General features: G+C 55.8%; 53 protein-coding genes and 1 pseudogene (2 of these 54 only partly in view). 27 read left to right on the top strand and 27 right to left on the bottom strand.

Annotated features, from left to right (window positions below):
- On the bottom strand, window positions 1-3,037 hold the 5' portion of the coding sequence (gene nifJ, locus ACQG1K_RS11750) for a pyruvate:ferredoxin (flavodoxin) oxidoreductase (protein WP_155024810.1). 488 nt of this gene lie to the left of the window's left edge; only the first 3,037 of its 3,525 coding nucleotides appear in the window; it begins with the start codon at window positions 3,035-3,037; its stop codon lies beyond the left edge, outside the window.
- 271 nt (window positions 3,038-3,308) lie between these two features.
- On the opposite strand from nifJ, the gene ACQG1K_RS11745 reads away from it, so the two are divergent.
- Window positions 3,309-3,575, top strand: coding sequence for a putative hemolysin (locus ACQG1K_RS11745; RefSeq protein ID WP_003856935.1), 267 nt, complete (start codon window positions 3,309-3,311; stop codon window positions 3,573-3,575).
- Between the two features lies 1 nt (window position 3,576).
- On the opposite strand, the gene hslJ is transcribed toward ACQG1K_RS11745, so the two are convergent.
- From hslJ to ACQG1K_RS11715, 6 genes are all read right to left on the bottom strand, one after another.
- The gene (hslJ, locus tag ACQG1K_RS11740; RefSeq protein ID WP_023300211.1) at window positions 3,577-4,014 is read right to left on the bottom strand and encodes a heat shock protein HslJ; all 438 of its coding nucleotides are present in this window, start codon (window positions 4,012-4,014) and stop codon (window positions 3,577-3,579) included.
- A 124-nt stretch (window positions 4,015-4,138) separates the two neighbouring features.
- A complete protein-coding gene (locus ACQG1K_RS11735) occupies window positions 4,139-4,267 on the bottom strand; it encodes a DUF2474 domain-containing protein (RefSeq protein ID WP_017693358.1) in 129 nt (42 codons plus the stop codon).
- Complete coding sequence (gene cydB, locus ACQG1K_RS11730) at window positions 4,267-5,277, bottom strand: cytochrome d ubiquinol oxidase subunit II (protein ID WP_367074439.1); 1,011 nt, start codon at window positions 5,275-5,277, stop codon at window positions 4,267-4,269. The genes ACQG1K_RS11735 and cydB overlap by 1 nt, the downstream gene beginning before the upstream one ends.
- Window positions 5,278-5,282: 5 nt before the next feature.
- Window positions 5,283-6,677 carry a cytochrome ubiquinol oxidase subunit I gene (locus ACQG1K_RS11725; protein ID WP_426720852.1) on the bottom strand — a complete coding sequence of 465 codons (1,395 nt, stop codon included), beginning with the start codon at window positions 6,675-6,677 and terminating at the stop codon, window positions 5,283-5,285.
- 383 nt (window positions 6,678-7,060) lie between these two features.
- Complete coding sequence (locus ACQG1K_RS11720; protein ID WP_072053791.1) at window positions 7,061-7,540, bottom strand: DUF2778 domain-containing protein; 480 nt, start codon at window positions 7,538-7,540, stop codon at window positions 7,061-7,063.
- Window positions 7,537-8,019: an Hcp family type VI secretion system effector gene (locus ACQG1K_RS11715; protein ID WP_367074443.1), complete on the bottom strand. Its 483-nt coding sequence runs from the start codon at window positions 8,017-8,019 to the stop codon at window positions 7,537-7,539. Before ACQG1K_RS11715 ends, ACQG1K_RS11720 begins: the two co-directional genes overlap by 4 nt.
- Before the next feature lie 416 nt (window positions 8,020-8,435).
- Between ACQG1K_RS11715 and ACQG1K_RS11710 the strand changes: the two genes are divergently transcribed.
- From ACQG1K_RS11710 to patD, 3 genes are all read left to right on the top strand, one after another.
- Complete coding sequence (locus ACQG1K_RS11710) at window positions 8,436-8,624, top strand: hypothetical protein (protein WP_017693360.1); 189 nt, start codon at window positions 8,436-8,438, stop codon at window positions 8,622-8,624.
- Between the two features lie 82 nt (window positions 8,625-8,706).
- Window positions 8,707-10,131: a PLP-dependent aminotransferase family protein gene (locus ACQG1K_RS11705; RefSeq protein WP_058646533.1), complete on the top strand. Its 1,425-nt coding sequence runs from the start codon at window positions 8,707-8,709 to the stop codon at window positions 10,129-10,131.
- 139 nt (window positions 10,132-10,270) lie between these two features.
- On the top strand, window positions 10,271-11,695 hold the full coding sequence (gene patD, locus ACQG1K_RS11700) for an aminobutyraldehyde dehydrogenase (protein ID WP_426760324.1): 1,425 nt from the start codon (window positions 10,271-10,273) through the stop codon (window positions 11,693-11,695).
- Window positions 11,696-11,730: 35 nt separating this feature from the next.
- Here the strand turns inward: patD and ACQG1K_RS11695 are convergent, their stop codons facing one another.
- From ACQG1K_RS11695 to ACQG1K_RS11685, 3 genes are read right to left on the bottom strand one after another with little or no spacing between them, the layout of a single operon-like run.
- The gene (locus tag ACQG1K_RS11695; RefSeq protein ID WP_003856955.1) at window positions 11,731-11,913 is read right to left on the bottom strand and encodes a DUF1869 domain-containing protein; all 183 of its coding nucleotides are present in this window, start codon (window positions 11,911-11,913) and stop codon (window positions 11,731-11,733) included.
- A gap of 3 nt (window positions 11,914-11,916) precedes the next feature.
- Window positions 11,917-12,270 carry a DUF1971 domain-containing protein gene (locus ACQG1K_RS11690; RefSeq protein ID WP_003856958.1) on the bottom strand — a complete coding sequence of 118 codons (354 nt, stop codon included), beginning with the start codon at window positions 12,268-12,270 and terminating at the stop codon, window positions 11,917-11,919.
- Between the two features lie 27 nt (window positions 12,271-12,297).
- A complete protein-coding gene (locus ACQG1K_RS11685) occupies window positions 12,298-12,624 on the bottom strand; it encodes a DUF1971 domain-containing protein (RefSeq protein WP_023306287.1) in 327 nt (108 codons plus the stop codon).
- A gap of 243 nt (window positions 12,625-12,867) precedes the next feature.
- On the opposite strand from ACQG1K_RS11685, the gene ACQG1K_RS11680 reads away from it, so the two are divergent.
- Window positions 12,868-13,041: a GhoT/OrtT family toxin gene (locus tag ACQG1K_RS11680; protein WP_003856960.1), complete on the top strand. Its 174-nt coding sequence runs from the start codon at window positions 12,868-12,870 to the stop codon at window positions 13,039-13,041.
- A gap of 86 nt (window positions 13,042-13,127) precedes the next feature.
- On the top strand, window positions 13,128-13,886 hold the full coding sequence (locus ACQG1K_RS11675) for an alpha/beta fold hydrolase (RefSeq protein ID WP_023306286.1): 759 nt from the start codon (window positions 13,128-13,130) through the stop codon (window positions 13,884-13,886).
- 33 nt (window positions 13,887-13,919) lie between these two features.
- Here the strand turns inward: ACQG1K_RS11675 and ACQG1K_RS11670 are convergent, their stop codons facing one another.
- From ACQG1K_RS11670 to ACQG1K_RS11660, 3 genes are read right to left on the bottom strand one after another with little or no spacing between them, the layout of a single operon-like run.
- Entirely contained in the window at window positions 13,920-16,094 is a 2,175-nt protein-coding gene (locus ACQG1K_RS11670) for a virulence factor SrfC family protein (RefSeq protein ID WP_367074449.1), read from the bottom strand.
- Window positions 16,091-19,072 (bottom strand): virulence factor SrfB, encoded by a 2,982-nt coding sequence (locus tag ACQG1K_RS11665; protein ID WP_426720853.1) that lies wholly within the window; start codon window positions 19,070-19,072, stop codon window positions 16,091-16,093. The genes ACQG1K_RS11670 and ACQG1K_RS11665 overlap by 4 nt, the downstream gene beginning before the upstream one ends.
- A 4-nt stretch (window positions 19,073-19,076) precedes the next feature.
- The gene (locus tag ACQG1K_RS11660) at window positions 19,077-20,414 is read right to left on the bottom strand and encodes an SrfA family protein (RefSeq protein WP_022648245.1); all 1,338 of its coding nucleotides are present in this window, start codon (window positions 20,412-20,414) and stop codon (window positions 19,077-19,079) included.
- A gap of 282 nt (window positions 20,415-20,696) precedes the next feature.
- Here ACQG1K_RS11660 and ACQG1K_RS11655 point away from each other — a divergent pair, with 282 nt between their 5' ends.
- Together ACQG1K_RS11655 and ACQG1K_RS11650 are read left to right on the top strand one after the other, a co-directional pair.
- Window positions 20,697-22,295 carry an ABC transporter substrate-binding protein gene (locus tag ACQG1K_RS11655; protein ID WP_023306283.1) on the top strand — a complete coding sequence of 533 codons (1,599 nt, stop codon included), beginning with the start codon at window positions 20,697-20,699 and terminating at the stop codon, window positions 22,293-22,295.
- 100 nt (window positions 22,296-22,395) lie between these two features.
- Window positions 22,396-22,629, top strand: a complete 234-nt coding sequence (locus ACQG1K_RS11650) for a YdcY family protein (protein ID WP_017382275.1) — start codon at window positions 22,396-22,398, stop codon at window positions 22,627-22,629.
- 3 nt (window positions 22,630-22,632) lie between these two features.
- On the opposite strand, the gene ACQG1K_RS11645 is transcribed toward ACQG1K_RS11650, so the two are convergent.
- The gene (locus ACQG1K_RS11645; protein ID WP_022648242.1) at window positions 22,633-23,082 is read right to left on the bottom strand and encodes a DMT family transporter; all 450 of its coding nucleotides are present in this window, start codon (window positions 23,080-23,082) and stop codon (window positions 22,633-22,635) included.
- Window positions 23,079-23,597: a GNAT family N-acetyltransferase gene (locus ACQG1K_RS11640; RefSeq protein WP_284097881.1), complete on the bottom strand. Its 519-nt coding sequence runs from the start codon at window positions 23,595-23,597 to the stop codon at window positions 23,079-23,081. The genes ACQG1K_RS11645 and ACQG1K_RS11640 overlap by 4 nt, the downstream gene beginning before the upstream one ends.
- Before the next feature lie 148 nt (window positions 23,598-23,745).
- Here ACQG1K_RS11640 and ACQG1K_RS11635 point away from each other — a divergent pair, with 148 nt between their 5' ends.
- The 3 genes from ACQG1K_RS11635 to ACQG1K_RS11625 all read left to right on the top strand — a co-directional run bounded on the left by ACQG1K_RS11635 (window position 23,746) and on the right by ACQG1K_RS11625 (window position 26,347).
- Window positions 23,746-24,321 (top strand): helix-turn-helix domain-containing protein, encoded by a 576-nt coding sequence (locus tag ACQG1K_RS11635; protein ID WP_003856978.1) that lies wholly within the window; start codon window positions 23,746-23,748, stop codon window positions 24,319-24,321.
- Between the two features lie 66 nt (window positions 24,322-24,387).
- A complete protein-coding gene (locus ACQG1K_RS11630; protein WP_048966812.1) occupies window positions 24,388-25,422 on the top strand; it encodes an NADP-dependent oxidoreductase in 1,035 nt (344 codons plus the stop codon).
- A 256-nt stretch (window positions 25,423-25,678) separates the two neighbouring features.
- Window positions 25,679-26,347 carry a GntR family transcriptional regulator gene (locus tag ACQG1K_RS11625; RefSeq protein WP_367074454.1) on the top strand — a complete coding sequence of 223 codons (669 nt, stop codon included), beginning with the start codon at window positions 25,679-25,681 and terminating at the stop codon, window positions 26,345-26,347.
- Between the two features lie 132 nt (window positions 26,348-26,479).
- Here ACQG1K_RS11625 and pqqU read toward each other — a convergent pair whose 3' ends face one another.
- Window positions 26,480-28,597 (bottom strand): TonB-dependent receptor PqqU, encoded by a 2,118-nt coding sequence (pqqU, locus tag ACQG1K_RS11620; RefSeq protein ID WP_045308170.1) that lies wholly within the window; start codon window positions 28,595-28,597, stop codon window positions 26,480-26,482.
- Between the two features lie 247 nt (window positions 28,598-28,844).
- Between pqqU and ACQG1K_RS11615 the strand changes: the two genes are divergently transcribed.
- On the top strand, window positions 28,845-29,906 hold the full coding sequence (locus tag ACQG1K_RS11615; protein WP_367074456.1) for a YncE family protein: 1,062 nt from the start codon (window positions 28,845-28,847) through the stop codon (window positions 29,904-29,906).
- A gap of 92 nt (window positions 29,907-29,998) precedes the next feature.
- Here the strand turns inward: ACQG1K_RS11615 and ansP are convergent, their stop codons facing one another.
- Complete coding sequence (gene ansP / locus ACQG1K_RS11610) at window positions 29,999-31,495, bottom strand: L-asparagine permease (protein ID WP_022648235.1); 1,497 nt, start codon at window positions 31,493-31,495, stop codon at window positions 29,999-30,001.
- Between the two features lie 327 nt (window positions 31,496-31,822).
- Entirely contained in the window at window positions 31,823-32,713 is an 891-nt protein-coding gene (locus ACQG1K_RS11605) for a LysR family transcriptional regulator (protein WP_367074458.1), read from the bottom strand.
- A 112-nt stretch (window positions 32,714-32,825) separates the two neighbouring features.
- On the opposite strand from ACQG1K_RS11605, the gene ACQG1K_RS11600 reads away from it, so the two are divergent.
- From ACQG1K_RS11600 to ACQG1K_RS11545, 12 genes and pseudogenes are all read left to right on the top strand, one after another.
- On the top strand, window positions 32,826-33,224 hold the full coding sequence (locus tag ACQG1K_RS11600; RefSeq protein WP_150311749.1) for a (R)-mandelonitrile lyase: 399 nt from the start codon (window positions 32,826-32,828) through the stop codon (window positions 33,222-33,224).
- A gap of 108 nt (window positions 33,225-33,332) precedes the next feature.
- Entirely contained in the window at window positions 33,333-34,334 is a 1,002-nt protein-coding gene (locus tag ACQG1K_RS11595) for an MsnO8 family LLM class oxidoreductase (protein WP_023306275.1), read from the top strand.
- Window positions 34,331-35,452 (top strand): amidohydrolase, encoded by a 1,122-nt coding sequence (locus ACQG1K_RS11590; protein WP_017382285.1) that lies wholly within the window; start codon window positions 34,331-34,333, stop codon window positions 35,450-35,452. Before ACQG1K_RS11595 ends, ACQG1K_RS11590 begins: the two co-directional genes overlap by 4 nt.
- Window positions 35,453-35,468: 16 nt before the next feature.
- Window positions 35,469-37,732, top strand: a pseudogene (locus ACQG1K_RS11585) (NtaA/DmoA family FMN-dependent monooxygenase).
- Between the two features lie 9 nt (window positions 37,733-37,741).
- Window positions 37,742-38,251, top strand: a complete 510-nt coding sequence (locus tag ACQG1K_RS11580; RefSeq protein WP_058646550.1) for a GNAT family N-acetyltransferase — start codon at window positions 37,742-37,744, stop codon at window positions 38,249-38,251.
- 9 nt (window positions 38,252-38,260) lie between these two features.
- Window positions 38,261-39,187: an amino acid ABC transporter permease gene (locus ACQG1K_RS11575; RefSeq protein ID WP_367074460.1), complete on the top strand. Its 927-nt coding sequence runs from the start codon at window positions 38,261-38,263 to the stop codon at window positions 39,185-39,187.
- A complete protein-coding gene (locus ACQG1K_RS11570) occupies window positions 39,171-39,944 on the top strand; it encodes an amino acid ABC transporter ATP-binding protein (RefSeq protein WP_367074462.1) in 774 nt (257 codons plus the stop codon). Before ACQG1K_RS11575 ends, ACQG1K_RS11570 begins: the two co-directional genes overlap by 17 nt.
- A gap of 9 nt (window positions 39,945-39,953) precedes the next feature.
- Window positions 39,954-40,841 carry a transporter substrate-binding domain-containing protein gene (locus ACQG1K_RS11565; protein ID WP_022648225.1) on the top strand — a complete coding sequence of 296 codons (888 nt, stop codon included), beginning with the start codon at window positions 39,954-39,956 and terminating at the stop codon, window positions 40,839-40,841.
- A 166-nt stretch (window positions 40,842-41,007) separates the two neighbouring features.
- Complete coding sequence (locus ACQG1K_RS11560; RefSeq protein WP_367074463.1) at window positions 41,008-41,625, top strand: glutathione S-transferase family protein; 618 nt, start codon at window positions 41,008-41,010, stop codon at window positions 41,623-41,625.
- 37 nt (window positions 41,626-41,662) lie between these two features.
- On the top strand, window positions 41,663-41,893 hold the full coding sequence (gene pptA, locus ACQG1K_RS11555) for a tautomerase PptA (RefSeq protein ID WP_022648223.1): 231 nt from the start codon (window positions 41,663-41,665) through the stop codon (window positions 41,891-41,893).
- Between the two features lie 185 nt (window positions 41,894-42,078).
- Window positions 42,079-43,080, top strand: coding sequence for a Kdo(2)-lipid IV(A) acyltransferase (locus ACQG1K_RS11550; protein ID WP_045308161.1), 1,002 nt, complete (start codon window positions 42,079-42,081; stop codon window positions 43,078-43,080).
- A gap of 90 nt (window positions 43,081-43,170) precedes the next feature.
- Window positions 43,171-43,806: a helix-turn-helix domain-containing protein gene (locus ACQG1K_RS11545; protein ID WP_063137839.1), complete on the top strand. Its 636-nt coding sequence runs from the start codon at window positions 43,171-43,173 to the stop codon at window positions 43,804-43,806.
- 139 nt (window positions 43,807-43,945) lie between these two features.
- Here the strand turns inward: ACQG1K_RS11545 and ACQG1K_RS11540 are convergent, their stop codons facing one another.
- On the bottom strand, window positions 43,946-44,422 hold the full coding sequence (locus ACQG1K_RS11540) for a GNAT family N-acetyltransferase (RefSeq protein ID WP_367074466.1): 477 nt from the start codon (window positions 44,420-44,422) through the stop codon (window positions 43,946-43,948).
- A gap of 85 nt (window positions 44,423-44,507) precedes the next feature.
- On the opposite strand from ACQG1K_RS11540, the gene ACQG1K_RS11535 reads away from it, so the two are divergent.
- On the top strand, window positions 44,508-45,443 hold the full coding sequence (locus ACQG1K_RS11535; protein WP_022648219.1) for a LysR family transcriptional regulator: 936 nt from the start codon (window positions 44,508-44,510) through the stop codon (window positions 45,441-45,443).
- On the opposite strand, the gene ACQG1K_RS11530 is transcribed toward ACQG1K_RS11535, so the two are convergent.
- Entirely contained in the window at window positions 45,438-45,740 is a 303-nt protein-coding gene (locus ACQG1K_RS11530; protein ID WP_022648218.1) for an ArsR/SmtB family transcription factor, read from the bottom strand. The genes ACQG1K_RS11535 and ACQG1K_RS11530 overlap by 6 nt on opposite strands.
- A 161-nt stretch (window positions 45,741-45,901) precedes the next feature.
- On the opposite strand from ACQG1K_RS11530, the gene fusA reads away from it, so the two are divergent.
- On the top strand, window positions 45,902-48,004 hold the full coding sequence (gene fusA, locus ACQG1K_RS11525) for an elongation factor G (RefSeq protein ID WP_367074468.1): 2,103 nt from the start codon (window positions 45,902-45,904) through the stop codon (window positions 48,002-48,004).
- 67 nt (window positions 48,005-48,071) lie between these two features.
- On the opposite strand, the gene ACQG1K_RS11520 is transcribed toward fusA, so the two are convergent.
- The 3 genes from ACQG1K_RS11520 to ACQG1K_RS11510 are packed head-to-tail and all read right to left on the bottom strand — an operon-like array spanning window position 48,072 to window position 49,411.
- Window positions 48,072-48,497, bottom strand: a complete 426-nt coding sequence (locus tag ACQG1K_RS11520) for a DUF3828 domain-containing protein (protein ID WP_032624198.1) — start codon at window positions 48,495-48,497, stop codon at window positions 48,072-48,074.
- A 3-nt stretch (window positions 48,498-48,500) separates the two neighbouring features.
- Complete coding sequence (locus ACQG1K_RS11515; RefSeq protein ID WP_367074470.1) at window positions 48,501-48,800, bottom strand: hypothetical protein; 300 nt, start codon at window positions 48,798-48,800, stop codon at window positions 48,501-48,503.
- A 38-nt stretch (window positions 48,801-48,838) separates the two neighbouring features.
- Window positions 48,839-49,411, bottom strand: coding sequence for a flavin reductase family protein (locus ACQG1K_RS11510; RefSeq protein WP_023300182.1), 573 nt, complete (start codon window positions 49,409-49,411; stop codon window positions 48,839-48,841).
- A gap of 105 nt (window positions 49,412-49,516) precedes the next feature.
- Between ACQG1K_RS11510 and nhoA the strand changes: the two genes are divergently transcribed.
- Window positions 49,517-50,362: an N-hydroxyarylamine O-acetyltransferase gene (gene nhoA / locus ACQG1K_RS11505; protein ID WP_022648215.1), complete on the top strand. Its 846-nt coding sequence runs from the start codon at window positions 49,517-49,519 to the stop codon at window positions 50,360-50,362.
- Between the two features lie 78 nt (window positions 50,363-50,440).
- On the opposite strand, the gene narI is transcribed toward nhoA, so the two are convergent.
- The 4 genes in view from narI to ACQG1K_RS11485 are tightly spaced (each overlapping or abutting the next) and all read right to left on the bottom strand, a layout consistent with a single transcriptional unit that may run on beyond the window.
- Complete coding sequence (narI, locus tag ACQG1K_RS11500; protein WP_022648214.1) at window positions 50,441-51,121, bottom strand: respiratory nitrate reductase subunit gamma; 681 nt, start codon at window positions 51,119-51,121, stop codon at window positions 50,441-50,443.
- Window positions 51,118-51,813: a nitrate reductase molybdenum cofactor assembly chaperone gene (gene narW / locus ACQG1K_RS11495; RefSeq protein WP_022648213.1), complete on the bottom strand. Its 696-nt coding sequence runs from the start codon at window positions 51,811-51,813 to the stop codon at window positions 51,118-51,120. Before narW ends, narI begins: the two co-directional genes overlap by 4 nt.
- Entirely contained in the window at window positions 51,813-53,357 is a 1,545-nt protein-coding gene (narH, locus tag ACQG1K_RS11490; RefSeq protein WP_367074472.1) for a nitrate reductase subunit beta, read from the bottom strand. Before narH ends, narW begins: the two co-directional genes overlap by 1 nt.
- Window positions 53,354-56,515, bottom strand: the 3' portion of a protein-coding gene (locus ACQG1K_RS11485) for a nitrate reductase subunit alpha (protein WP_426720854.1). Its footprint extends 579 nt past the window's final position; only the last 3,162 of its 3,741 coding nucleotides appear in the window; its start codon lies beyond the right edge, outside the window; its stop codon occupies window positions 53,354-53,356. The genes narH and ACQG1K_RS11485 overlap by 4 nt, the downstream gene beginning before the upstream one ends.

The following is a 56,515-nucleotide window of genomic DNA, read 5'->3' as shown; positions in this document are numbered from 1 at the left end:
ATTTCGTGACCGCACCCAGTGGCGTTGCTTTCGAGGCCTGTCCGCCGGTGTTGGAATAACACTGAGTATCAAGCACCAGAATGTTAACGTTTTCGGTGAGGCTCAGGACGTGATCAAGACCACCGAAACCAATATCGTAGGCCCATCCGTCGCCACCGATCAGCCAGATAGATTTTTCAACCAGCGCGTCAGCATCGGTCAGCAGTTGTTCAGCCCCTTCAACACCCTGAAGCGCGTGGCGCAGTTCAGCAACCTGTGCGCGACGAACGTCAGGCGTGGCCTCCGCATGCAGGGCGTCATTCAGCTCTGCCGGGATTTTATCGGCAAACTGTTCCAGCAGACGCATTACGCGGGCGCGGTGCTGATCGACCGTCAGGCGGAATCCCAGACCAAATTCTGCGTTATCCTCAAATAGCGAGTTTGCCCAAGCCGGGCCGCGGCCATACGCGTCGGTGGTATAAGGCGTGGACGGCAAGTTCCCCCCATAGATTGACGAGCAGCCTGTCGCGTTGGCAATCAGCATCCGGTCGCCGTAAAGCTGGGTAAGCAGTTTGATGTACGGCGTTTCACCGCATCCGGAACACGCCCCGGAGTACTCGAAGAGGGGGGTGATGAGCTGCGAGGTACGAATGTCAATGCGTTCCAGCTTGTTGCGATCGATTTCGGGCAGGTCGAGGAAGAAGTCATAATTCACTTTCTCTTCTTCAACATGTTCCAGACGCGACATCATATTAATGGCTTTGATTGAGGGATCCTGACGATCTTTCGCCGGGCACACCTCGACGCACAGGTTACAGCCGGTACAGTCCTCTGGTGCCACCTGAAGAACATATTTCTGGCCACGCATATCACGGGATTTTACATCCAGCGAGTGCAGACTTTCCGGTGCGTCCGCCATCGCTTCTGGCGACACCACTTTGGCGCGAATGGCCGAGTGCGGGCAGGCCGCCACGCAGTGGTTGCACTGGGTGCACAGCTCTTCTTTCCAGATAGGGATCGCTTCGGCAATGTTGCGTTTTTCCCAGCGGGTCGTGCCCATCGGCCAGGTGCCATCAGGCGGAAGCGCAGAGACGGGAAGAGTGTCGCCCAACCCGGCAAGCATCGCCGCCGTAACGGTTTTGACGAAATCCGGGGCAGCGTCAGACACCACTGGCGGCCGGTTCGGGCTGCTGGTATTGACCGGCTGCAACGGCACATCGAACAGCGACTCGCGGGCCAGCGCCAGCGCCTGCCAGTTGCGCTCAACCAGCTCCTGACCTTTGCTGCTGTAGCTTTTGGCTATCGCCCCCTGGAGCTCCATCAGCGCGCTGTCGCCCGGCAGAATATTGGTCAGGTGGAAGAACGCCATCTGCATAACCGTATTGATACGCGCGGCCAGGCCGCACTCGCGGGCGATCTTCGCGGCGTTAATGACATACAGGCGCGCCTGTTTCTGGTTTAGCACCGCCTGGACTTCCTGGGGCAGTCGTGCCCAGACCTCATCGGCGCTATACGGGGTGTTGATCAGGAAAATACCGCCGGGCTTCAGGCGCTCGGCCATCTGGTATTTATCGATAAACTGGAGCTGATGACAGCCAACAAAATCCGCCTGAGAAATCAGGTATGCCGAGCGGATTGGATGTTCGCTGACGCGCAGGTGCGAGACGGTCAACCCGCCCGCTTTTTTGGAATCGTAAACGAAATACCCTTGCGCATACCACGGCGTGGAGTTACCGATAATTTTGATGTTGTTCTTGGTCGCCGAGACGCTGCCGTCGCTGCCCAGACCGTAGAACAGCGCTTCCAGTTTGGCATTCGAGGGCAGGGTGTTTTCCGGCAAAGGGAGAGAAAGGTTAGTCACGTCATCATAAATGCCGACCGTAAAGCGCGGCTTCGGTTTTGCCTCGCGCAGTTCAGCAAATACGGCCAGGACGCACTCCGGCCCGAACTCTTTGGAAGACAAACCATAACGCCCGCCAATGACGCGCGGCAGCGTTTCGCGTTCACCGTGATTAAACGCCTCAGCCAGAGCGGTCATTACATCAAGGTAAAGGGGTTCAGCCTGCGCGCCAGGCTCTTTGGTGCGGTCAAGTACCGCCACGGCACGCGCGCTTCCCGGCAGGGCTGCGAGCAGATGTTTCGCAGAGAATGGACGGTAGAGGCGAACTTTTAGCACGCCAACTTTTTCACCACGCGTAAGCAGCTCATCGACCACCTCTTCGCAGGTGCCGATGGCGGAGCCCATCAGGACGATCACGCGCTCGGCTTGCGGATGACCGTAATATTCAAATGGCTTATATGCGCGACCCGTCGCAGCGGAAAAATCGTCCATCGCCTGTTCGACGTGCTCATATACCGCGTTGTACCACGGGTTTGTCGCCTCGCGGGACTGGAAATAGGTATCCGGGTTGGCAGAGGTACCCCGGATCACCGGATGTTCCGGATTGAGGGCCCGAGCGCGATGGGCATCAATGTCTGCCTGCGGCAGCAGGTTCAGTATGGTGTCATCCGGCAGCGGAACGATTTTATTGATCTCGTGGGACGTACGGAAACCATCGAAGAAATGAATAAATGGCACACGGCTTTTCAGCGTGGCGATATGCGAAATCAGCGCGAAATCCTGTGCTTCCTGCACGCTGCTGGCGCAGAGCATAGCGCAGCCGGTCTGACGCACGGCCATCACGTCTGAGTGGTCGCCAAAAATAGAGAGAGCGTGAGTGGCTACGGTGCGTGCGGCAACGTGCAACACAAACGGCGTTAATTGCCCTGCCAGCTTGTAAAGCGTGGGGATCATCAACAGCAGCCCCTGAGATGACGTGAACGAGGTCGACAGGGCACCGGTCTGCAACGCACCATGCACGGTGGCAATGGCCCCGGCTTCGGACTGCATCTCAACAACCCGCGGGACATCGCCCCAGACGTTTTTTATCCCATTACCAGCCCAGGCGTCAGCCTGTTCAGCCATCGTGGAGCTTGGGGTGATGGGGTAGATGGCGATAACTTCGCTGGTGCGAAACGCAACAGACGCGACTGCACCATTGCCGTCAATAGTTTGCATAGGACAACACCCTTACATTGCGCAAAAATGAAGGGCCTGTAAAACGATGACAGACCCTGAATATTATCTGTGTATTTTAGCAAAGCTCAGGTTTTACGATTTTCGCTTTTGTGTCCTTGGGATGCGCTGTATCAATGACTGGATGGCTATTCGCGATAAAAAATTGCGAGAAATTGTTACCAGAGCGCATAAATACGCACATCCACTCTCGACGATGCGGCGCGTGATGCCTATTATGCATAGGTTTCGCTTTAACTATGGGGAGGAAGGTATGCGTTCTGCATTTTGGGTCGGATGTGCCGCGTTACTGTTGTCGGCATGCAGCAATGAACCTGTACAGCAGGCGACAGCGGCACACGTTACGCCAGGTATGCGAGCGGCTATGTCCAGTTCAGGCCAGGCCAACTGCGCAATGATCGGAGGGTCACTCTCCGTTGCCCGTCAGCTCGACGGCTCCGCTATCGGCATGTGCGCGTTGCCAAACGGCAAACGCTGTAGTGAGCAGTCGCTTGCCGTAGGATCGTGCGGAAGTTACTGAGTTATTCAACTCGCTTAAACATTAAAGACTTATTGGCTGTCGCCAGCGTTAACTGGTCTTCGGTCAGGTCTACCTGAGCGCCTGTGCGTAGCATATCGGCGAGGGTCTGATCCAGTTCATTAAGCTGCGGCTCGGTGCAGAGTTTCCGCGTCATTGCCAGCGTTTTGACCGTCAACTCTCCTTCGGACAATTTTCCCTGGCCGTTGAAGCCGTTGCACATTGTGCCGGAGACGGCAATGTTGTTAATCAGGCTGATACTGGGCTGCGCGCTGAACCGAATTTCAGGCTGCGTTTTCAGGCCCTTAACCGCTTTGCCATCAACGTTTTCCAGCACGAAACGGTGATTCTCTAACTGATCGGTCTGAACGGAGGCTTTACCGGGATTAACGCATCCAGCCAGTGCGAGGCTGATTAAACTTACTGCCGCGAGCTTTTTCATTTTTCTTCTCAAACTATCAATGCTGTAAATATTTTTTCAGTGTAACCATACCCTCCAGGGTGTTAATGGGGTTTATCTGAAAGTGCGAGATAAGGACCGGGCGGCAACGCACCCGGTGAGTGTATTAGTGCGATTTAAATCCGGCTGCGGCCATCAGCATTTTAAAGAGCATACTTACGCAGGCCAGTGCCAGGACGCTGCCGCCCCAGATGATGGCAAGCCACATCAAACGTTTCCATACTGGTTGTTGCATCAGTGATAACCCTCCCCATGCTGTACTTTTCCGCGAAAAACGTAATAACTCCAGAAGGTGTAGACCAGAATCACAGGAATGATCAACAGTGCGCCCACCAGCATGAAGCCCTGGCTTTGGGCTGGCGCAGCGGCCTGCCAGAGGGTAATGTCCGGCGGGATGATATGCGGCCAGATGCTGATTCCAAGCCCGCTAAAGCCAAGAAAAACCAGCCCTAACGTCATGATAAACGGCAGAGTATGGCTCGCAGGATCGTTCAGGCAGCGCCACTGGCACAGACTCAGGATCGTAACCAGCGCAGGAACGGGCAGCAGATAAAACAGATTTGGCAGCGTAAACCAGCGCGCAGCAATGGCTGCTTGGGCGAGAGGGGTCCATATACTGATTACCGCAATGAATACCAGAAGCAGGAGCAGAAGCACTTTCGATACCTGACGCATCCGCTGTTGCAGGGCATTTTCACTTTTCATTACCAGCCACGTTGTTCCTAACAGTGCGTAAGCCACCACAAGACCCGCACCGCAGAAAAGATTGAACGCGGTAAACCAGTCAAACGGACCACCGCTGTAAGCGCGACCGGTGACGTTGAACCCATGGATGACCGCGCCGACGGTGATGCCCTGACTGAAGGTCGCCACAATTGACCCGCCAATAAAGGCCTTATCCCAGAACGGACGGTGCGCCGGAGTCGCTTTGAAGCGAAATTCGAAGGCGACGCCACGAAATATAAGCCCGATCAGCATTATTGTCAGTGGAATGGTTAGCGCGTCGATGATCACCGCATAGGCGAGAGGAAAGGCGCCAAACAGGGCCGCACCGCCAAGCACCAGCCAGGTTTCGTTGCCGTCCCAGACGGGAGCCACGCTGTTGACCATTACGTCGCGATCGTCCGCATTCGGCGTTACCGGAAACAGTATGCCTATCCCCAGATCAAAACCGTCCATCACGATATACATCAACGTGGCGAAAACGATAATCACGAACCAGATAATGGAAAGATCGATACCCATTACGGTTACTCCTTAAATTCAGTGGTGACGGCAGAAAGCGGACGAGCAGGGCGGCCATCGGATTCAGTCGCGAAGGATTCATAAGGCTGCGGCCCTTTTTTAATCAGACGCACCATATAGCTGTAACCCACGCCGAACACCGCGGTATAAACCACGAAGAAGGCCAGCAAGCTGATGCTCATGTGCAGATCGCCATGTGCGGAAACCGCATCCTTCGTACGCTGTAGCCCATAGACGACCCAGGGCTGGCGGCCGACCTCCGTTGTTACCCATCCGGCGAGGATCGCGATTAGCCCGGACGGCCCCATCAGCAGGGTAAACCACAGGAAGGAACGTGAGGTGTAGAGGCGCTGTTTGTAACGCAGCCAGACCGCCACCATGCCCAGGAAGAGCATCAACATCCCTAAACCGGCCATGATGCGGAAAGACCAAAAGACAATGGTGGCGTTCGGGCGATCGTCTTTTGGGAACTCCTTCAATGCCGGAACTTGTTTATCGAAACTGTGGGTCAGGATAAGGCTGCCGACAGCGGGAATTTCAAGGCTAAAACGGGTCCGTTCCTGCTCCATATCCGGCCAGCCAAACAGCAGCAACGGAGTAGGCTCACCCGGGGGATTCTCCCAGTGGCCTTCAATGGCGGCTATTTTCGCGGGCTGGTGTTTTAAGGTATTAAACCCGTGTATATCACCCACCAGTGCCTGAACAGGGGCTACGATCAACGTCATCCACAACGCCATGGAGAGCATGGTGCGAATGGCAGGCGTGTTGTTTCCGCGCAGCAAATGCCAGGCCGCGGAGGCTCCGACAAACAGCGCGCTGCTGAGAACTGCCGCAATCGACATGTGCAGCAGGCGGTAAGGGAAGGAGGGGTTAAACACCACGGCAAACCAGTCCACCGGAACGACCTGACCGTTGATGATTTCATACCCTTGCGGTGTCTGCATCCAGCTGTTTGACGAGAGGATCCAGAACGTAGACATGAGGGTCCCCAGTGCCACCATGCAGGTCGAAAAGAAGTGCAGCCCCGGCCCGACCTTATTCCAGCCAAACAACATTACCCCGAGGAACCCCGCCTCAAGGAAGAACGCGGTGAGCACTTCATAGGTCAGCAGAGGGCCGGTAATGCTGCCCGCAAACTGCGAAAACCCGCTCCAGTTGGTGCCAAACTGATAAGCCATCACCAGGCCGGAGACCACGCCCATCCCAAAGTTGACGGCGAAGATCTTCGACCAGAAATGGTACAGCGAACGCCAGACGGGGTTTTTTGTTTTCAGCCACAGCCCTTCCAGCACGGCGAGATAGCTCGCCAGGCCAATGGTTATCGCCGGAAAAATAATATGAAAGGATACGGTAAAGGCGAACTGTATTCGCGCAAGATGAAACGCATCGAAACCAAACATGCAAAACTCCGCAGTGCAAAAAATTCGATGCCATTCTAAGCTTTGCCAGGTCTGGGTTGCAGAGACAGACCGATGTTATTTATCTATAACAGTTTTCTTGACGGTCTATGTGAAACTTGTATCGGGCGGTAATATTACCGCCCATGTTAACGCTCACTTTCGTAACGCCCAAAGGTAGATCAATACGGCGTTAAGCAGAAAGGAAAAAATAAAAAGTAATAATGTGTAGCTTTCACTCCATTCAAGTTCAGTTACAAATCCAAAATGTCTGGTGTAGAGGTGATAAAGTAAAACATCCGGCATGATGTAGCATACCAGCGAATAAATAATGAAAAGCATCAATGTTTCGACCACCCACGTAAGGGCATGTTTTCTTGCATTCATCAATATACCTGTATGGTGCCAAGTGCATTTAATCCAGCAGCGACTTTTATTGTGCCGGACGCCAGTAGTCCATGCATTAATATTCTGAAGTGAGCATGGTTTGGTAATGTGATGCATCCATTACTAATACCGGACTGTCCCGCGGGGTGTAGACGAAAAGATCCTCGCTCAACTCTGTTGATAAAGGTTGTATCGTCAATGTGATTATCATGACGATAAAGAGCAAACCAAAAATCACGGTTCGATCCGCTTTCAAACTCTTTGATAACATCATGCCAGTGGGTAGCTAACCCACCTCGAGGACGTGTAACGATATAATAGAGTCCGGGTGGTAATGGCCCTACCTCAGGCGTTGAAACGGCATCAGGATTGTTTCTGTTGTGACCTGAGTTTCCTGAATATGCGGGGAAAAAACCCAGGCCAGGACAGCTCAGCGTTGAAAGTTGTCCCCCGTTTAAATGAAAAGTACATCGAATCATCTGTCTTTCCATTCATCAGAGAAGAGAATATTCCCGTCGCAATGCTTCCAGGTAATCTTTTCGTAGCGAAGTGCGATACTTTCGAGATGGTTATGTTTTTCAGTCGCGGGATTTTTTATATCATGCATGAGTGGGCAGATAGAGACAACTTTCACGTTCTCCAGTAGCATGTTGAAGTATTCGACCTCCTGGCCTGCATTATTGATATGATACCACTTAAACTCAGCGCTTTTTAAGGTTTGTCCTTTTGCTACTGCTTTGTACAAATAGGGGCTTGAGCTGTCGAACTCTTTTTCAAAATTAAGTGGGCTATGAATACGGGTACCTGTGATCTTACCGGTCATGTTGTCGGTAGGGAGATACAGGCCGTGCCCAAAACTCAAAATTTCGCTACTTCCCTCACGATTTACAACGTCGACAGAGCCCTTAATATTCGCGCCACCGTCATCTTTTAGCCAGAGGTATGCTGGAATTGCCATCCTATAGTTCCTTTTTCTGAGTGAATCTGAAAAGTTAATACCTCTGTTGAACCAACCAGGTAGGCATAAAATGCCATATAAAACAATTATATTTCAATGTGTTATATGTTGGTGCTTCGAAATCGGTTTCTTGAATAATCAATGAAGCTGTAGACAATATTGAATAAAAAATTTCTTTTTATGATTTTTACGCATTAAACAGCTTGCTTTGTCGCCAGCAACATGCGTTAATGGATTTCTGGTTTTGAATCCAAATAAATATCTGACGTAGTTTTATAAAGCAGTTCTCATCACGTTGTGCCTCTCCGCAGCCTCTCTTGGGTCTTTATCTACATTCCGATTAGTTTTGTATCGAACCAACTTTTGCCTGATCGGCTCATGAGTAATTTACGTTTTTACGTTTACAGGAGAATCCTATGACTTCTTATATCCATTTCCGCTGCCCATGCTGTCATGGCTCGCAGTACCGCACCTCAGCTTTTGATGTGTCTGACAAAAATCCGTTCGGCGCAAAATGCATTTTCTGCAAATCGTCGATGATCACGCTCGACCACCTGGCCGCAGCGCGTTCTGCTCAGAATCACATTACTGAGTACCGCAAGTAATCTACCGCGTTTCCCATAACAGTTAGCAAATTCTTCTCTTTTTCTCCTGCTGATATACACTGTCAGCAATAAGGAGAATCTTATGAAAAAATACCAGCGTCTGGCGCAACAAATTATCTCGCAGATTGAGCTTGGCGTATGGTTGCCGGGCGATAAGCTGCCTTCTCTGCGAGAGCAGGTGGCAAGCAGCGGCATGAGTTTCATGACCGTGGGCCACGCGTATCAGATGCTGGAAAGTCAGGGGCGCATTGTTGCCAGACCGCAGTCAGGCTATTACGTTGCCGCCCGTCCGACCACACACCAGCCAGCACCGCCCGCGCAGGTGATGCGCGATGAAGTAGTTGACATCAACACCTATATCTTCGACGTGCTACAGGCCAGCCGCGACCCCTCCGTTGTCCCTTTTGCCTCGGCATTTCCCGATCCGCGCCTATTCCCGCTTCAGCAACTCAACCGCTCGCTGGCTAATGTCAGTAAAACGGCCACGGCCATGAGCGTGATTGAAAACCTGCCGCCGGGTAACGTCGACTTACGTCATGCCATTGCCCGTCGCTACGCTCAGCAGGGGATGAATATCTCCCCGGATGAAATTGTGATCACCGCGGGCGCGCTCGAAGCACTCAACCTTAGTTTGCAGGCTGTCACTGAACCAGGTGACTGGGTTATCGTTGAAAACCCCTGTTTTTATGGCGCACTCCAGGCACTTGAACGTCTGAAACTGAAAGCGCTGTCGGTTGCTACTGACGTGCGTGAGGGCATCGATCTCAGTGCCCTTGAGCAGGCGTTAAATGATTATCCGGTGAAAGCCTGCTGGCTGATGACCAACAGTCAGAACCCGCTCGGCTTCACGCTGAGTGCAGAGAAGAAAGCTCAGCTGGTGGCCTTATTAACCCGGCATAACGTCACGCTGATTGAAGACGATGTTTACAGCGAACTCTACTTTGGCCGCGAAAAGCCGCTTCCGGCAAAGGCCTGGGATAAGCAGGATATGACGTTGCACTGCTCCTCATTCTCTAAGTGTCTGGTGGCCGGTTTCCGTATTGGCTGGGTGGCGGCGGGAAAACATGCGCGCCGTATTCAGCAGTTACAGCTGATGAGTACGTTATCCACCAGCTCCCCCATGCAGCTGGCGCTGGTGGATTACCTGGCGACCAAACGTTACGACGCCCACCTTCGTCGCCTGCGGCGCACGCTTGCTGAACGCAAACAGCAGGCCTGGCAATCGCTTTTGCGCCATATGCCTGCTGGCGTCAAAATCCATCATAACGACAGCGGCTACTTTTTATGGCTGGAACTGCCTGAAGAGCTGGATGCGGGGCAGTTGAGTGAAAAGGCATTAACTCATCAAATCAGCATTGCGCCCGGCAAAATGTTTTCCACCTCCAATATCTGGACACCGTTTTTCCGTTTCAATACCTCATGGGGATGGGGCGAGCGGGAGGAGCAGGCGGTCGTCCAACTGGCGGCGTTAATTCGCGAAATGATGCTGCCCCCAGTCACACCTTGATGAAAATTCCTGAAGCGACATGATGCGCGGTCTACCTTTAGTAAGGGAGTGCGGATTGGTGACGTGACGTTGTCACGCATCGACCCGCCAGAACGTGTGCTGACAGCGAAAACTATGTCGATTTCAACAGGACGATGCTATGCAAAATCAACTGCTGATTAATGGTGAACTGGTGACCGGCGAGGGTGAGAAGCAGGCGGTTTACAATCCTGCCACGGGTGAAGTATTGCTGGAGATTGCTGAAGCGTCGGCAGCACAGGTGGACGCTGCCGTCCAGGCTGCCGATCGCGCGTTCACTGAGTGGGGGCAAACGACGCCCAAAACGCGCGCCGAATGTCTGTTGAAACTGGCTGATGTGATAGAAGCCAACGCTGACGCGTTTGCACAACTGGAGTCCCTCAATTGCGGGAAACCGCTGCACTGTGTCCAGGGAGATGAGATCCCGGCCGTGGTCGATGTGTTTCGCTTCTTTGCCGGGGCCGCCCGCTGCCTGAATGGGCTGGCTGCCGGAGAATACCTCGAAGGACATACCTCGATGATCCGCCGCGACCCGGTTGGCGTTGTCGCCTCTATCGCGCCCTGGAACTATCCTCTGATGATGGCGGCGTGGAAGCTGGCGCCCGCGCTGGCGGCGGGAAACTGCGTCGTCATCAAGCCATCTGAAATCACCCCGTTGACGGCGCTGAAGCTGGCGGAACTGGCGAAAGATATCTTCCCGCCAGGCGTGCTCAACGTGCTTTTTGGTCGCGGCAAAACCGTAGGAGATCCGCTGACCGGGCACGAAAAAGTCCGTATGGTTTCTCTCACCGGCTCTATTGCTACCGGAGAACATATTATCGGGCATACCGCATCTTCAGTTAAACGTACCCATATGGAATTGGGCGGAAAAGCGCCGGTCATTGTCTTTGACGATGCAGATTTGGATGCCGTGGTTGAAGGCGTGCGTACGTTTGGTTTCTACAATGCTGGTCAGGATTGTACCGCAGCCTGTCGTATCTATGCCCAGAAGGGGATTTACCCCGCGCTGGTCGAAAAGCTGGGCGCAGCTGTTGCCAGCCTGAAAATGGGCGCGCCGGACGATACATCAACGGAGCTGGGCCCGCTCAGCTCCGCCGCGCATCTTTCCCGCGTTTGCGCTGCCGTGGATGAAGCCAAAGCCCTTGGACATATCCGCGTCGTCACCGGTGGCAGTAAAAGAGAGGGGGCAGGATATTACTTCCAGCCAACGCTACTGGCCGGGGCGAAGCAGGAAGATGCGATCGTCCAGCGCGAAGTGTTTGGCCCGGTGGTCAGCGTGACGGAATTTGAGGATGAAGCGCAGGTGCTGAGCTGGGCTAACGATTCGCAATACGGCCTGGCCTCGTCCGTCTGGACAAAAGACGTCGGACGCGTCCATCGACTCAGCGCACGGTTGCAGTATGGCTGCACCTGGGTCAATACCCATTTTATGCTGGTGAGCGAAATGCCGCACGGCGGAATGAAATTATCCGGTTACGGCAAAGATATGTCGGTCTACGGACTTGAGGATTACACGGTAGTCCGACATGTGATGATCAAACACTAAACCCTCAAGCCCGGCGCAGTGCCGGGCGATTCAGCTTACCAGCCACATACCTCGTGTTCATTTTCCGTATCGTAGGCGCGAACGGTGTTCACCAGATCCTTCACGACATCTGCCGCGACGTCCGGGATCAACAGCTCCATTGGCGCTTCTGTTTCATAATCCACTGACACGCCATTGCTGTTGTTGGTGACGGTCACGGTATAGGTAGCCTTACCCATTATTTACTCCTTATGCGTGTTGACCACTTTACCGATGCCCGCACCGCTGAGCGTGACGGCAGGATCCGCGAAAAAGTCGATATTAAAATAGGTGTCGTCGGTCAGAAGCTCAATGCGGTGCCATTTTTGCGGTGGGGAGATGCCAAAAGAACCGGCCTCAATAACCACTTCCAGATCGGGCTCGGTGGCGTCGCCATCGGCAAAGCCAAAGTAACGCACCGCACCCTGCATGACGGATAGCCGACCGTACACGCCGGCTTTGGTGTTGTGATGGGTAAAAAGCGCTTTTGGGGCGGTCTCTTTATTCCAGAACGGCGTCGAGCGGGTATGAACAAAGTTTTCAGGAATACGTAACATCATAGTTTCCTTCATGTTGGCGGGTGCTTAAAGGGATTTAAGCACCTCAGGTTCAACAAAGAATTCAATATTGAACAGGGTGTCGTCGGTCATCACCTCAATGTGGTGCCATCTCTCTGGCGGGAAAACGCCGAAACGACCCGCTTCAATGACGAGCTCGCTGTCAGGCTCAGGTATAAATTCATCAGCATAGCCCAGATAACGCACTGCGCCACGCATCACCGACAGGCGAGGGTAAACGCCCGGACGCGTGCCCGTATCAAGGTGACGTTTAAAAATGCCAGCTGGGGCCGTTTCTTTGTTCCAGAAAGGCGTGGAACGGGTGTGAATGCAACTCTGCGGAATGCGTAGCATGTTTCCTCCCTTAAAAGCCTGCTGTTATTAAACTGCTTTCTGAGGGGATGGATTTATCAAAAAGTGCATTCAATATGCATCTTATCAATAATAACCGTTTTGCTTTACCCGGCGTTGTTACACAAGGTACTCAGTTGTTATTATCCTTAGTATTTAAGTGGTTATGATGTAACGAAAAAACTTGATCTGTGTCAACATATGACGCATATTGCGTGCGGTTATTTTTCGGCTCAGGTAAACAGAATGACGTTGTATCAAAAGATGTTGGTGTTCTACGCAATCATGGCCTCCATCTGCGCATTAATCACCTGGTTCCTGTCTAAAGATCGTAAACGTATTCGCCTGTTGAGCGCATTCCTGGTGGGTTCCACCTGGCCGATGAGCTTTCCTGTTGCCCTGTTGATCTCTCTTTTCTGAAGCACGCTTCCAGAATCGGCATCCAGCCATAGCATTCCATACATTGAGGCTGTATAAATATACAGTCCGTTATACATGGAGTGCTTATGAACAGTTTCTATTCGCAGCAAGCAGGCTGCACTGTGCGCTGGCAGGATCTTCCCGGTTTCGGTGACCCGGTTGTGTTTATCCACGGGTTGGGCTGTGCATCATCGTATGAATATCCTCGTATTGTCTGTGATACCCGTTTCGGGGGGCGCAGAGCCATTCTGATCGATCTCCCCGGTAGCGGTTACAGTGACAAACCTGACAACTACCGTTATCGCACAAGTGAACAGGCGCAGGTGGTGGTTGAACTGTTAGACCATCTCGGCCTGGATAGTCTTTGGCTCTATGGCCATAGCATGGGGGGGAGTATCGCGATCGAAACGGCAACGCTGCTAAAGTCACGCGTTAAAGGCCTGATAGTGTCTGAACCCAATTTTCATGCGGGTGGCGGGATGTTCAGCCGGGCAATTGCGGCCCAAACGGAACAACATTTTCTGGAACAGGGCTATGATGACATGCTGCGGGCGGAAACGACGGCGTGGTCTGGAAGCCTTCAAAGCAATGCCCCCTGGGCCGTCTGGCGCGGCGCAACGAGCCTGGTCAAGGGCGTTAAACCCGACTGGGAACACCTGTTTTTGTCATTGAGCTGCCCGGTCATGTTAGTTTTTGGTGAGTGGTCCCTGCCTGATGAAGATTTTAATCGCCTGCAACAAAAAGGCGTTGCTGTAAAAATTATCCCTGATGCGGGCCATTCAATGTCCTGGGAAAACCCGTCAGCGTTGGCTCAGGCTTTGTCTGGCTTCATAAACGGATCATGAAGGGGTAGCCCGCATTGCTGCGGGCTGCAATGATTAAGACAGCAAGGCAGACAAGGCTTTCCGCGCAGCAGGCTTAATGTCATACGGGCACTGATAATCCACATTCTCAATCGCGCGGGTGTAGAGCGCAACCAGCCAGTCATAAACATAGGCTGTCGCCGCATGAACAGGCTGCTCGCCAAGTCGGGTAAGCCGGGGTGAAGCGCAGCTCACAACTGGCGTCACAAAAATTGGCTGACCTTTGCGGATCCGGCTTGCAGGCCGTTCAGAAACGGGCGTCAGTTCATAGCCAAGCCAGCTAATGAAATTGCCTGTCGCGGCATGCAGCTGTGCAGCACTGCTTTTATCTGTTTCTGCAATGCGTTGCAGTTGCAGCGGCAGATCCAGCCGGTAGCTGGTAACGATTAACACATCCGCAATCTGCTGTAATACCTCTGGGTCCAGGCCCAGACGGGCGGCGGCCGCGTCGTTGCGACTCCACTGACGAAGATGGTTAACCCATATGTTATGGGCCAGTCGCGCCTTGTCTTTGGTCTGCAACGCGCCTGGATATTCCGGCGTCTCTTCCGCAAACAGATCGATAACGTCGTTAAACAGGCCGTTGACCTTTTCCTCACGGGGCTGGTGAACCGTCAGCAGCGTCTCAAACGCGTTTAACGGCGGCAGAAGCCCCTCAAGCAGTTCACCATGGCGAGCGGCGCTGCCTTGCAGCGTTCGGACCATTTTTTCGGCCTCTGCCCGCCCTGCGCCTGGCTCCTGAGTGAGTGGGGCGACGTATGCGCGCATCAGCGTCGAAAGAGACTGTTGCAACAGCCTTTTCAGCGCGTGGAGACGCTTCTGGCGCTGTGCTGGAAGGGTAGCCTGCGACAGCCATTCAATTACCCGCTGCATGCTGTGGGTATCGAGCGCCTGGAGCGTGCCCCAGCGCAGACCCGGCTGGCCCAGCAACTGTTGCACCGCTTCGTCCAGATTCTGCTTTGTGGTAAACCGCGCATCGTGAGGGGTAATGGCCCAGACCAGGCCCGGCAACGCGGACTCTTCCACCGGCTGCGTCTCTTTGACCCAGTTTTGCAGGAGCCTGGCCGTTTTTGCCGTCTGCTGGTGGTGGGCCGTCGCATTGCAGATAACCAGGACATCCGGCTGTATGTGCTGACGATAATGCTCCAGCAACCACAGGCATTTTGCCTGCGTCATCAGCGGCGTGTTTTCCTCAGAAATGGCCGGAATATCAATAATATCTACGTTATCCAGAACGCAGTTTCCAACGGGCAGCACCACTTCGCGGGTCAGGCAGGCCAGCACATCGACGGGCAGGCTAATGGCATTAAGCAACTCGCCGTTATTTACCGGATGAAGCAATGTTTCCTGCGCTTCCGGCACGGTAAAGGCCCCGTGAGTAAGGAAACCTTCACACGGCAGACCAAAACTGTCCACCAGCAGACTCAACGGCGCCTCAAGCGCGCTGGCATGGCTGGTTTGATGCAGCACCTGGGCGAGTTTAAGCCACTGCTGGGTTAACTCCTGCTGCTCACCCCACAGCAGAGACCAGACGCTGGCGCGGGTGCTGAGATCAAGCGACGGAACCAGCAGGGCAAACTGGTGCCACAGGGCATCATCAATATGCTGCTTAGCGCCGGGTACTACGGTTTGCCAGAACCGGGCAACGGTCGCGACTTCCTGCTCCGTTATTCCCGGCACGCTGTGCGGCTGACGCAGCGTACGCCACTTCTCAAGCCGGGCTTCAATCACCGATTTATCCACCGCACGGATCTGCCGATCCAACGTGGTGCGGGCGATAAACAGCTGTACCAGCTCGGCCTCCGTTACCAGGCTCAGGCGCAGGGGAAACGCGTCGTCTGCGACCTCGCTGGTCGCTCTGGTGAAACGCACGGCCATGTTGGTCGGCGCATGCCCGGGGTTAATATGCGAGAAGTAATCAAACGTGCGTTGACCCGGCGTAACGTTCAGCCGTTCGTCGCCGCTGCCGCACAGGGAGGCCAGCAGATGCGCTTTCGCGGCCTGCGAGTGGCCGTATAAGCCGATGCTGCCCTGGCAGGCAAGGGCACGTTCGAGGGCCTCTTCACGCGCGCGAGCAGCGTTAAGGCGGGCAAGCAGGGCGTCGGCTTCGTTATCCAGCATCGGGGCGTGCTGTCGCGTCTCGTTGATCCACCCGATTAAGGCCTGAGTGGTGGCAGTCGTCGCAGTCATTTGAGGTATACGCTCCCGCTGTCGATCCAGTAGTGGCTGCCGCTGTGTCGGCGATCGGCCAGAGTATTCAGTTTAAATGTCAGGGCATCCGGCGGCACGGGCGTGCCGTCCTGTAGCCAGGCATCACTCAGCTCGAAAGATTCCGGCCCCTCCTGCTTAGTGCCGCCACGCAGCTTCAGGCGCACGTTCAGTACACCGTCGCCCGCAATGGCTTTCGCCAGCTCGGCAGAGTTGATGCTCAGGGTATAGAGCGGCGTCGCGGGCCAGCGGGCATTGGCCAGTTGCCGGAAGCCCAGCGTAACGTTGCCGCGCAGCGGGAAGTGCAGACGGGCGTCCAGTTTCGCGCCGGGCTTATCGAGGTCGATATCGTGATACCAGACGTTCTCGTCCCGCAGGGTATTGATAGTGTTATCCAGCGCGCCCAGATAGCGCACCGTAGAGTACGCGCCAATATCTGCTGCTTTAAAGTTAAAGCGCGGCAGACGAAGATCCAGCGCCAGGCTACAGAGCATCGCACCCACGGCGGCGGTGGATTTCGGGTTGCCGATCCGTCCCTGCTGGCTGAACGGATACCATTCATGAACCTGGTATTTATCCAGCCAGACGATGCGGTTGACGGGCACCGGTTGCAGGTGGCGAATCAAGGCCTGAACGCCTGGCAGACAGCCTGGCCGTCCCGTGATCAGCAGAATATCGCAGCTGTAGTGAGAGATCGCCTCACATACCGCATGCAGCGGGGCGGCAAGCGTGAACTGACCCGCCAGCATCGCGTCCTGCATCTCCCGGAAACTGACGTGCAGCGGGACGCTGAACAGATCAAAGTGTTCTGAGCCGGCAGGCAACGCATGGTCGATCGCCTGCTGGAGATAGTTCATCACGTTGCGGGTCGGTTTTTGCGCAAGCAGATCGCCAAAGGTGGCATGCAGCCCGGCCAGCGGATCGTCAACATCGCTCGATTCCCACGCCGCCAGGATCGCGTGGCCGATCGGCATAAAGAGCTGAAGTGCCGTCTGCTGGCGCAGGACCGCCTGGGTATCGATCCGCCCGGAGTCGCCGAACAGGGATGCCATCAGCTGGGAAGCATCGGCTATGCCGGATTTCTGAAGCTGGGTTTGCAGTGCGGGCAAAACATAGCGCTGGATCACGTCCAGCAGTGTGTCGTCGCCAGCGACCTTGAACCCTTCGCGGAACAGCAGTTGCGGGGTGATTTTGACGTTATTACCGGTACCATCGTCTAGCTGATAGTGTGTGATGGCCATATCCGTCGTGCCGCCGCCGATATCAATCGAGGCCACGCGCAGAGCGCGCCCCGGCTGGACGCCAGGCTCAGGCGCGCGATCCGGACGGGCAAGGGAGGTGAAAAAGGCCTCGGTCTGGCCACCGAAGTGGGAAATGGCTTCGTTATACAGCCACACCAGCTGGCCGCAGCTGGCCTCGTCCCATTCCATCTGGATCTCAGGGACCGGCACCACGCTTTTTTCCTGCTGCTTGCGGCTGGCAAAATCTTCATCCTGCGGATGCCAGCCCATCGCTTTCCAGACGATGGCGATGGCTTCGAACATGCGGCGGCGGAAAATCTCGCGCTCCTGTTTCGGCATCGCCGAAGGCAGGGTGAGGATCAGCGTTCGCAGCTGGCGGGGAGAGGCCGGGAAGCCAAGCCGCAAGCGGGTGGCTACGCTGTTAATCTGGCCAAGCGCCTGAGCCAGCAGCTCGCAGAGCATGTGCGTCATCAGGGTGCTGCGGCTGTACTGCGGCGAGAACACCGGCAGGCGCTCATCCTGCGGCAGCGTAAAGAGCGGTTCCCCGTCGTCGTTCATCAGGTTCATCAGCGGAAACGCGGTTGCCAGCGGTTCGCGCTGAGTTTTGCTGTTCATCTGGCTAAAGCGCCAGTCCTGCACCACCGGCGTCTCGTCCCACAGATAGCGACGCGGGCTGGAGATACCGCTGTTGCCCTCCGTGCCCAGACGCTGCATCGCCAGCTTACGCGCTTCATCACCCACGCGGACTATCGACGGCCAGACGAACGCATCCTCCCGGCCGCTTTCCACCGAGAAGTGCTGCTTGCCAAAACGCGCTTCGGAAAATTCAAGACGGCTGGTAAAAAGCGGCTCATTCAGGAACTGCGGCTCACTCAGGGAACGCACCTGGAGCTCAGCCGTCTGGCGCAGGCCGTCGTTGGCATCACCATGATCTTCAATAATCACGCCGCAGGTGTGGGTGTTGCCTACGTCAAGGATCAGATCGACAGGAATGGCAGGGGTGCTCAGGGTATGGGTGACAAACTTCACTTCCGGCACGGTGAGTTGTTCACCGAGCATGGAGAGCAGGTTGAGCCAGTGCGCCTGATATTCAAAGCTGCGCATGGCCTGATGCAGCTTGCGCTCGGCGCGTTTTTCAACCCCGTCAGCATATTGTGTGAAGGCTTCACGCAGCCAGCCGTCAATCCAGGTCTGGTCGAGGAAACTCTCAACCTCACTGTCGCGCCAGGCGAGGGCGAAACGCGTGCCGTTAAGAATGTCGTTTTCAACCGGCGACAGGGCAGACGTCGCATGCTCCGCAATCTGGCTGTCGAGCGCGACGGTGACCCGGTGCGTATTGCCTGCCGCGTCGGGCGTGGACAGCTTCCGTACCTGGACGCGCGCCCAGTTATCCGGGCCATCAACAAACGTCCGCGGCGGGTTAAAGCGCAGGAAAGGAAGCGGCAGCCAGACACCGTCCAGCACGGTCAGGGAGTCATGCAGTGGAATGGTGCTTTCAGGCTTGACCACTTCCGGCTTCCCGCCATCGGTGGCAGGCAGCGTGTACCGGCCGTTGACCAGGTCAAAATCCAGGCGCAGCAGCGGGCCATTTGCCGTTTTACGCACGAAACGCCCGTTGCTGGCGGTGTCCTGCGGAGTCAGGCCAAAATCGAGAAACTGTACGCCGCTGTTAGCAATCAACGTCACGCTCTGTTTATAGTCGCAAAGATTAACCAGCATAGGATCAGACACCTGCTTTCTTGAACGTCAGAGGAACGACGGTGTTGGCATCGTAACGTGCGGTGCATTCCGCCACGTCGCTGGCACCTGCCTTACAGGTCACTTCCGGCATCGGATAGCGTGAACCGTCGGTGCAACGAGCGTTTCCGCGCGTTTTGATCAACAGCTCGCCGTTGCTGTGTAATCCGGAAAAGACGTCTACCCGGCAGACAATGTTGTCGCCATGCACGACCCGGGCGAAACCTTTGTTGTTCTGGATCTGATAGCGCAGAGACGGCGGTTTGCCGGTGAGCGGATCCTGCACATCGAGAAACGCGCGCCAGGTGCCGTTCAGGAAGCGCGTTAACCCCGCTTTGACCTGGTTTGCCTCCATCACCATCGCATCTTTCGGGATAGCGGTAATGACCACCGGTTCGGCTGCCGGGGCAGGCGTCTTCACCTTCGGCTCTACCACTTCTGCCTGGTGCAGCGGGAGTTTCAGCTCAAGCGGCTCAACCGTCTTCACGGGGGCCGGAGCAATGGCGACAGGTGCTGGCGCTGGTGAGGTAACTGGCGCTGCGGTCGGGGCCTGTTTTGGCCAGAGCAGCGGCGTGGCAATGGCTGCAATAATGACGGCGGCAACCGGCAGCAACCACAGGGGGGAGCGACGTTTTTTCTGCACCACCGCTGGTGCGGGCTCTGACGGCACGGTGTTCATGCGCACCGGCTCTGGCGTATACAGCTCATCTTCGGTGATACGGACGGTAGCCACAGGCGTGATAAGCGGCGCGTCGGCCTGCTCGAAGGTCACCACCGGGGCCGGTTCTGGCTCAGGTTCAGGTTCAGGTTCGTTAATCATCACGGGTTCAGGTTCAGGGACCAACGATTCGCGCAGGCAGTCCAGCACGTCGTCGCGCGCGTTTTCGTTAAGACTGACGAAACCCCAGAAGCAGATCACCGGTTTGCCATCCACCAGGAAAACAAAGTTTTCACCGGGAAACTGGAAAGCTTTAGAGAGCAGAGATCCAAACAGTTGCTGCGCCGTTTTCGGTGACTGAAGGCATTTTTTACTCAGCGACTCCATGCTGGCGAGCGTGTTTTCCAGATAGCGCAGGGCGCGAAAACGATCGTCTTCATCCGCCGCCTTCCAGCTGGAGACGGTTCCTTCAACCGGGGAGTACCAGTCAACGCGATCGCCGCCGTCATTGACCTGTGGAATGGCCAGGCAATCGACGATAGCCTGCTGTTTGCGCAACCGAAGCGCTTCGCGGATTTGCAGCGCTGATTCAAAAACGGCCTGTCCGCCGCCGCCAACGGCCTGAAAATCATCCAGATTACCGCTGCGTAAAAGTGTTTTTGCCACGATTTGGTCCTGTAGACTTCTTCACGCCATTACTTTAGCGAATCAGGTAAGCAAGCAAACGGCGGAGGAGACGACAAAAGGGACGATTTCTTGCGGCATTGATCGTAACGGTTGTGCTTGACGAATAATGGACCTTAAGGCAAATCGGTTTCTGCGGGCTGATGTTAAAACCAGCGAAATGTACGGCTTTAGAATAACCTGATAGTGATTCGTTATTTGTCAGGCCAAAACGTCTGTGCTGTTATTACTGTTCACTATAATAAAACCGAAAGGGTAATAATTATGTTTACAGGGAAAACCGTGCTCGCCCTCGCGCTGAGCGCGCTGCTACCGGCAAGCGCCGCATGGGCGGCAAACAAAGACACCATTATCTACTGCTCTGAGGCGTCGCCGGAGTCGTTTAACCCGCAGATCGCCAGCTCTGGCCCCTCGTTTGTTGCCAGCTCGCAAACGCTGTATAACCGTCTGATTAACTTCGACCCGGTAAAAAACACGCCGGTGCCTTCTCTTGCGGAGTCGTGGACCATTTCGCCAGACGGCAAAACATACACGTTTACCCTGCGTAAAGGGGTAAAATTCAACAGCAATAAATATTTCAAACCGACCCGTGATTTTAACGCTGATGACGTTATTTTCTCCGTTATGCGTCAGAAAGACCCTAAGCATCCCTATCACAATGTTTCCCAGGGTAATTACGAATACTTTAATGACGTGGGCCTCGACAAGCTCATTCAGGATGTGAAAAAGATCGACGATTATCACGTTCAGTTCACGCTGAGCGAACCCAACGCGGCTTTCCTGGCCGACTGGGGAATGGACTTCGCCTCGATCCTCTCTGCCGAGTACGCGGACGCGATGCTGAAAAAGGGCACGCCTGAAAATGTGGACACCTGGCCAATCGGCACCGGGCCGTATGTGCTTCAGCAGTACAAGGTGGATTCGCTTATCCGCTACGTCGCCAACCCGAACTACTGGGAGGGAGAGGTGCCGACCAAACACCTGATCTTCTCCATCACGCCAAACGTTGAGACGCGTCTGGCGAAGCTGCAAACGAACGAGTGTCAGATCATTCCTGCGCCGTCGCCGGTGCAGTTTGAAGCGATCAAGAAAAACAAAGACCTGACGCTGCACTCGGTGGATGCGCTGAACGTGGGGTACCTGGCGTTCAACACGGAGAAAAAACCGTTTGATAACGTGCTGGTGCGCCAGGCTCTGAATTACGCGACGGACAAAAAGGCCATTGTGAACGCGGTCTTTATGGGGTCTGGTACGGTCGCTAAATCGCCGATCCCGCCGAACATGCTCGGCTTTAATAAAGACCTGAAGGATTACGGCTACGATCCGGAAAAAGCGAAAGCGCTGCTGAAGCAGGCGGGTCTGGAGAAAGGCGCGGAAGTGACCCTCTGGTCCATGCCGGTTCAGCGTCCGTACAACCCGAACTCCCGACGCATTGCAGAGATGATCCAGGCTGACTGGGCGAAGGTGGGCGTGAAGGCGAAAATCGTCTCTTACGAGTGGGGGGAATATCTCTCCGGCATGCGCAAAGGCGAGCATGATTCCGCGCTGTTCGGCTGGATGTCTGATAACGGCGATCCGGACAACTTCGCCGATGTGCTGCTGGGTTGTAACAGCATCAAAACCGGATCTAACGCCGCGCGCTGGTGTGATAAGGGGTATGATGAGCTGGTGCAAAAGGCCAAACTGACCAGCAACCCGGACGAACGTGCGAAGCTGTATGGCCAGGCACAGGAGATTTTCTACCAGCAGGCACCGTGGATTGCGTTAGCTAACGGTAAAACGTTCTACGCGACCCGCAGCAATGTGACCGGGTACAGCGTAAGCCTGATGGGCAGCGATTTCTCGAAAGCGAAGCTGAACTGATCGTATTTTGCCGGGTGGCGGCTATGCCTTACCCGGCCTACGGGTGTCATATGTAGGCCCGGTAAGCGTAGCGCCACCGGGCATTTGGAAAGGAGTGACAATGTCACATTTAAACGATGTTATCGCCCGCGTCGATGCCGCCATCGAAGAGAGCATAATTACCCACATGAACGAACTGCTGATCGAATTAAGCGATGATGCAGAGCTCAGCCGTGAAGATCGCTATACCCAGCAGCAGCGCCTGCGCACCGCGATTGCGCATCATGGTAAGCAGCATAAAGAAGAGGCGGAGGCGCGCCATGCCCACCTCACGCAGGGTGGGACTATCCTGTAAGGGTTAAAACTGGCGCCGCGCCACCAGCCAGGCACCGACCACCAGCATCACTGCGCCGCAGACCGGGCCAACCAGCGCGCGCAGGGGAACGCCGTTGCTCTTGAGGATGTCCATCACCAGGCCGCCAATCAGCTGGCTTGCCACCAGGACGGCAATGGTCGTTGCCGCGCCCACATTCTGATAGCCGCTAATACTGGCAAAGACAAAAAAAGACCCCAGCAGGCCGGGGATCAACGTCCACCAGCGCACCGTTGACGCCAGTTCGTTAAACCCCGCCAGGCCATTTTTCACCAGCAAAATGCTGACAAACAGCACAATCCCCACCAGCGAGTTCAGCAGCATGGCGATAAGAATGGTGGAGGAAGATTGCGTAATGCGCACCATCAGGGTGTTTTGCACCACCAGCCCAATCCCGGCGGCTACCAGAAACGCTAACGTCAACGATTGATTCATGGCAGAGCATCCGGATCGCTGCGCTCATCAAGCTGGAGCTGCATAAAGGTTAAGTCCAGCCAGCGACCGAATTTGGTTCCCACCTGCGGCATATTGCCGGTGGTAATAAAGCCAAGGGTTTCGTGCAGATGAATTGACGCCTGGTTCTGCGCCTCAATACCGGCAACCATCACGTGTTTACCGATCTGGCGGGCTTCCTTGATTAACTCCGTCATCAGCAGCCGGCCAATGCCTTTGCCCTGATGTTCGGGATGAACGTACACCGAGTGCTCCACCGTGTGGCGAAATCCGTCGAACGCTCTCCAGTCGCCAAATGAGGCGTATCCCGTCACCACTCCGTCTTCTTCACTGACCAGAACTGGATAACACGACAGAGTACGCGCCTCAAACCATGCGATACGGTTATCGGTGTCGACAGTTTTATCATTCCAGATGGCGGCGGTGTGCAGCACCGCATGGTTATAAATTTCACCGATAGCGGCACAATCTTCTTTGCAGGCATGACGAACAATCATGGGTAACCTCTGGCTGTGGTGTTCACTATAGTAGTACGATTTACTCACAATATTACACAGTTCTTGTATTGCATCGCTACGACAAAATCCCTATTTTTTTGTCACAAAACTGCCCCGAAAAACCATCCGTACACTATAGTATGACGTCATGAATACAATGACAGACAATATGAATCAACGCATTAGCGCCCGCATACGCCTTGAACGCGAGTCGCGGGGCTGGTCATTAAGCGAACTGGCCGAACGGGCAGGTATCTCACGCGCCATGATCCACAAGATTGAACGGGGTGACAGTAGCCCAACGGCGACGCTGCTTGCGCGGTTATCCGGTGCCTTCGGTATTAGCATGTCTACGCTTATTGCGCGCGCGGAAATGCAGGAGGGAAAACTGTTACGTCTGGCGAACCAGCCCGTCTGGCGCGATCCGCAAACCCACTATTTGCGTCGCCATGTGTCGCCGCGCACCGATATGCCTATCGACCTCGTCCAGGTGGAGCTACCCGCAGGTAGCGATGTGCCGATGCCCGCCTCCTCTTATGCGTTGGCACGACAGCTGATTTGGTTGCAGGCAGGTGAACTGGTCTTTCTGGAGGGGGATACTCGCCATGAAATGAAGGCCGGAGATTGTCTGGAACTCGGGCCGCCAAACGACTGCCGGTTTATCAACGAAACGGATGAATCGTGCCTTTATCTGGTCGTGCGGCTTAATCAGTCCGGCTCATAATGCACAGGCGATCCGCAGGATAACGTGCCAGACTTGAATGACATTTTCAGCAGTAAGGAGCGATGAATGAGTCAATCTACTACGCAAAACCGACGCTGGGTACTGGCTTCCCGTCCACACGGCGCGCCGGTTGCCGATAATTTCCGCCTGGAAGAGCAGCCGATCCCCGCGCCCGCAGAGGGGCAGGTGTTATTACGCACCGTATGGCTCTCGCTTGATCCGTACATGCGAGGCCGTATGAGCGATGCGCCATCCTATTCACCTCCGGTCGAGATTGGCGCGGTGATGGTGGGCGGCACGGTAAGCCGCGTCGAGACCTCCCGTCATCCGGATTATAAAGAGGGTGAATGGGTTCTGGGTTACAGCGGCTGGCAGGAGTATGAACTATCCGACGGGCAGGGGCTGGTTAAGTTGGGTGAAAACCCGTCGCATCCTTCATGGGCACTCGGCGTGCTAGGGATGCCGGGCTTCACCGCGTATATGGGGCTGCTCGATATCGGCCAGCCTCAGGCAGGGGAAACCCTTGTCGTGGCGGCGGCCACGGGGCCGGTCGGCGCAACGGTGGGGCAGATCGGTAAAATCAAAGGATGCCGGGTCATCGGCGTGGCTGGCGGGGAGGAGAAATGCCGTCATGCGGTCGACGTGCTCGGTTTCGATACCTGTCTGGATCACCATGCGGATGATTTTGACGAACAACTGGCAAAAGCCTGCCCGCAGGGCATTGATGTGTATTACGAAAACGTCGGCGGTAAAGTCTTTGACGCCGTGCTGCCGCTCTTGAATACCTCCGCGCGCGTGCCGGTTTGCGGACTGGTCAGCGGCTACAATGCGACCAACCTGCCGGAGGGTCCGGACCGCTTACCGCTACTGATGGGGACCATCCTGAAAAAACGCATCCGTATGCAGGGTTTTATTATCGCGCAGGACTATGGTCATCGTATTGACGAGTTCCAGCAGGAAATGGGCCGCTGGGTGCAGGAAGGCAAAATTCACTATCGCGAGCAGGTTACGGAAGGGCTGGACGCGGCGCCGGACGCCCTGATTGGCCTGCTTGAGGGGAAAAACTTCGGCAAGGTTGTGATCCGCGTGGCGGCCGACTAAACAGAGCATCGGTTATGGCGGGCAGTGTCCGCCATAATTATTTGTGAAGATACGATATATTGTCTTTAATTAATCCATAAGCTTTGCGCGCCTCGGCCCAGCTGAGCCAGAAGTGAAAAATGCAATATTATTTGAACGATTTTAATATTACGCGCGCCCCTCATACCAGGCATGACGATACAGGATATATCTAACCGGCGATGTTTTTTTAAACAGACGCTGAAAATGGCATTTTGTTTGGCTACGGGAATTAAACATGCTTGATTTGGAACATATGGAAAAAGCACAAAGAATCAGTCTGACTTTGCAAGTAGAGAACAGTTTAAAGGGAGCATTAATTACGGGCTCATTAAAACCTGGGGCTCGACTCGTTACAAAAGAGATTGCGGATAAATTGGGCACCAGTATCACACCGGTGCGCGAAGCCCTGCTGCGCCTGGTGTCGGCGGGGGCATTACAGGCCACGCCAGCGCAGGCGTTTTTGGTGCCAGAAGTGACGCTGGAACGCTATAACGAAATTAACGCCATCAGAAAGCAGCTTGAACCGATGGCCGTTGCGGCGGCGTGCCAGAATATGACCGAGACCAAACTGGATGCGTTACGCGCGCTGTCAGATAACTTCAGTGCCGCCATGCATCAGAGCGATGTACAGAAAGCGATCCATGCCAACCGCGTGTTCCGGTTCACGCTCTATCAGTATGCCGAGATGCCGACCCTTCACTCGCTGATTGAGCAGCTCTGGGTACGGATTGGTCCGTGCATTCACTATCTGCATGAAGAGTTAAGCGAGGTTCCCGCAGCGACCTATCATTATGACGATCTGCTTTCTGCGCTTGAGCAAAGGGATGTAACGGCCAGCCGGGAAGCGATCGACAAAGCCATTGATGAAGCCAATATTCTTCTGCAACGGCAATACTACAGTTAAGGATCCCTCTGGCGCACTTATTTGTTTATTTGTATCAAACGTCCTTGATTATATTCCCGGCGCATCAGGCAACCGGGAATGATGTTATTTTGCTTATTTTTTTACCGGCAACGTGCGCTGCCGGAGAATGGTTTACTCAAAACGATAAGAGACCGACAGGCCCACGCCATAGTTACGACCAGGGGCAGGTTCGTAATAGCGGTTGTAGCCAGCGTTAACAATCTCTGAACCGGCGTACTCTTTATCGAACAGGTTATCGACGCGACCAAAGACGTCCATTCCCCATTTGCCGTAGTTGAGTTTATAGCCGGTATTCAGGCCCACAACGGTATAAGAGGGCGCTTTAGCGGTGTTGGTATCGTTGGCCATGACATCGCTCATGTAGCGGGCATCTGCCCCTGCGTACCAGCCTTCCTCAGGCTCCCAGCCAAACGACGCATATCCCATGTTACGGGCGATCCCCGGCATCCGGTTGCCGCTACAGTCTGCATTGCTACAGACGTTGGTGCGGTAGGTGGCATCAAGATAGGTCCACGCCATCTTCAGCTTCCAGTTCTCGGCAAACTGCTGGTCGAGCGCAATTTCCACACCCTGACGGCGCGTTTTTCCCGCGTTTTTATAAGTCGTGCGACCATCCTTGCTTTCGTCCACCACGATCTCGTTGTCGGTATCCGTGCGGAACAGCGCCGCCGTCAGGATGCCATTGCCGATGCGGGTTTTGCTGCCAATCTCATAGGTGTTGTTGGTGGACGGTTGCAGGTTCATATTGAGGCCACCTTTGCCATCAGAACGGTAGGAAAGTTCGTTGATGGTCGGCGTCTCAAATCCCCGTCCTGCCGCGGCATACAGGTTCCATGCGTCGGTCACGGCGTATTTCACCGCACCTGCCGGGAGCCATTTGTGGTAGCTGGCGTCGCCGCTGTCATCACCGTTTTGCGGGGTAATGTAACGATCATTGGAGTCAAACCAGACGGAGCTATAACGTACGCCCGCCTCTAAGGACAGTTTTTGCGTTAGCTGCCACTGGGTTTGCAGGTAGGGATCCAGGTTCCACATCAGATTGCGTTCGTCACGGCGTTTATTACCCTTCACGCCATAATCCGGCACGCCGTTGTCCATAACGAAGTTCTCATACCCGCGACGATTTTCACTCATATTTTCGTAGTTCAGCCCGGTGGTGAATGTCACCGGAACCAGCAGCTCACCGCGGTGGGTCCAGCGCGTATCAATACCCTGATAGTGACGCTGCATATCAATCACACCGCCCGAATGCGCAGGATTCTCGCGCTGAGTGGACGCCGGAATGGACTGGTACTGAGTCATTTCACGCTCACCGGCATACATCATCACGCTGAGGTCGTCCTGTTCGCTCAGCTGACGGTCGTAGCGGATCCCGGCCTGGGTCTGCTTAATGGTCTTACGCGTGTTGTACTGATCGCCACGCGGTGACTGGCGCGGGTTGTTCTGCCACTCCTGATAGCTCAGTCCGCCCGGATCGTTGGCTTTCATGTCCACGCTGTTAAAAATCAGCGTCAGCTTGCTGACATCATCAATACGCACGCCCAGTTTCGCGTTGGCGAGGTTTTTGCGCGCGCCGCTGTGGTCGCGATAGCCATGGGTGGTGAAACGGGTAGTGGATACGGCGTAATCCACATCGCCCGCCTGAGTACCATCACCCACCGCCCCGGTGGCCTTCATGCCGTAACGCCAGGTGCCGTAGCTGCCGTAATAGCTGCTGGCTTCAATGGTGGCTGGCTGTTGTCCGGTCTGGGTGTTGATGTTGATCACGCCGCCGGAGGCATTACCGTACAGGGCAGAGAAGGGGCCGCGCAGCACGTCGACGCTCTCTATGCTGTTGAGGTCAATGTTTGATGTCTGCCCCTGGCCATCGGGCATGGTTGCCGGAATGCCGTCCACGTACATGCGGATCCCGCGCACGCCGAAGGTTGAGCGCGCGCCGAATCCGCGAACAGAAAGTTGCAGATCCTGAGCATAGTTCTGGCGGTTCTGGATTTGCAGGCCAGGTACGCTCCCAAGGGATTCAGAAAGGTTGATGCGCGGTGTGGCATGTCGCATATCCTCGCCGCTCACCACGCTGACGGCGGCCGGGGTGTCCAGTTCTGAGACGGTTTGCGGCGTGGCGCTGACGATCATGGTCTGTTCATCCGCGGCCATCGCACTCAGCGGGCCAAAAATGACGGGAACGAACAACAGGGGGAGTGAGGCCTTATGGGCAGTAATAATTTTCATGGAGTAAGCCGGTTAAGAAAAAATTCGAACCAAATCAACTGGAACCTGTGTATATATGTTAAATCCTTTGTAAATGTTATGAAAACTATAACCGCACATTTCGTGAATGTAAGGTTTTGCAGGAAAGAAAGACTCCACATTCAACTCATTAATGATTACTATTCTCATTAAAATAACGGCAAAGCGATGACTTTGCCCGCCGGAAGCGATGTCAGCGGTAAATCTCCTCATTTAAAAAGGAATTGTTATGTCTTTACGTCATCTGTGCTCGCCGTGCCTGCGTGGGTCTCTGCTGTTGGGCTCTTTACTGTTTGCCGGTACGTTCCAGGTTCATGCCGCTGAAGAGATGCTGCGCAAAGCGGTCGGCAAGGGCGCGTATGAAATGGCCGTCAGCCAGCAGGAAAACGCGCTGTGGGTTGCGACGTCACAAAGCCGCAAAACCGATAAGGGCGGCGTGGTCTATCGTCTGGATCCGGTCACGCTGGAAGTGACGCAGGCGATTCATAACGATCTCAAGCCGTTTGGCGCCACGATCGATAACGCCACCCAGACGCTGTGGTTCGGTAACACCGTCAACAGTGCCGTGACGGCGATTGACGCCAAAACGAGCGAGGTGAAAGGGCGCCTGGTGCTGGACGATCGCAAACGTAGCGACACGGTGAAGCCGCTTCAGCCGCGCCAGCTGGTGGCCGATGACACGACCAATACGGTATACATTACCGGCATCGGCAAGGAGAGCGTGATCTGGGTTATTGATGGCGCAACGCTGAAGCTGAAGGACACCATCACGAACACCGGCACGTTCAGCACCGGACTGGCGCTGGATGCGAAGGCAAAACGCCTGTATACCACCAATGCGGACGGTGAGCTGGTGACCATTGATACCGCGACCAACAAAATCCTCAGCCGTAAGAAAGTACAGGAAGACGGAAAAGAGCACTTCTACCTGAACCTGAGCCTGGACACTGCCGGCCAGCGTGCGTTTGTGACGGATTCAAAACAGCCTGAAGTGCTGGTGGTGAATTTGAAAGATGGCAGCGTAATGCAGAAAATCGCCGCGCCAGAATCGCTGGCCGTGCTGTTTAACCCGGCGCGTAACGAAGCCTATGTGACGCACCGCGAGGCGGGCAAGGTGAGCGTGATTGACGCCAAAACTTACAAAGTGACCAAAACCTTCGATACGCCGGTTTACCCGAACAGCCTGGCGCTGTCTGCGGACGGTAAAACGCTGTACGTGACGGTGAAACAGAAGTCTACCCGTCAGCAGGAAGCCACTCAGCCTGACGATGTGATCCGTATCGCGCTTTAAGGTGGGAATTGCCCGGTGGCGCTGCGCTTACCGGGCCTGGAAAACAATGAAATGCAGGCCGGGTAAGGCGTAGCCGCCACCCGGCTTTTTTATTAACGCGACGTCTCTTCCACCAGCGGACCATCCTGTTTGTCATCTCCAGGATGAACCGGGGCGGTACTGTGGATTTCATTCACGCGTTTACGCACGCCAAACCAGCCAGCAATCAACAGCACCGCCAGCAGCGGGATTGTAGCGATGGTGTAGGTGCCGTTAGGGTAGTCGAACGCCATCAGCACCAGCACGCTCAACAGGAATAGCAGGGTAAGCCAGGATGTTACCGGCGCGCCCGGCAGCTTGAAGCTGACGTCAGCCGCTTTCCCTTCTTTAATTGCTTTGCGCAGACGCATCTGACACACCACGATAAAGGCCCAGGAGGCGATGATGCCCAGCGCAGCGACGTTCAGCACGATCTCAAACACCTGAGACGGCACGAGATAGTTCAGGAACACGCCAAAGATATACACCACCAGCGTAGCCAGAATACCCGCGTAAGGCACCTGCTGCTTGCTCATCTTCGACATAAACTTCGGCGCAGAGCCCCCCATCGACATGGAGCGCAGGATACGGCCCGTCGAATAGAGCCCGGAGTTCAGGCTGGAGAGCGCGGCAGTCAGTACCACGATGTTCATGATGCTGCCCACGTACGGCACGCCCAGCTTAGAGAAGAAGGTCACAAACGGACTTTGCCCCGCCTGGTATGCATTCCACGGCAGCAGCAGTACCAGCAATACCACGGAGCCCACATAGAACAGACCGATACGCCAGATCACGCTGTTGATGGCTTTTGGCACCATCGTCTGCGGATCTTTACATTCACCTGCCGCCGTACCGACCAGTTCGATGGAGGCAAAGGCGAATACCACGCCCTGGACCAGAACCAGCGCTGGCAGCAGGCCGTGCGGGAAGAAACCACCGTTATCGGTAATCAGGTGGAAGCCGGTGGCGTTGCCGTCCAGCGGTTTACCGGTGCCGAGGAATACGGTCCCGACCACCAGGAAGATCACAATGGCCAGCACCTTCACCAGCGCGAACCAGAACTCCATCTCGGCGAACCATTTCACGCCGATCATGTTCATGGTCCCGACGATTGCCAGCGCCCCGAGGGCGAACACCCACTGCGGCACATCGCCAAACGCGCCCCAGTAGTGCATGTACAGCGCAACGGCGGTGATATCGACGATACCGGTCATTGCCCAGTTAACGAAGTACATCCAGCCCGCGACATACGCGGCCTTTTCACCGAGAAATTCACGGGCGTAAGAGACAAAGCTACCGCTGGAAGGGCGGTGGAGCACCAGCTCGCCGAGGGCGCGAAGAATGAAGAAAGAGAAGATCCCGCACACCAGATAGACCAGGGCGAGAGCGGGGCCAGCCATTTGCAGACGTGCGCCTGCACCTAAAAAAAGACCTGTACCGATAGCGCCGCCGATGGCGATCATCTGCACCTGACGGTTGCCCATCGCCTTGTGATAGCCCTCTTCATGAGAGTTCAACCAGCGACGTTTAGCAGCATGATGATCGGCTGCGCTTTTATTGCTTGTTTTCATTGAGTTACCTGTTTGCCTGTCTGAACCATTAACGTGATAGTCCTGCCTGGCAGAAGCCGAAACAAACGATTGCTTCTGCGCAGACACATGCTGCCTTTCCAGTCATTCTGTGTATGGATAAGGCAAAACATGGCGAGGCATCCTACCCGCAATTGATAAGCGACGCAAAATATAACCGTGCCGAAAGTGATGCTCGTCGAAGGAAATCGTGTGGTCAGAGCAGACTGCGATCACAACGCGCTGAATCGTGACGTTTTTTTAGGCAAAAAGGTCTGTGAATGCTGATTTAATCATCAGGTTTACTTAATAGTTACCTATAGGTAGAGCTTATGGATGCCGCAGAGCTGCGATAAGTAATGAAAACGCGGAAGTGTGCTGGCGGCGGCTCGGATAATAGAGATGATAACCGGCAAAAGCCGGACACCAGGCTTCAAGCACACGCACTAACCGGCCCTCAGCAAGGGCGTCCTGAACCGCATCTTCCGGGACGTACGCCAGCCCCAGACCGTTTTCGGCGGCATCAATGCGTTGCGGCAGGCTGTTGAGGATCAATTGGCCGTCAACCCGCACGCGCAGCTCACGTCCGTCCCGTTCAAATTCCCAGGCAAATAATCCGCCGCGTGTGGGCAGGCGCATATTAATGCAGCGGTGCTGATCAAGCTGCTCCGGCGTTTCCGGTACCCCGAAACGATGCAAATAGTCTGCCGACCCGACGACCGCCATGCGCATGTCCGGGGCAATACGTATCGCAATCATATCTTTCGCCACCTGCTCACCCAGACGCACCCCCGCGTCAAAGCGGCCATCGACAATATCTGTCAGCCCATCGTCCACCGTGACTTCAACGTTGATGTCAGGATACTGCGCCATAAAGGGTTTAAGCACAGGCCACAGCACGGCAGACATGGCGTGCTCCCCGGCGGTTAGGCGAATATTCCCGGCAGGTCTGTCGCGGGTATCACGCAGCGCGGTAAGTTCCTGCTCGATCTCCAGCAGATGGGGGCTTAAGCGCATGAAGAGTTGCTCGCCGGCCTCGGTAGGGGCCACGCTGCGGGTGGTGCGGGTTAACAGACGGACTTCCAGCCTCGCTTCCAGATTGCGCATTGCGTGACTGAGCGCCGACTGAGATACCCCAAGCTGCGCCGCGGCGCGGGTAAAGCTGCGCTCCCGGGCGACAACCATAAAGAAGAGCAGATCGTTGAAGTTGTCTTTTAACATGGCGGCTTATCCTATTTATGAATTGAACTCATAGTTCCTTTCTGATTATGCACTCTAATGCTCCCCATGGCTTTACGCTACTGTTAACGCAATAGCAAACGAGGAGTAGATCATGAAAATTATCCGTAGCGGTTCGCTACCTTCCGTTCATGGGCCAGAGGCCTGGTTTACCGGCAGCGTGCGCATTGACGCACCTTTCCAGGCGACTGAACCGGCAAAAGTCGGCGGCGCGACCGTCACCTTTGAACCCAGCGCACGTACCGCCTGGCATACGCATCCTCTTGGACAAACGCTGATCGTGACGCAGGGGCGCGGCTGGTTACAGGAGTGGGGGAAAGAGGCGGAACCGCTGAATCAGGGTGATATCGCCTGGATCCCACCCGGCGTGAAGCACTGGCACGGTGCAAGCGTGCAGACGGCCATGACCCATATCGCCATCGCAGAAGCTGTCGACGGGAGCCCGGTGGCATGGCTGGAGAAGGTCACCGACGAGCAGTATCCGAACGAGTAGCGGTAAGCTATAGCTGATTTCCGGCAATCCAAATGTAAATTAATTGTTTCTCAGAGGTGAAATCCGCCTTTAATAATGACGACATGTTAAGTCAAACGAGAACGCAACATGTCATGGCGAATCAGCATTCTGGATAAAAGCCCCGTCGCAGAACACGAAACAGCCGCCGATGCGCTGGCGCGAACCTTAGCACTGGCGCAACAGGCAGAAACGCTGGGTTATCACCGCTTCTGGATTGCCGAACACCACAATACCCCGCAGCTTGCCAGCCCCTCGCCGGAGCTGCTGATTGCCTGGATCCTGGGGCAAACAAAACGTATTCGCGTGGGCTCAGGCGGCGTCATGCTGCAACATTACAGCCCCTATAAAGTCGCCGAAAATTTTAACGTACTGGCCGCCATTGCGCCGGGCCGGGTTGATCTGGGCGTTGGCAAAGCGCCCGGCGGTCTGCCGCTTTCTACCCGCGCCTTGCAGTACGGCCTAAATCCGCAGGAAAAAGGCAGCTTTACTGAACAACTGACGCAGCTTGATCGCTGGATCCGCCCTGAAAATCAGTCAGCGGAGGAGGACGTTCGCGCCACGCCGCTGCCGCCGGTGCCTGCCCGAGGATTTCTGCTGGGCGCCAGTACCGAAAGCGCGCTACTGGCGGCCTCCCTCGACTGGCATTTTGTCTTTGCCGCCCATCTGAACGGTGATCCTGAGCTGCTGCGCGAGGTCGTCACAGCGTGGCGTCAACACAGCGTCCGGGAGGTGATTGTGGCCGTGCAGGTCATTGTTGCCCCAACCCAGGCTGAGGCCGATGCGCTGGCGCAGAAGGTTGAAGTGTGGGGCGTGGAACTGGTAAACGGACAGCGCGTCACCGTGGCCAGCGAAGAACAGGCCTACGCCTTTGCGCGGCAGGCGGGGAGTGACCCGGTGCGCATCGCGCGTCGGGCGCAGTCTCTGCTGGCCGGAACGGCGGATTCGGTGCTTGAACAGCTCAACGCGCTGCATCAGCAGTGGGGAATTGACGAATTTATCATCGACACGCCGGTCGCTGATGGCGCAACGCGCGTGCAGTCACTGCGACTGCTGGCCGAGGCGCGATTTAACAGGGAGGTGACCGTATGAGCTTTAGCGAACAACTGATTGCCTGGCGCCGTGAGCTGCACCAGAACCCTGAACTCTCCGGTCAGGAGGTCGAAACAACGGCGCGCCTGCGCGAGTGGCTGACGGCGGCCGGGATTGCACCGCTGCCTTACGATCTCCAGACCGGGCTGGTTGCGGAGATCGGCACGGGCAACGCACTGGTTGCGCTGCGCGCCGATATCGACGCGTTACCCATCGACGAGCGCAGTGGGGTGCCGTTTAGCTCCCGGCGTGCGGGGGTGATGCATGCCTGTGGCCATGACATCCACACCAGCGTGATCCTCGGCGCTGCGTTAAAGCTAAAGGAGCGGGAAGCCTCGCTCAACGGTCGCGTGCGGATCCTGTTCCAGCCTGCGGAAGAGAATTTCGGCGGAGCAAAAAGTATGGTGCGGGCCGGGGCGTTACGTGACGTACGCGCGATTTTCGGAATGCATAACGAGCCTTCACTGCCGGTCGGCGAGTTTGCTACGCGCGGCGGCCCATTCTATGCGAACGTCGATCGCTTCGTTATTCATGTTACCGGCAAAGGCGCGCATGCCGCACGTCCCCATGAAGGCAACGACGCCATCGTGCTGGCAAGCCAGCTGGTGACCGCGCTGCAAAGCGTTGCCAGCCGTAACGTCAATACGCTGGATTCGGTTGTTCTGAGCGTGACGCGCATCGCCGGGGGGAATACCTGGAACGTGCTGCCGGAAAGCGTTGAGCTGGAGGGCACGCTGCGCACGCACCGTACGGAAGTGCAGCAGAACGTCAAAGCGCGCGTCGGTGAAATCGCCGCCGGATTTGCCAGCGCCTTTAGCGCGCAGATCAACATCACCTGGTACGCCGGGCCCACCGCGCTGGTGAACGATGAACACTGGGCCGGGTTTGCCACCTCGGTCGCGCGCGAAGCGGGATATGAAACCCGGCATGCGGAACTGCACATGGGCGGGGAGGATTTCGCGGTCTATCTGCAAAACATACCCGGCGCGTTTGTCAGCATTGGCAGCAACAGTCCGTTTGGGTTACATCACCCGGCATTTAACCCGGACGAAGCATTAATCGAACCCGCTGCCCGCTATTTTGCTCAGCTCGCGGAAAAAGCCCTGCAACACGTTTAATTAATTTGAGGTGAATATGTCTGCACATCGTCAATTGCGGCTGGGGACCATTTTGCATGGTGCATCCGGAAATATGTCTGCCTGGCGCCACCCGGCGGCGGTCGCGGATGCCAGCATTAATTTTGATTTCGTCAAAGAAACGGCTTTAAAAGCAGAAGAGGGCAAGCTCGACTTTATATTTGTGGCCGACGGTCTTTATATTAACGAGAAATCCATTCCGCATTTTTTAAACCGCTTTGAGCCGCTGACGCTGTTGTCCGCGCTGGCGAGTATCACCTCGCGCCTGGGGCTGGTCGGCACGTTATCCACCTCGTACAGCGAGCCTTTCACCGCTGCACGCCAGTTCGCCAGCCTCGATCACCTGAGCAACGGACGCGCGGGCTGGAACGTGGTGACGTCGCCGCTGGAAGGGTCAGCGAAGAACTTCTCCCGCGAAAAACACCCGGAGCATGCGCTGCGCTACCGCATTGCCGATGAGTATCTCGACGTGGTGAAAGGGCTGTGGGACTCCTGGGAAGGGGATGCCTTTATCCGCAATAAAGAGAGCGGACAGTTCTTTGATGCGTCGAAACTGCATACTCTGGATCACCACGGTGATTTCTTCCAGGTTTCCGGCCCGCTGAATATTGGCCGCACCCCGCAGGGACGTCCGATTGTCTTTCAGGCTGGTGCGTCCGACGACGGTAAAAAGCTGGCGGCAAAACATGCTGACGCGATTTTTACCCACCATGACACGCTGGAAGAAGCCCAGGCTTTTTACCACGATGTTAAACAGCAGCTGGAAAGTCACGGCCGCCGCGCAGGGGATTTATATATATTCCAGGGCGTCAGCGTGATTGTTGGAAACGACGCCGATGACGTAGAAAACCAGTATCAAACCACGGCGGCACTGGTCTCCATTAATGATGCGCTGAATTACCTTGTACGTTATTTCGAGCATCACGACTTCAGCCAGTATTCCCTCGACGCGCCGTTCCCGGATATTGGCGATTTGGGCAAAAACAGCTTCCGCAGCACCACCGATGAAATCAAGCGTAACGCCCGTGAGCGCAACTTAACTCTGCGTCAGGTCGCGCTGGAAGCCGCATCGCCGCGCCCGCGTTTTTCCGGCACACCGGAGCAGGTGGCCGATGGTTTACAGGCCTGGTTCGAGGAGAAGGCGGCGGATGGCTTCATCATTCAGGGCGGTACGCCGGACACCTTCCCGCGCTTTGTCGACCAGGTGGTCCCCCTTTTACAGGCGCGCGGCCTGTTCCGCACCGACTATCCCGGCACCACGCTGCGCGAAAGTCTGGGCTTAGACGAGCCCAAAAATCAGTTCACACAACAATAAAAGAGAAAAACGCTATGCAGAAATCATCGCTTATTCTGGCGCTTGCGCTGGCTTTTACCCCTGCCGTCTGGGCAGAGAACGTCAATATTAACGGCACCGGCGTGAGCATTGAGGCCAATAAAACGCCGATCAATACCGCCAAAAACAGCGATGCGATCGCGCAACTGCCGAACGACTATCGCTTTGCCGTGCCGGGGAAATTTACCGTGGCGGTAGCGGGACTGAATCAACCGCCGCTGACGGTCTTTTCCGACGACAACAAGACCCTGCTGGGAAGTGAGGTCGACATTGCGCGTCTGGTGGCGGACAGCCTTGGGCTGGAGCTGAACGTGGTTCCCACCTCCTGGGAGGACTGGCCGCTGGGGGTGGCCTCCGGGAAATACGATGCGGCTATCAGCAACATCACCGTCACCAAAGCGCGCAAAGAGAAGTTCGACTTCGCCACCTATCGCAAGGATTCACTTGGCTTCTACGTGAAATCCACCAGTCCCATCAACTCGCTTGTGAAGGCAGAGGATATCGCCGGGCTGCGCATCATCGTGGGTTCCGGCACCAACCAGGAAGCCATTCTGCTGGCATGGAACGAAGAGAACCTCAAAAAAGGGCTTAAACCCTTTACGCCGATCTACACCAAAGACGACGCGGCCCAAACGCTGGCGCTTCAGTCGGGACGCGCGGACGCCTACTTTGGCCCGAACGTGATCGGCGCCTGGAAAGCGGCGCTTAACGGTAAAACCAAACTTGTCGGCAGCGTCGACGGCGGCTGGCCGAAGGCGGCGCATATCGCGGTGACGCTGAAAAAAGGCAGCGGCCTGGTCGAACCGGTACAAACCGCGCTGAACGGCGCGATCAAGAACGGAGATTACGACAAAGTGCTAAACCGCTGGGGGGAAGGCGTGGAGCGTATCTCCAGTTCCGAAGTTAACCCGGCGGGTCTGGGCGATTAAGGAGGCGCTATGCGCGAACAATTTCGTGACGTTTCGCCGGAAGATGCCGATCTTCAGCCCATTATCGCGGGGCTTTTCGGTGAGTACGCCGCTCGTTACGGCGACTACTTTTCAAAGGATGCGGAAGTCGAGCTGACAGAGTGGTACCTGGCGCCGCAGGGGCTGTTTATCGTCCTGGAGCGCGAGGGTGAGATCGTCGCCACCGGGGCGTACAAGCCCTTCGACGAACATACCGCAGAGATCAAACGTATCTGGACGAATAAAACGCTGCGCCAGCAGGGACTGGCCGCGCGCGTGGTACAGGAGCTGGAGCGCCGGGCGGTGCTGGCGGGCTACAGCCACATCTACCTGACTACGGGGTTTCGTCAGCCGGAGGCGGTGCGGCTCTATCTCAGTCAGGGGTATCAGCCGCAGTTCGATCTCAACCGCGACCCGGAAGAGTATAGCCAGCCGCCGTTCGACGGTCGGCTGCGTTTCACCAAGACGCTGATCCGCGAAGCGCTCAGCAAAACCGCATAAGGAGCGACGATGAGCAACGTTGAAACCATAAAAGTGGTCCCGGCACGTTATCCGCTGCGCGCTGCTGGCGCCGTGGTGGCGCTGTTTGTGCTGGCGGTCGTGATCCAATCCGTGGCCTTTAATCCGCGCTGGGAATGGGCGGTATTTGCCCGCTGGTTCTTTGACCCGGTGATCCTCGAAGGCGTCGGACAGACGCTGCTGCTGACGTTGATAAGCACCGTACTGAGCGTGGTGATTGGCGGCATGCTGGCTCTGGCGCGGCTCTCGTCATCATGGCTGTTGAGGAGCCTGGCGTGGGGTTACATCTGGCTGTTCCGATCGCTGCCGCTGATCGTGGTACTGATTATCCTCTATAACTTCTCCTATCTCTACGACACGCTCTCTCTCGGCGTGCCTTTTACCGGCATTACCTGGGGCAGCTTTGAAACCATCAACGTTCTCGGGCAGTTTTCTACCGCCATCGTGGGGCTGACGCTGGTGCAGAGCGCCTATACGGCGGAGATCATTCGCGGGGGCTTCCTTGGGGTCGACCACGGTCAGTATGAGGCGGCCGCTGCGCTGGGTCTGCCGGCGTGGCGTCGCACCGTGCGCATAATTCTCCCCCAGGCGCTGCGCACCATCCTGCCGTCCGGGTTTAACGAAATCATCAGCCTCGCCAAAGGGACGGCGATGGTTTACGTGCTGGCGATGCCGGAACTGTTCTACACGATCCAGATGATCTACAACCGCACCCAGGAGGTGATCCCGCTGTTGATGGTGGGGGCCGTCTGGTATCTGGTGATCACCACCGTACTGTCTGCCATCCAGCATGTTATTGAGCGTGGACTCGCCCGCAGCGAGCGCCGCTCCGCCGTAAACCAGAGCCGGGCGACCAGCCGCGCGCGTTCCGTCACCACTTCGTCAGCACAGGAGCCCGTTCATGCAAGCCTCTCCTGAAGGACACATTTCCATAACCGGCGTCAGTAAGTTTTTTGGCCGACATAAAGCGCTCGATAACGTCACGCTTGAGATCCCACCGGGCTCCGTGACGGTGATCCTCGGACCCTCTGGATCGGGAAAATCGACGCTGCTGCGCACTATTAACCATCTGGAGCGCGTAGACGAAGGCTTTATCCAGATTGACGGGGATTACATCGGCTATCGCCGTCAGGGTGACAAACTCTACGAGCTCAAAGAGAAAGAGATCCTCAAACAGCGCGTCAACGTTGGGTACGTGTTTCAGAACTTCAATCTTTTTCCGCATCTTACGGTGCTGGAAAACCTGGTTGAAGCACCCATCGCGCATAAAAAGTTCAGTAAAAAAGAGGCTATTGAAAACGCCTACAGCCTTCTGGATGTGGTAGGTCTGCGCGATAAAGCCGATGCCTGGTCGCGTCACCTCTCCGGCGGCCAACAGCAGCGCATTGCCATTGCCCGCGCGCTGGCGCTGCGCCCGCGCGTGATGCTGTTTGATGAGCCAACTTCGTCGCTGGATCCGGAACTGGTTGGCGAAGTGCTGGACGTGATTAAAAAGCTCGCCCGCTCCGGCACTACGCTGGTGGTGGTCACCCATGAGATCGGCTTTGCACGGGAAGTGGCGGACCAGGTGGTATTTATGGTCGACGGTAAAATTGTGGAGCAGGGCAGCAGCGACGACGTGTTAAACCGACCGTTGCATCCGCGAACGCGCCAGTTCCTCTCAAAAGTGCTGTAAGGAGCGCAGATGAAATATGGACTCCTGGCGGGGCTGGTCTTCACGACAGCGAGCCACGCCAGCATTGATTTAAAGGCCAACGAACAGCCGCTGCCAGTGACGGTTGATCAACAGGCAGTGGCGAAAATCCCGGCGAACTATAAATTTGTTGAGCCGGGTACCCTCACGGTGGCGATTTCAGCCCTGAATTCTCCGCCGCTGGCGCTGCTGGCCAGTGATAACCGCACCCGTATTGGCAGCGACCCGGATATCGCCCGGTTGCTGGCGGGCAGTCTGGGGCTGAAGCTGAAGCTGGTGCCAACGGCGTGGGAAGACTGGCCGCTGGGGATCACTTCCGGGCGCTATGACGTGGCGTTGGTGAATATCGCCGTCACCGAGCAACGTAAGGAGAAGTTCGATTTTGCAACCTATCGCGTCGATTCCCTGGCCTTCTCGGTGAAATCCACCAGCAACGTACAGTCGATCACCAGTGCGAAAGATCTGGCCGGTAAAAAGGTGATTGTCGGGTCAGGCACCAATCAGGAACGTATTCTGCTGGGCTGGAACGAAGAGAATAAAAAGGCCGGACGCGAGCCTGCGTTGCCGGTTTATCTGACCGACGACGCCTCAGGCAATCTCTATATTCAGTCCGGCAGGGCGGATGTCTTCTTTGGACCGCAGTCCGTTTCGGCCTACAAAGCCGCGTTAACCGGCAAAACCCGCGTCGTGGGATTAGGCCCGAAGAAAGCCTATGTCGCCACCACAACCAAAAAAGGCAATGGGCTGGTGTATGCGTTGCAGGCTGCGCTGGACGGTGCGATTAAGCGCGGGGATTATCAAAAGGTGCTGGCGCGCTGGGGGGAAGCGGGCGAAGCAGTGACGTCTTCAGACGTTAATCCACCCGGGATAACCTACTAATGGTGCTCTATACCCTAAATAATTCGAGTTGCAGGAAGGCGGCAAGGGAACGAATCCCCGGGAGCGTACATAAGTACGTGACTGGGGTGAGTGAATGCAGCCAACGCACCTGCAACTTGAAGTATGACGGGTATACACTTAGGGTTTTCATCCCTGAGGAGGCAACATGATCAAACTCTATGGCGTACCCGGCTGGGGATCGGCAATCAGTGAGGTGATGCTGACTCTGGCAGACATCCCGTATCAGTTCGTCAACGTGGATGGGTTTGACCAGCCCGGCCCGCAGCGCGAATTGCTGTTGAAACTGAACCCGCTGTGCCAGGTGCCGACGCTGGAGCTGGAAAACGGGGCGATCGTGACGGAAACCGCGGCGATCGCCCTGATGGTGCTCAACAGACGACCCGACCTCGCGCCGCCCGTTGGGCAGGCCGAGCGCCAGCAGTTTCAGCGCCTGCTCATCTGGTTTGTGGCGAACGTCTATCCCACCTTTACGTATGCAGATTACCCGGAACGCTGGGTGCCTGATGCCCCGGAACAGCTGAAGAAAAACTGTATTGAGTACCGGAAATCCCTCTATCTGTGGTTTGACAGCCAGCTCAGCGCCTCGCCTTATGCCTTTGGCCAACAGCTAACGCTGCTTGACGTCTATATTGCCGTCGTGCGTACCTGGGGGCCAGGTCATGAGTGGTTTACCACCAACGCACCTAATATCACCGCCATCGCGGATGCCGTCTGCGCGTTGCCAGAACTGCACAAGGTGCTAAAAGCTAACGACATAATCTGATAACGTGGAACGCTAACCTATAAAAGGAGCCCTGCCCATGCCTCACGTTGATATCAAATGTTTTCCACGCGATCTGACTGACGAACAAAAAACGGCCCTGGCGGCGGATATCGCCGAAACGATAGTCCGTCATCTGAACAGCAAAGATCGCTCAATCTCCGTGGCGCTTCACGAAGTCCAGGAAGCTGACTGGAAGGCGCAGGTTTGGGATACCGAGATTGGACCTAAACTGGATGAACTGATTAAGAAGCCCGGCTATTCGATGTAACTCGCCTGCCGGGTGGTGCAGTATCACCCGGCGATCCCCGCCTTTCATTCCTTTCGCAAAAATCGATAATAAACAGCACAACGTTTCCGCTACAATTCACTCCTCCGAACAATATTCGTTAAATCAGCAGGTAAGCACTACAACTGCACCAGATTAAGTACAGATAGTAAAAGGATAATTTTTTCATGACAAAATTACCTCGGTTTTCACTCGCCTTTATTCATCCTCGTTACTGGCTCAGTTGGGCAGGCATCGCCGCACTCTGGTGTACGGTCCAGCTCCCATATTCGCTTCTGTTAAAAGCAGGGCACGGACTCGGGCGTCTGGCCATGCGTCTGCTTCCACGCCGCGTGGAAATCGCCAGACGAAATCTTGAGCTTTGCTTTCCGGAGATGAAAGAGGGTGAGCGCGAGCGTTTGCTTGAGCGTAATTTTGAATCGGTTGGAATGGGCGTCATCGAAACGGGCATCGCGTGGTTCTGGCCTGACTGGCGCGTGCGCAAACACTTCAGCGTGACCGGCTACGAACATATGGAACAGGCACGGGCGCAAGGAAGGGGCGTGGTGCTCATTGGCATGCATTTTCTCACGCTGGAATTAGGCGCACGCATCTTTGGCATGCTCAACGCGGGTATTGGCGTCTATCGTCCCAACAACAATGCGTTGCTCGACTGGCTACAGACGCGCGGTCGTCTGCGTTCCAATAAAACCATGCTCGACCGTTACGATTTGAAGGGCATGATCCGCGCGCTTAAGCAAAATGAGATCCTTTGGTATGCCCCGGATCACGACTATGGAAAAACGAATAGCGTGTTTGTGCCGTTTTTTGCCGTCCCGGACGCCGCGACAACTGCCGGGAGCTATATGCTGGTGAAAAGTGCCAGACCGGCCGTGATCCCGTTTGTACCACGCAGAAAAGCAGACGGCACAGGGTATGAGCTGATTATCCTGGACGATATTAGCGATACCTTGCAGGGAGGCGATAAAGTGGCCGTGGCTACGCAGATGAACAGGGCGATTGAGCGTGCGGTGATGATGGCACCCGAGCAATATATGTGGCTGCATCGTCGCTTCAAAACGCGTCCTGAAGGGCAACCGGACCGGTATGCGCGAAAAAAACAGGTCCAGTCCTCAGTCAGAACTTTCGCTGCCAGCGATATGTCGGATCGGTCGAGTATCCAGCAGTAACACAGGGGGCGGATGCCGTTGCGCTCCGCCCTTTATAAAATCTGCGCCGCTGGATAGAATTACCGCATCCACCTTGTCGGGATGCAAAATATGACCGGAAGAGTCGACTATCAGCTTGAAAAATATCTCCTCACCGAAGTCGCCGAGCCAGAACGTCTGACCCGCCAGTGGGCAGAAGTGATGCGCGAGTGTCGCGAGCAAAAATCCGGTGCGGAAGAGCGTTTGCGTCTCGCGCTGCTGAATGTGGATTATGTGACCAGCTTTGAGCTTCCCTTCCGGTTACTCCTCACCCGCGCCCCGCAGTTGATTGATGGGATCAGAAATGAGTTCCAGCTCAGTCAAAAAAATGTCCTGTTCAACGGCAAGCGGTTTGGCTGCGTTTACAGCCTTAAACAGGACCTGGAAGGCGTTCCTGACGAATTTACCTATCACCTGAAAACGCGGATCCAGCGAAGCGACAGCACTGGCGGAAGTGAAGTACCTTACCGGCAAATTGCACAGCAGGTGAAAGCGCCCAGGGAACGACTCAAACTGGCACTCGAAAATGGACTATCTGTAACGGCGCTCGACGGGCTTTTCTGGTTTGGCATTCAGCGCATCGCGGCCGATGTGCAGAGGCTAAGAAAAACGGGCACGAGGATTGTGACGTCAGAGACTGAGGTGTTTGATACGCTAACGATGACAACCCGGCGGATCCCCGTCTACAGCCTGACGCAGCCGGAATGAGCCTCGGTCGCTGAATCGTCGAACGTCTCAGAGAAGACAAAAAAGGCGGTAATCTCTTTCTCAGATATACCGTGCTTCAGCAACGCTTTCATTGACATTATGCCCCTTAGAAAGAGGGGCGTTTCACGCGATGGCATTGCTACTCAGCAAATGCCCGCAATGCCTCGCCATCAAGACGATAGCGTACCCATTCGGACTGCGGTACCGCGCCGATGCTCAGATAAAAATCAATTGCAGACTGGTTCCAGTCAAGCACGCTCCATTCCAGCCGGCCGCAGTGACGTTCCACTGCGCATTGCGCGATATTTTTAAGCAGTGCTTTTCCCGCACCCTTGCAGCGGTATTCCGGGGAGACATACAAATCTTCCATATAGATGCCGTTGCGGCCAAGCCAGGTGGAATAGCTGGTGAAAAAAACGGCATACCCCACAGCATGGCCTGCATATTCGGCAACCAGCGCTTCGGTTTTACTGTCTGCACCAAACAGCGTTTTACGGATTTCGTCCGGCGTGGTGACCACTTCTTCTGGCGCTTTTTCATAGACTGCGAGTTCGTAAATCATATCGTATATTGCCGCTGCATCTTCAGGTCGCGCCTGACGAATCGTAATGCTCATTCCGTTCCCTTTATCTTTGTTTGTAGTTGATGGGGATAAGCATAAAGGCTAATGTCAGAAGAATTAAGTGCAATGAAATCAATAAATGATGAATATTATGCATCCAGCCTTAAGGCGCCTTGATTTAAACCTTCTGCCGGTTTTTGACGCGATTTATCGCCACAGTTCCGTTCGACTTGCGGCAGATGAGCTGGCGATGAGCACCTCGGCGCTCAGCCATGCCCTGTCACGGCTGCGTGTTTCGCTCAACGACCCGCTGTTCTACCGGGAAGGACATCGAATGTGTCCCAGCGTCTATGCCACCCAGCTTGCGCCAGTTATTGCATCGGCCCTGAAATATCTCGACCAGGAGCTGTCGCCGCAGCCGGAATTTGATCCTGCTATCAGTACAGCGTGTTTGCAGATCGCGATAACGGACTTTACCGCGTTCTGCATATTCCCTGCGCTCATGAATACGCTTCAACATGCGGCGCCTGGCTTGCGTCTGGAATTACGATATTTGCCGCACAGCCCGGCGTTGACGGAATTACTGGCAGGAGAGGTGGATTTGGCCCTGGGATTCAGCACCATTGAGGATCGCCGGTACCCGGAGCTGGAAGAGATCAGCTGGTTCGAAGATGAATATGTGGTGATTAGCAATGCGAGCCGGAGCGCGCTCACGCTGGAGGATTATCTCGCCGCCCGGCATCTTGTGGTTACGCCGTGGAATGAGAAGCAGGGGGTGCTGGATTTGCAGCTGGAACGCATGGGTTATACCCGACACATTGCGATCAAAACCCCGTCTATGCTCAGCGCCCCGTTTGTTATTGCAGAAAGCGATCTGCTGATGGCGTTACCTCGATTCGCCGCTGAAAAGCTGCTGCCAGCTACCCGTATTAAAATTTTTGATTTACCGTTCCACATCAGTCCGTTTGAAGTAAAAATTTATTCGCACAAGCGCAGCGGGAAACGAGGCGTCACGAACTGGCTCAAAGCTACGCTGCGCGCGCTGGCCGAAGGGCAACAGTCAGAGCGCTTATGATTTCGACTGTAACAGGATCGCCATCAGCCCCGGAAAGCGGGCGTCCAGATCTTCTCTTCTCAGTGAAATCATATTCTCGCGCCCCTGCGGGCGCTGCCAGATCACGCCGCTGTCGCGCAGTACACGCCAGTGGTGAGTCATGGTTGATTTCACCACCTCGTCCGGGCGCAGCGCGTTGCAGCTCAGCTCACTGCCGTCGGCCAGCCGTCGAATAATCGCCAGCCGCAGCGGATTGCCGAGGGCGAACAGCACATTTTCCAGCAGTATTTGTTCGGGTTCCGGGTGGTTTGGGATCATTGTTTTCCTGCGTCTCGCGTGAGATTGAGCTATATCAACAATAGGTCAACCGTTAAAAAATAGTTCGATAATACTCGTACAATAGGACTATTATAACAAACGAACAAACACGCGACTATCCTGGTCGTCACAAACCCGTCATGAAGACGTAAGGAAATATCATGCCCCGACCCATTCCACTCGAACGTTATCGCAACATCGGTATCTCCGCGCATATCGATGCGGGCAAAACAACCACCACTGAGCGCATCCTGTTTTACACCGGGATGAGCCACAAGCTGGGTGAAGTACACGATGGCGCGGCAACCACCGACTGGATGGCGCAGGAGCAGGAGCGCGGGATCACCATTACGTCGGCGGCGGTGAGCTGTTTTTGGCCCGGCATGGACAGAGGCTTTGAACCGCACCGCATCAATATTATCGACACCCCCGGGCATGTGGATTTCACCATTGAGGTGGAACGTTCCATGCGTGTGCTCGACGGCGCGGTGATGGTTTATGACTCCGTCGGCGGCGTGCAGCCGCAATCGGAAACCGTCTGGCGTCAGGCGAATAAATATCACGTCCCGCGTCTGGCATTCGTCAACAAAATGGACCGCCCGGGTGCGGATTTCTTCCGCGTGGTGCGGATGATGCAGGAGCGGCTGAAAGCTAATCCGGTCCCGATTGTGATCCCCGTGGGCGCAGAGGAACACTTCACCGGCGTGGTTGATCTCATCAAGATGCGCACCATTCTTTGGGATGATGCGACCCAGGGCATGGCGTTCACCTACGCGCCGGTGCCCGACGATCTGCTGAGCACCGCGCAGACGTGGCGAGAAAAAATGGTCTCGTCTGCTGCAGAAGCCAGCGATGAGCTTATGGATAAGTACCTTGAGACGGGCGAACTGGATGAAGCGGAAATCATCAAAGGGTTACGGATCCGGACGATCTCCGGTGAAATACAGCCCATGCTGTGCGGCAGCGCTTTCAAGAACAAGGGTGTGCAGCGCATGCTCGACGCGGTGATTGAATTGATGCCGTCTCCACTGGACGTGCCTGCTATTGATGGGGTAGACGAAGATGGACAGCACGCCGAGCGCCACCCAAGCGATGATGAACCATTCTCTGCGCTGGCCTTCAAGCTGATGAGCGATCCGTACGTCGGACAGTTGACCTTTATTCGCGTCTATTCCGGCATACTGCGCAAAGGCGACGCGGTGTATAACCCGGTGAAGGGCAAAAAAGAGCGAATCGGGCGCATCGTGCTGATGCATGCCAACGACCGCCATGAGGTGGACGAGCTGCGCACAGGGGATATCGCAGCCTGTGTCGGGCTGAAAGACGTCACCACCGGTGACACGCTGACCGACCCGAATGCGGTGATCACCCTTGAACGGATGGAGTTCCCGGACCCGGTTATTTCGCTGGCGATTGAGCCGAAAACCAAGGCCGATCAGGAGAAAATGGGGATCGCCCTACAGCGCCTGGCGGCGGAGGATCCGTCTTTCCGTCTGCACACGGACGAAGAGTCCGGTCAGACCATTATCTCCGGGATGGGCGAACTGCATCTCGAAATCATCGTTGACCGCATGAAGCATGAGTTTGGCGTTGAGGCAAACATTGGTCGTCCGCAGGTCACCTACCGTGAAACCCTGCGTAAAGCGGTGAAGGATATTGAAGGTAAATTTGTCCGACAGTCCGGCGGGAAAGGGCAGTACGGTCATGTGGTCCTGAGTCTGGAGCCGATAGCAGCCGGAAGTGGTTTTGTGTTTGAAGATGCCACCAAAGGCGGGGTAGTGCCGCGGGAGTACATCCCGTCGGTGGAAAAAGGCTTGCGAGAAGCCATGAATACGGGTGTGCTGGCGGGCTATCCGGTTGTCGATGTGAAAGCGACCCTGACGTTTGGTTCCTACCATGACGTTGACTCCTCGGAGATGGCCTTCCGCATGGCGGCGATCCTCGGCTTCAAAGAGGGCGCGCGGCGGGCGGATCCGGTTATTCTTGAGCCGGTGATGCACGTTGAGGTGGAAACGCCGGAAGAGTATGCCGGGAACATTATGGGCGATCTCTCCTCCCGCCGCGGCATGGTGCAGGGGATGGCAGAGCAGTACGGCAGCCAGATTATTCGCGCTGACGTCCCACTGGCTGAAATGTTTGGCTACGCCACCACGCTGCGCTCGATGTCCCAGGGGCGCGCGACGTATACGATGGAGTTCCATCATTTTGCGGAAGCTCCGCGGAATGTGGCGGATGAGATTATTGCGAAGCGCGTGAAGAGTTAATTAATTGCACATGGTAGTCATTTGGCTACCATGTGCCTTTATTATTACGACAGGGAGTTTATGCCTGTTACTTAATTAGCGTCGCCGATCGCACTTTCCATTTTCCTTGCTCTTCAACGAGACAATCTGCAATAACATGATCTTGCTTCTTACCAAATGCGACATAGACGTTTGTGCAAACGGCGTCAAAATCAGAATGTAAGACGGTTATCTGATTCCAGTCATCATCCCAGTCCTGCGCTTTGATAAACATATCCGCATCGGGCATATCTTTGTCGCTACTGTCGCCAGAGTACATTTCTTTAATTGCTGCAATGGTCCCTGAGGCTACGTATTCGTTCATAATGTCTGGATTGAGTACGGGCGGTTTGTTCTGATCTAACTGCGCTATATACCATTGATTGAATTTAAGCGCCGCCTGACCCGGTGCATAAATGTTTTCTGCGGCCGCGAGCGGAGACAGGGCGAAAAGTAAAAAGTAGTGTGGTTTCATTAATCATGCCTGAACAGTTCGTAATGAGGTTGTATGTTGCGGTAAGCCTGCATTGACTAATGTGCGCCCCATATCTTTTGCCAGACGCGTGTTGGGGATTTTTAATCGACCACCCGCTCTGATAGCTTCTGTTACGTAACGAGCACAATAACCCGTGCTGCTGGGTTGCGCGTGTGATTTCGCATATGATATTGCGCCATCTTTGTTCCATGACATGGATATTTCCTTTACGAAAGATTGTTTATGCAACAGCTTCTGAAATATCCTCCGTTTAACATCGTTATGATAAACATAAAATGCCATAGAAATTTCATATAATTCAGATGGGTATAATTAAAAAATCAATCCAGCGCCTTCACCATCTTCCCACTCGTCACAAACGTCCCGGCCCCCAGATGATGCAGCGTATTCAGCTTATCCCCGTCAAACTGCCAGCGTCCGGCGACAAATGCGCGTTCATCTGCCGCGGCGGAAACCACTTCGCCAAACAGGGTGTCATATTTCTCGGCCGCAGAAGTGACAGGTAATAACCGACACTCCATCCACGCCAGACATTTCTCTTCTATAACCGGCAGACCAAGCTCAGGGCCATGAATAACCGGGATCCCGTAGCAATTAAATTTATCCTCGTCGCGCCCGCTGACGCTGCCGACCGCCCAGGTCCAGTTGGCTGCCGCCACGCCGGGGATCACAATGCCGAATTTCCCGCTGCGTTCGATCAACTCCCGTGACCACGCGCTTTTGTCTACCACAATCGCGATACGCGGGGGTTCAAATTCCACCGGCATAGACCATGCGGCGGCCATGACGTTGCGACGATCGATGGTCTCATCCCGGCTGGTGATGAGCACGGTTGGACCGTGATTCAGAAGACGGCTGGCATGACGTAATTCAACAGGACGAAAGTGGCTCATAGGATCTCCTCATGTACACGATGAGTATGGCGAAAAAGCACTTTTGCGCATATGCATAAGGGAAAATAGTTTATAAACAGGGGATATCACATCATGGAGCAAATCATGTCCCCATTTCTGAGTGCTTATTTTGCCCGCACGGGCTGGCAGCAGCCCGTACAGGTTAATATCGATACCCTGCGGGGGCTCCATTTACACCATAACTGCGCGATCCCTTTTGAAAATATTGACGTCGTTTTGCCGCGGGAAATCCATCTGGACGACGGGTGTCTGGTGGATAAACTGGTCACCGCGCGTCGGGGGGGATATTGCTTCGAGCAAAATGGCCTGTTTGAGCGGGTGTTACGCGAAGTTGGGTTTACGGTACGCAGCGTGCTGGGGCGGGTTGTACTGGCGAATCCGTCGCAGATGCCGCCGCGCACGCACCGGTTGCTCCTGGTTGAGCTGAACGGCGAGCGCTGGATCGCCGATGTGGGATTTGGCGGACAAACGCTGACGGCGCCGATTCGTTTGATCGCTAACGAGGAGCAGGAAACCCCGCACGGGAGTTATCGTTTGCTGAGCGAGGGTAACGACTGGGTACTGCAATTCCGCCATCACGAGCACTGGCAGTCGATGTACCAATTTGACCTGGGGACGCAGTACTTCAACGATTACGTGATGGGTAACTTCTGGTCGGCGCACTGGCCTCAGTCCCATTTTCGTCATCACCTGCTGATGTGTCGCCACCTGCCGGACGGGGGCAAGCTGACGCTGACCAACTTTAATTTTACCCACTGGCAGAACGGTCATGTGGAGGAGCAGATCCATTTGCCGGATGCGGAGGCGCTATATAAGCTGATGCAGGACCGGTTTGGCCTGGGCGTTGATGACCCGAAGCACGGCTTTACACTGGCAGAGCTGACGGCAGTAATGGCAGGGTTTGATACGCATCCGCAGGCAGGGAAATAGCCCGGTGGCGGCTACGCCTTACCGGGCCTACGGGCGTGTGAACGTAGGTCGGGTAAGGCGTAGCCGCCACCCGACAAATCAACGGCGCGATCTTACCACCTGATACCGACGCGTGAAGTACTCAAACGGCGCGCTCCACACGTGCACCAGGCGGGTGAACGGGAAGATGAGGAAGATCGTCATCCCCAGCACCAGATGCACGCGGAAGATCGGCGCGACGCCGCTCAGCATTTCCGACGAGCCGCCCTTAAACGTGACGATCCCCTGCGCCCAGCCGACCAGCTTCATCATCTCGCTTCCGTCAGGGTACTGAGCGGAGAAAGGAATGGTCGACAGCCCAAGGATGCACTGAAGCAGCAGGATACTCATGATGATAATATCCGGCGTGGTGGACGTGGCGCGCACCCGCTGGTTGAACAGGCGACGGATCAAAAGCATCGACCCACCGATCAGCGTCAGCACCCCGCAAATACCTCCCGCAATCATGGCTAACTGCTGTTTAACCGCGACGGGTAAAAACCAGGCGTACATCCAGTGCGGGGTTAACATGCCGAACAGGTGCCCGAAGAAGATCCCCAGAATCCCAATATGAAACAGGTTCGAAGCCCAGTTCATCCCGCGCTTGCTGAGCATCTGGCTTGATGACGCCCGCCAGGTGTACTGCCCATAGTCGTAGCGCAACCAACTGCCGAGGAAGAAGACGGTGGCGCAGATGTACGGATAAATGTCATAGAAAAACACGTTCAGGTAATGAGTCATTTTGGGCCTCCGGCGCTGACGTCCACGTACTGCGGCGCGACGTCCTGGCTAAAGCGTCGTTGATATTGCTGCATCGGCGAACTGTCGCACGATGTGGCGTTGTCTTCGATAAACTTGACCTGTTCCTCTTCCCACACGGCGTCCAGCGCCTGACGGGTATCATCACGTTTTTCACCGGATACCTGTTTCGCCACGCTGTCGCTGGAAAGCCGTGTTTCCGCCAGCGACAGCAGGGCGTCAAACAGCTGGTAATGCGCTACCTCGCGCTGTTTCAGGCGGCCTCCAATCAGCGCCAGTATAGGCGCGACGTTTTGCAGCCCTTCACGCGCCTCGTCGTCGCTGACGATACTGAGATATTCCAGATAGAGCGGCAGATAGTCCGGCAGCTCGCGGCAATCCAGCTCCAGCCCGGCTTTCTCATACTGGCTCATCAGGTCGACCATCGCCTGACCGCGATCGCGGGACTCGGCGTGAACGTGCTCGAACAGCAGTAGTGAAGTCGCGCGCCCCCGCTCGAAAACTTCACACCATTCGGCCTGCTTATCCAGCAGCGGGGCGCTCAGGTGCTGCTGCGCAAACGGCAGTAGCATGGGCGCATCCTGTTCCACCAGGGAAAGCGCTTCTTCACGGTTATCCCAAAGCAGCTCATCGGGATACTCAATCAGTAGCGCGATGATTTTAAGGATCTGCATTATTCTCCCTCCCCGTGATCGCGCACCTCGGTAATGTTGATCGCGTCGATGCGGCTGCTGTTGAAGAGGTTGAACCTGGTGTCGGAGCCGTGACAGCCGTCACCGAAGGTGAAGCCGCAGCCGTTTTTCTCAGGGAAGGCGTCGCGCGCCATTTCGCGGTGGCTGGTCGGGATCACGAAGCGGTCTTCGTAGTTAGCGATGGCCAGATAGCGGTACATCTCCTCAACCTGCGCTTCGGTCAGGCCTACTTCCTCAATGGCGCGGGTATCGGTCACGCCTTCCACGGTCTGGGAGCGTTTGTAGTGGCGCATCGCCATCATGCGCTTCAGAGCGCGCAGCACCGGGCCGGTATCGCCCGCGCTGAGCATATTTGCCAGGTATTGCACCGGGATGCGCAGGCTTTCGACCGCAGGCAGTACACCGTCGCTCTGCGGCAGACCACCCGCGTCCGCGTAGGACTGAATCGGTGACAGCGGCGGCACATACCAGACCATCGGCAGGGTGCGGTATTCCGGATGCAGCGGCAGGGCGAGCTTCCAGTCCATCGCCATTTTGTAAACCGGGGAACGCTGCGCTGCGTCGATGACGTTCTGCGGGATGCCCTGCTTCAGGGCTTCTTCAATCACCGCCGGATCGTTCGGGTTAAGGAACACGTCGCACTGGCGCTCATACAGATCGGTTTCATGCTCGGTGCTGGCCGCCTCTTCAATACGGTCCGCGTCATACAACAGCACGCCAAGGTAGCGGATGCGTCCAACGCAGGTTTCTGAGCAGACGGTCGGCTGGCCGGACTCGATGCGCGGATAGCAGAAGATGCACTTCTCTGACTTGCCGCTTTTCCAGTTGAAGTAGATTTTCTTGTACGGACAGCCGCTGATACACAGACGCCAGCCGCGGCATTTGTCCTGGTCGATCAGCACAATGCCGTCCTCTTCGCGTTTGTAAATCGCACCGCTCGGGCAGGTGGTGACGCAGCTCGGGTTGAGGCAATGCTCGCACAGGCGCGGCAGGTACATCATGAAGGTGTTTTCGAACTGACCGTACATCTCTTTCTGGATCTTCTGAAAGTTTCGGTCGCGGGCGCGTTTTTCGAACTCGCCACCCAGCAGCTCCTCCCAGTTTGGTCCCCAGACGATCTTATCCATCCGCTTACCGTCAATCAGCGAGCGGGGGCGGGCGGTAGGGAGGTGATCCCCCTCCGGGGCGCGGTGCAGATCCTGGTAATCGAAGGTGAAAGGTTCATAGTAATCGTCAATCTGCGGCAACACGGGGTTGGCGAAAATTTTCGACAGGACGCCCATTTTTCCGCCGAGGCGCGGGGTCAGCTTGCCGTGAATACTGCGGATCCATCCGCCTTGCCACTCATCCTGATCTTCCCAGTTTTTCGGATAGCCGATACCCGGTTTGGTTTCGACGTTATTAAACCACGCATACTCCATCCCTTCGCGCCCGGTCCAGACGTTCTTACAGGTGACCGAGCAGGTGTGGCAGCCAATGCATTTATCGAGATTCAGTACCATGCCAACCTGTGAGCGTATTTTCATTTTTTCGCCTCCTGAACCTGATCCCGACCTTCGCCGTCCAGCCAGTTAATGTTTTTCATTTTGCGGATCATAATAAACTCGTCGCGGTTCGAGCCGACGGTGCCGTAATAGTTAAAGCTGTACGCCAGCTGCGCGTAGCCGCCAATCATGTGGGTCGGTTTCGGACAGACGCGGGTGACCGAGTTGTGGATCCCGCCGCGCCGTCCGGTCACTTCTGACCCCGGAATGTTCAGAATGCGCTCCTGAGCGTGGTACATCATGGTCATGCCCGGCGGCACGCGCTGGCTAACCACCGCGCGGGCGGTGAGGGCGCCGTTGGCGTTGAAGGCTTCGATCCAGTCGTTGTCCTCAATCCCCAGCTCGCGCGCGTCGGTTTCGCTGATCCAGACGATTGGCCCCCCGCGTGACAGGGTCTGCATCAGCAGGTTTTCGCTGTAGGTGGAGTGAATGCCCCATTTCTGGTGCGGCGTCAGGAAGTTAAGCGCTTTTTCCGGGAAGCCGTTCGGCGGGATCTCGCGCATATGGGTGACGCTGCGGGTATCAATCGGTGGACGATAGGCCACCAGACTTTCACCGAAGGCGCGCATCCAGGTGTGATCCTGATACAGCTGCTGGCGGCCGGAAATCGTGCGCCACGGGATCAGCTCGTGAACGTTGGTATAGCCTGCGTTATACGAGACATGCTCGCTCTCAAGGCCGGACCACGTTGGGCTGGAGATAATTTTGCGCGGCTGCGCCTGAATATCGCGGAAGCGGATTTTCTCGTCTTCTTTGTTCAGTGCCAGATGGGTGTGATCGCGCCCGGTCAGTTCGCCGAGGGCCTCCCAGGCTTTGACCGCGACCTGACCGTTGGTTTCCGGCGCAAGAGCGAGGATCACCTCTGAAGCATCAATGGCGGTTTCAATGCGCGGTCGGCCTTTGGCCGGGCCGTCGAGCTTGACGTAATTGAGCTTGCCGAGGAAATCGACTTCGTTTTGCGTGTTCCACGATATGCCTTTTCCGCCGTTGCCGAGCTTGTCCAGCAGCGGACCGAGAGAAGTGAAGCGCTCGTAGGTTTCCGGATAGTTGCGCTCGACGACCGCAATGTTTGGCGCGGTTTTACCGGGGATGAGATCACACTCGCCTTTGCGCCAGTCCAGAATATCAAAAGGCTGCGACAGTTCCCCCGGGGAGTCATGCTGTAGCGGCTGTAGCACCACGTCAGTTTCGGTGGCGAGATGTCCGACGCACACTTCAGAGAAGACTTTGGCGATGCCCTTGTAAATCTCCCAGTCGCTGCGGGACTCCCACGCCGGGTCAACGGCTGCGGAAAGCGGGTGAATAAACGGATGCATGTCCGAGGTATTCATATCGTCTTTTTCATACCAGGTGGCGGTGGGCAGGACGATATCCGAGAACAGGCAGGTGCTGGACATACGGAAATCGAGCGTCACCAGCAGATCCAGCTTGCCCTCAATGGCGGCGGTTTGCCATTCCACCTCTTCAGGTTTCACGTCGTCCGTTGAGCCTAAATCCTCGCCCTGAATACCGCTCTCGGTGCCAAGCAGGTATTTCAGCATGTATTCATGGCCTTTCCCGGACGAGCCAAGCAGGTTAGAACGCCAGACAAACAGGTTGCGCGGGTGGTTCTTGCCGTTGTCCGGCTGTTCGCAGGCAAAGCGAATATCGCCCGATTTTAACGCCTGCACGGTGTAATCCTGCGGCGACATCCCGGCGGCGTCGGCGCGGGCCTTAACGTGCAGCGGGTTGAGGTTGAGCTGCGGCGCGGAAGGGAGCCAGCCCATGCGCTCGGCGCGGACGTTGAAATCAATCAGGTGACCGGTGAATTTCGACGCGTCTGCAAGAGGAGAAAGCAGCTCCTGTGCGGTGAGCTTCTCATAGCGCCACTGGCTGGCGTGGTTGTAGAAGTAAGAGGTGCTGTTCATCTGGCGCGGCGGACGGTTCCAGTCCAGTGCGAAGGCCAGCGGCAGCCAGCCGGTTTGCGGGCGCAGCTTCTCCTGGCCGACATAGTGCGACCAGCCGCCGCCGCTTTGCCCGACGCAGCCGCAGAAGACCAGCATGTTGATCATCCCGCGGTAGTTCATGTCCATGTGGTACCAGTGGTTCACACCGGCCCCGAGGATGATCATCGAACGACCATGGGTTTTGTGCGCCGTGTCGGCAAATTCACGGGCGATTTTTTCTATCAGGTAAGCGGGGACGCCGGTAATTTGTTCGCCCCAGGCCGGGGTGTAGGCTTTGATCTCGGCGTAGTTTGCCGCCGCGTTACTGTCTTCCAGACCGCGATCGAGGCCGTAGTTTGCGAGCACCAGATCGTACACGCTGACCACGCGTCTCTGGCTGCCGTCGGCCAGCGTCAGGGTTTTACTCGGTACGCGGCGCGTCAGCACCGGCTCCTGCTTCACGCTGCGGAAATGCGGGTTCTCGTTGCCCCCGAAGTAAGGGAAGGCCAAGTCTGCCACACTGTCGTGGGTGATGAGCAGGGAAAGCGTCAGCTCGGTCTCCTGTCCCGCGGCCAGCGACTCCAGGTTCCATTTGCCTTTTTCGCCCCAGCGGAAACCGATAGAGCCGTTCGGCGCCACCAGATTTCCGGCGACGTCAAAGGCGATGGTTTTCCACTCCGGATTATTGGTTTCACCCAGCCCGTCGGCCAGATCCGACGCGCGCAGCATGCGGCCCGGCACCACGCGACCGTCAGCCTGTTCATCCAGCAGGACCAGCATCGGCATGTCGGTGTAGCGGCGGCAATAGTTGAGGAAGTAATCGCTCGGGTTATCAAGGTGGAACTCTTTGAGGATCACATGCCCCATCGCCATGGCGAGGGCGCTGTCGGTACCTTGTTTTGGGGCCAGCCACTGGTCGCTGAGCTTCGCCACCTCCGAGAAGTCCGGCGTAATGGCGACGGTCTTGGTGCCTTTGTAACGCACTTCGGTAAAGAAGTGTGCGTCCGGGGTACGCGTCTGCGGCACGTTCGAGCCCCAGGCAATGATATAGCTGGAGTTGTACCAGTCCGCCGATTCCGGCACGTCGGTCTGCTCGCCCCAGGTCATCGGCGATGCCGGAGGCAGATCGCAGTACCAGTCATAGAAGCTCAGGCAGGTGCCGCCGAGCAGGGAGAGATAGCGCGTACCGGCGGCATAAGAGACCATCGACATGGC

This window comes from Enterobacter cloacae complex sp. 402C9 (assembly GCF_050030745.1).
GTDB lineage: Bacteria > Pseudomonadota > Gammaproteobacteria > Enterobacterales > Enterobacteriaceae > Enterobacter > Enterobacter intestinihominis.
Note: the sequence above shows the minus strand (reverse complement) of the source record. Positions and strands in the feature narration are given on the sequence as shown.

Excerpts from the sequence above, each read along its gene's own strand:
- ACQG1K_RS11655 (WP_023306283.1), top strand. The coding sequence starts at position 20,697 with ATGTTTACAGGGAAAACCGTGCTCGCCCTCGCGCTGAGCGCGCTGCTA.
- ACQG1K_RS11550 (WP_045308161.1), top strand. The coding sequence starts at position 42,079 with ATGACAAAATTACCTCGGTTTTCACTCGCCTTTATTCATCCTCGTTAC.
- ACQG1K_RS11680 (WP_003856960.1), top strand. The coding sequence starts at position 12,868 with ATGACGTTGTATCAAAAGATGTTGGTGTTCTACGCAATCATGGCCTCC.
- pptA (WP_022648223.1), top strand. The coding sequence starts at position 41,663 with ATGCCTCACGTTGATATCAAATGTTTTCCACGCGATCTGACTGACGAA.
- ACQG1K_RS11705 (WP_058646533.1), top strand. The coding sequence starts at position 8,707 with ATGAAAAAATACCAGCGTCTGGCGCAACAAATTATCTCGCAGATTGAG.
- fusA (WP_367074468.1), top strand. The coding sequence starts at position 45,902 with ATGCCCCGACCCATTCCACTCGAACGTTATCGCAACATCGGTATCTCC.
- narI (WP_022648214.1), bottom strand. The coding sequence starts at position 51,121 with ATGACTCATTACCTGAACGTGTTTTTCTATGACATTTATCCGTACATC.
- ACQG1K_RS11600 (WP_150311749.1), top strand. The coding sequence starts at position 32,826 with ATGAAAATTATCCGTAGCGGTTCGCTACCTTCCGTTCATGGGCCAGAG.
- ACQG1K_RS11545 (WP_063137839.1), top strand. The coding sequence starts at position 43,171 with ATGACCGGAAGAGTCGACTATCAGCTTGAAAAATATCTCCTCACCGAA.
- ACQG1K_RS11540 (WP_367074466.1), bottom strand. The coding sequence starts at position 44,422 with ATGAGCATTACGATTCGTCAGGCGCGACCTGAAGATGCAGCGGCAATA.
- ACQG1K_RS11720 (WP_072053791.1), bottom strand. The coding sequence starts at position 7,540 with ATGATTCGATGTACTTTTCATTTAAACGGGGGACAACTTTCAACGCTG.
- ACQG1K_RS11690 (WP_003856958.1), bottom strand. The coding sequence starts at position 12,270 with ATGTTACGTATTCCTGAAAACTTTGTTCATACCCGCTCGACGCCGTTC.
- ACQG1K_RS11625 (WP_367074454.1), top strand. The coding sequence starts at position 25,679 with ATGCTTGATTTGGAACATATGGAAAAAGCACAAAGAATCAGTCTGACT.
- ACQG1K_RS11745 (WP_003856935.1), top strand. The coding sequence starts at position 3,309 with ATGCGTTCTGCATTTTGGGTCGGATGTGCCGCGTTACTGTTGTCGGCA.
- ACQG1K_RS11560 (WP_367074463.1), top strand. The coding sequence starts at position 41,008 with ATGATCAAACTCTATGGCGTACCCGGCTGGGGATCGGCAATCAGTGAG.
- ACQG1K_RS11725 (WP_426720852.1), bottom strand. The coding sequence starts at position 6,677 with ATGTTTGGTTTCGATGCGTTTCATCTTGCGCGAATACAGTTCGCCTTT.
- ACQG1K_RS11615 (WP_367074456.1), top strand. The coding sequence starts at position 28,845 with ATGTCTTTACGTCATCTGTGCTCGCCGTGCCTGCGTGGGTCTCTGCTG.
- ACQG1K_RS11685 (WP_023306287.1), bottom strand. The coding sequence starts at position 12,624 with ATGCTACGCATTCCGCAGAGTTGCATTCACACCCGTTCCACGCCTTTC.
- ACQG1K_RS11670 (WP_367074449.1), bottom strand. The coding sequence starts at position 16,094 with ATGACTGCGACGACTGCCACCACTCAGGCCTTAATCGGGTGGATCAAC.
- ACQG1K_RS11665 (WP_426720853.1), bottom strand. The coding sequence starts at position 19,072 with ATGCTGGTTAATCTTTGCGACTATAAACAGAGCGTGACGTTGATTGCT.
- ACQG1K_RS11710 (WP_017693360.1), top strand. The coding sequence starts at position 8,436 with ATGACTTCTTATATCCATTTCCGCTGCCCATGCTGTCATGGCTCGCAG.
- ACQG1K_RS11650 (WP_017382275.1), top strand. The coding sequence starts at position 22,396 with ATGTCACATTTAAACGATGTTATCGCCCGCGTCGATGCCGCCATCGAA.
- ACQG1K_RS11695 (WP_003856955.1), bottom strand. The coding sequence starts at position 11,913 with ATGGGTAAGGCTACCTATACCGTGACCGTCACCAACAACAGCAATGGC.
- ACQG1K_RS11510 (WP_023300182.1), bottom strand. The coding sequence starts at position 49,411 with ATGAGCCACTTTCGTCCTGTTGAATTACGTCATGCCAGCCGTCTTCTG.
- hslJ (WP_023300211.1), bottom strand. The coding sequence starts at position 4,014 with ATGAAAAAGCTCGCGGCAGTAAGTTTAATCAGCCTCGCACTGGCTGGA.
- ACQG1K_RS11515 (WP_367074470.1), bottom strand. The coding sequence starts at position 48,800 with ATGGCATTTTATGTTTATCATAACGATGTTAAACGGAGGATATTTCAG.
- nhoA (WP_022648215.1), top strand. The coding sequence starts at position 49,517 with ATGTCCCCATTTCTGAGTGCTTATTTTGCCCGCACGGGCTGGCAGCAG.
- ACQG1K_RS11605 (WP_367074458.1), bottom strand. The coding sequence starts at position 32,713 with ATGTTAAAAGACAACTTCAACGATCTGCTCTTCTTTATGGTTGTCGCC.
- ACQG1K_RS11590 (WP_017382285.1), top strand. The coding sequence starts at position 34,331 with ATGAGCTTTAGCGAACAACTGATTGCCTGGCGCCGTGAGCTGCACCAG.
- ACQG1K_RS11570 (WP_367074462.1), top strand. The coding sequence starts at position 39,171 with ATGCAAGCCTCTCCTGAAGGACACATTTCCATAACCGGCGTCAGTAAG.
- ACQG1K_RS11530 (WP_022648218.1), bottom strand. The coding sequence starts at position 45,740 with ATGATCCCAAACCACCCGGAACCCGAACAAATACTGCTGGAAAATGTG.
- ACQG1K_RS11675 (WP_023306286.1), top strand. The coding sequence starts at position 13,128 with ATGAACAGTTTCTATTCGCAGCAAGCAGGCTGCACTGTGCGCTGGCAG.
- ACQG1K_RS11735 (WP_017693358.1), bottom strand. The coding sequence starts at position 4,267 with ATGCAACAACCAGTATGGAAACGTTTGATGTGGCTTGCCATCATCTGG.
- narH (WP_367074472.1), bottom strand. The coding sequence starts at position 53,357 with ATGAAAATACGCTCACAGGTTGGCATGGTACTGAATCTCGATAAATGC.
- ACQG1K_RS11715 (WP_367074443.1), bottom strand. The coding sequence starts at position 8,019 with ATGGCAATTCCAGCATACCTCTGGCTAAAAGATGACGGTGGCGCGAAT.
- ACQG1K_RS11520 (WP_032624198.1), bottom strand. The coding sequence starts at position 48,497 with ATGAAACCACACTACTTTTTACTTTTCGCCCTGTCTCCGCTCGCGGCC.
- cydB (WP_367074439.1), bottom strand. The coding sequence starts at position 5,277 with ATGGGTATCGATCTTTCCATTATCTGGTTCGTGATTATCGTTTTCGCC.
- ansP (WP_022648235.1), bottom strand. The coding sequence starts at position 31,495 with ATGAAAACAAGCAATAAAAGCGCAGCCGATCATCATGCTGCTAAACGT.
- ACQG1K_RS11595 (WP_023306275.1), top strand. The coding sequence starts at position 33,333 with ATGTCATGGCGAATCAGCATTCTGGATAAAAGCCCCGTCGCAGAACAC.
- ACQG1K_RS11580 (WP_058646550.1), top strand. The coding sequence starts at position 37,742 with ATGCGCGAACAATTTCGTGACGTTTCGCCGGAAGATGCCGATCTTCAG.
- ACQG1K_RS11575 (WP_367074460.1), top strand. The coding sequence starts at position 38,261 with ATGAGCAACGTTGAAACCATAAAAGTGGTCCCGGCACGTTATCCGCTG.
- narW (WP_022648213.1), bottom strand. The coding sequence starts at position 51,813 with ATGCAGATCCTTAAAATCATCGCGCTACTGATTGAGTATCCCGATGAG.
- ACQG1K_RS11635 (WP_003856978.1), top strand. The coding sequence starts at position 23,746 with ATGAATACAATGACAGACAATATGAATCAACGCATTAGCGCCCGCATA.
- pqqU (WP_045308170.1), bottom strand. The coding sequence starts at position 28,597 with ATGAAAATTATTACTGCCCATAAGGCCTCACTCCCCCTGTTGTTCGTT.
- ACQG1K_RS11565 (WP_022648225.1), top strand. The coding sequence starts at position 39,954 with ATGAAATATGGACTCCTGGCGGGGCTGGTCTTCACGACAGCGAGCCAC.
- ACQG1K_RS11640 (WP_284097881.1), bottom strand. The coding sequence starts at position 23,597 with ATGATTGTTCGTCATGCCTGCAAAGAAGATTGTGCCGCTATCGGTGAA.
- patD (WP_426760324.1), top strand. The coding sequence starts at position 10,271 with ATGCAAAATCAACTGCTGATTAATGGTGAACTGGTGACCGGCGAGGGT.
- ACQG1K_RS11535 (WP_022648219.1), top strand. The coding sequence starts at position 44,508 with ATGATGAATATTATGCATCCAGCCTTAAGGCGCCTTGATTTAAACCTT.
- ACQG1K_RS11645 (WP_022648242.1), bottom strand. The coding sequence starts at position 23,082 with ATGAATCAATCGTTGACGTTAGCGTTTCTGGTAGCCGCCGGGATTGGG.
- ACQG1K_RS11630 (WP_048966812.1), top strand. The coding sequence starts at position 24,388 with ATGAGTCAATCTACTACGCAAAACCGACGCTGGGTACTGGCTTCCCGT.